This is a genomic window from Pseudomonas sp. TMB3-21, from assembly GCF_054898145.1.
This window is the reverse complement of record NZ_CM142718.1, coordinates 2,109,895-2,167,565: the sequence shown is the minus strand read 5'-3', so window position 1 is coordinate 2,167,565 and position 57,671 is coordinate 2,109,895. Positions and strand designations below refer to the sequence as shown.

Sequence of the window (57,671 nt, the reverse complement as noted above, 5' to 3'; positions counted from 1 at the left end):
CAGCTCGGACTCCACCGCTGGCCTGATTCTGGTCGGCCTGCTGGCCTTTATTCTGGTGGTGGTACTCGCGATTGCCACTGTGCTGTTCATGATTCAGCGGCTGCACGATATCGGCTGGTCCGGCTGGCTATGGCTGCTGGTCCTGGTGCCTTTCGTCGGGAGCATTTTCCCGCTTGTGATCATGGTGATGCCCGGGAATGCTACCGCCAACCGCTATGGTCCACCTGCTCCACCCAATACCACTGCGGTGAAAGTGCTGGCCGCGCTGTGGCTGGTGTTTATCGCTCTTGGATTCATTGGCGGACTCGCCGGTGGCCTCACCGCCATTCAGAGCGAGTATGAGAGTGCGGCTCAAACCACCTACGAAAGTGACTCCGCGACCACCGATGGGATCGAAGATCCAACTGCCGTGGAAGTTGAGCCGGTGCCGGATGCCGTCGAGGATTCAGCCGAAGAAGCCGCGCCACCTGTAGACTCTGCGAAAGAATGAACAGCGCTCCCCGCCCGTGACACTGCGTCGCCGGCGCGGAGCTGTTGCGATGGAGAATTGCATGACCCGTTACGCTCTGATCACTGGCGCTTCCAGCGGCATCGGCCTGGCGATGGCCGAAGCCCTGGCCCGCCGTGGGCGCAGCCTGATTCTGGTGGCCCGACAGCGTGATCAGCTGGAAAGCATTGCGATTGAACTGACTCAACGTTTCGGCGTGGAGGTGCTGTTTCGCGCCTGCGATCTCGGTGAGCCGCTGAGGCTTTCCGGATTTTTGCTGGAACTGGAAGAAGGCGACCGGCAGATCGATCTGCTGGTCAACTGCGCCGGCATCGGCACTTGCGGACCTTTCCTGGCGCAGGACTGGATGACTGAGCAGGACCTGATCGAGGTCAACATTCTGGCCCTGACGCGCCTGTGTCACGCCATCGGCAACACAATGGCATTGCAAGGTGGCGGGCAAATATTGAACGTTGCATCGATTGCAGCCTTTCAGCCGGGCCCCTGGATGAGCACCTACTACGCAAGCAAAGCTTACGTGCTGCACTTTTCCGAGGCTTTGCGCGTCGAGCTGAAGAAATGCGCGGTAAAGGTATCGGTGCTGTGCCCCGGCCCGACCCGCACGGCATTCTTCCGCACCGCACAACTGAACACTGACAAGGTCAATGACCATAACCGGCTGATGAGTCCTGAAGAAGTTGCGCTCTACACTGTGCGCGCACTTGAGAAAAATCGCGCAATCATTATTCCCGGGAGGCGTAACCGCTGGATCGCATTCCTGCCACGTTTCGGTTCACGCTGGCTGAACCGCACGATCGCCGGCAGGATCAACAAGGCTTACTGCCCTCGCTGAAGGGTCTGACGCAAAATTCTGGGCTGCTGTATCTTCCCTGAGTACACTCAGGCCAGCCCCTACAATGGAGAAAACCGCTGTGGATACTCTGTTTACCAAGATTATCAACCGGGAGATCCCGGCGAAAATCATCTACGAGGACGACCAGGTTCTGGCCTTCCACGACATTGCCCCCCAGGCACCGGTGCATTTTCTGGTCATTCCGAAGAAGCCCGTGCGCACCCTCAACGATCTCACCGAGGACGACAAGGCATTGGCCGGGCATATTCTGTTCACCGCCCAGCGTCTGGCGCTGGAACTCGGCTGCGAAGAAGGGTTCCGCGTGGTCATGAATTGCAATGAACTCGGCGGGCAAACTGTCTATCACATTCACATGCATGTGCTGGGTCAGCGCCAGATGAACTGGCCGCCGGGTTAATAGAACACGGATGACCCAGCGCAAACCTTCGACGGCCTGTTGAGTTAAACTGGCCGCCGAGATTTTTCCCGGAGGTCAGCATGACTACCCAACGTCACTATTCGCCCATTGACCGTCTCCTGTTGCAAGCTGACGCCGCCATGCGCACCCTGCTGCCTTCCAGTGGCCAGCCGTATCGTCCGTCGCCCGCCATCGTGCAGCCGGACGTGCAACTAAGCGATGAAGACACTCGCCACGTCGCCGGTCTGATGCGCATCAACCATACCGGCGAAGTCTGTGCCCAGGCGCTTTATCAGGGCCAGGCGCTGACAGCCAAACTGCCGCAAGTGCGTGCCGCGATGGAACACGCTGCGGAAGAAGAAATCGACCATCTAGTCTGGTGCGAGCAACGCATCCACCAATTGGGCAGTCATACCAGCATTCTCAATCCGCTGTTCTATGGAATGTCTTTCGGCATTGGCGCAGTTGCAGGGCTGATCAGTGACAAGGTCAGTCTGGGTTTTGTTGCGGCCACCGAACATCAAGTCTGCAAACACCTGAACGAGCACCTCGAACAATTGCCTGCCGAAGACGAAAAGTCCCGGGCGATTCTCCAGCAGATGCGTATTGATGAAGAACATCATGCTGAAAGTGCACTGGAGGCAGGCGGGTTTCGTTTTCCGGCGCCGGTACGGTTTGGGATGAGTCTGTTGGCGAAGGTCATGACCAAGAGTACTTATCGGATCTGACCTGTGTTGTGTATCCCACACATGAAAAAGGCGACTGCCGTGAGGTAGTCGCCTTTTTTGTGCCCGGGAAAACTTAGGTCGGCATGTTGCGCGCGTAGAAGATTTCGAGCATTTCGTGTTTCACACGATCTGTCACTTGCGCACGTTGCTCAGTGGACAGGTTGTTGGTTGCGTCACCGAACAGGTAGTTATCCAGTTCGAAGTTCTTCAACAACATTTTGGTGTGGAACAGGTTCTCCTGGTACACGTTCACGTCGGTCATCTGATACGCGTCGCGGGTGTCTTCGGAAAGGTAGTTCTGGATCGAGTTGATCTCGTGGTCGATGAAGTGCTTCTTGCCTTCGACGTCACGAGTGAAACCGCGCACGCGATAATCCACGGTCACAATGTCCGAATCGAACTGGTGAATCAGGAAGTTGAGCGCTTTAAGCGGTGAAATGACACCACAGGTCGACACGTCAATGTCCACACGGAAAGTTGCAATACCGTCCACCGGATGGATTTCCGGATAGGTATGCACCGTGATATGGCTCTTGTCGAGGTGGGCCAGGATAATTTCGGGCAGCGGGCCCGGCGATTCTTCGATCTGGCTGTCGGTCGGGGTCACCGGCTCTTCAGAGATCAGAATCGTGACGCTGGCGCCCTGCGGATCGTAATCCTGACTGGCGATGTTCAGGATGTTGGCACCAATGATATCGACAACTTCTGTGAGAATCTGCGTCAGGCGTTTCGCGTTGTACTCTTCATTGATGTACTCGACGTAAGCCTGCTGGTCTTGCGGAGTTTCCGCATAGCAGATGTCATAGATGTTGAAGCTCAAGGTCTTTGTCAGGTTATTGAACCCGTGGAGCTTGAGTTTGCTTTTCACCGTTAAAAACTCTCTATGTATTGCGGCCCGGCCGCGTGATCAAGCATGCCCGTCAGATGCGAACGACGCACCTGCGTAGGACGGTTAACACCTCTTCGCGATGGCGATTTTGGTTGTCTGTCCGGGTGCGAGGTCTGTTGGTTGACCGACCACTACCCTGAAAAAAGTGGCGCATTATGCAGACGTCAGCGTGGGATCGCCAGAGTCTGCACTGCTTTTATGATAGTTGAATGTCGATTCAACCGAGTTCGACGATTTCGTAGTCGTGGGTAATCTCGACACCGCCCGCGCCGAGCATGATCGACGCCGAGCAGTACTTCTCGGCGGACAGCTCGATGGCACGCTTGACCTGGGCTTCTTTCAGCCCCCGACCCTTGACCACGAAGTGCATATGAATTTTGGTGAAGACCTTGGGATCTTCAGTCGCGCGCTCGGCTTCCAGGAAGGCTTCGCAGCTCTCGACGGCCTGACGGGACTTTTTGAGGATGCTGACCACGTCGAAATTGCTGCAACCGCCAACGCCCAGCAAGAGCATTTCCATGGGCCGCACACCCAGGTTACGACCGCCGGACTCGGGTGGACCGTCCATGACCACGACATGACCGCTGCCGGATTCACCGAGGAACATGGCTTCGCCAGCCCATTGGATGCGTGCCTTCATCGCCAAGACTCCACTGTATAAAAAAGGGTCGCCAGCTTAGCACAGGGACTTGGGTTGACCGGTCCTAAGACATATCCGTCCGAGCTGTAAGGTAAATGCTCGAATGTTGCGGGACGTGTCTGGTAAGCTGACGCCAATCCGCTGGCGCATAGCCAGCTTCGCGGCGAACCGTCCTCCATCGTTCGCCAACAACTACAAAAAATATCAAATACACCGTGCAGTCTTTTCGGGATACAACCATGGTTGCTATTGCCCCACCACCCAAAATCAAAAATCTCGACAAACTGCTGACGCATTGCCAGCGCCGCCGTTATGCGGCCAAGAGCAACATCATCAGTGAGGGCGACCGCTCGGAAACGCTGTTCTTCATTATCAAGGGTTCCGTCACCATCCTCATCGAAGACGATGACGGTCGTGAAATGGTCATCGCCTACCTGAACTCCGGGGATTTCTTCGGCGAACTGGGCCTGTTTGAGCAGGCAGGTCACGAGCAGCAGCGCAGCGCCGGAGTTCGGGCGAAGATCGAGTCCGAGGTCGCAGAAATCAGCTACGCGAAATTTCGCGAACTGTCCCTGCTAGACCCTGAGATTCTTTACGTACTCAGCGGACAAATCGCACAACGCCTGCGCAACACCACGCGCAAGGTCGGTGACCTGGCATTCTTCGACGTCACTGGACGTGTCGCTCGCTGCCTGCTGGAGTTGTGCAAACAGCCGGACGCCATGACGCACCCCGATGGCATGCAGATCAAGGTGACGCGTCAGGAAATCGGACGGATTGTCGGCTGTTCGCGGGAAATGGTCGGCCGGGTACTCAAGGATCTGGAAGAGCGCAACCTGGTGGACGTTAAAGGCAAGACCATGGTGGTCTTCGGCACGCGTTAAATCTCGAACATCCGCGCCAGCAACTGCCGGTACAACGCATCGAGCCGCTCAAGTGCATCCGGGGCGCTGAATTTTTCATGCAGGGCGATGTGGCTCTCGGCGCGAACCCGCTGCTCAAGACCGCAGGCCTCATTGAAGCGATTGACTGCCGCAACCATCGACTCGCGCTCGTTCTCCAGCAACATGGCACCGTGGACCAATCCCACCGGCCGCGTGCCACCCTTGCTTTGACGCCAGCGCTGAGCGGTGCCGACCATTTTGCGTCCGTCGAGGTTGACGTTGAAACGGCCATCGCAGAATGCGCCATCGATTTCACCCAGCGACGAAACGCCGCCCTGTTCATCGAGCAACTGACAGATCGGATCACAGAGTCGGCGGTAGGCGCTTTCGATGCGGTTCTGATCGCCCTCGCTGTGTAGGGGGGCGTAGACCAGTGCGATGTTAAGGGTTGAGGGGGATTGCGGAACCGGCTCGCCGCCGGTTTCTCGCAGCAGTACCGGCCAACCGGCGGCTGCGGATACCTCGCAAGCGGCTTCGAAACCGGGTAGGCGACTCAGTCGGCGCGGCATGACCAAGGCCCGGTCGCTGGGTTGCCAGAACAAGAGGCTGAACTCTGAGTCGCCCGTGCAGACGTGGGCCAATAAATCCTGTTCGGCCTGCAGGCCGGCTTCGACGCTGAGGTTGGTCGGCTGGGTCATGGACTATTCCGCAAGGTCTGAAATTTTTGGGGAATTCAAAGGCCTCTTCGCGAGCAAGCCCGCTCCCACATTGGTCCGCGTTCACTCAGACAATGCTGATCAACTATGGGAGCGAGCCTGGTCCGGGCGGCGTTCCGACGATGAGGCCGGCCCGGCACATCAACACTCAGTCGAGGGTAGAACCACTCACCACAACACCGCGCTCCGGGAAGAACAGGCGCTGCAACTCGGTGCCTGGGTTTTCAGCGCGCATGAACGCCTCACCCACCAGGAATGCGTACACGTCGCTGATTTCCATCAGCTCAACGTCGGCCCGATTGAGGATGCCACTTTCCGTGATCACCAGACGATCACGCGGAATACGCGGTAACAGGTCCAGCGTGGTTTCCAGATTGACGTCGAAGGTATGCAGGTTGCGGTTGTTAATGCCCACCAGTGGCGTATCGAGGGTTTTCAGTGCACGTTCCAGTTCGTCACCGTCGTGCACTTCCACCAACACGTCGAGGCCGACGCTCTTCGCCACTGCCGCCAGCTCGGCCATTTTCACGTCGTCCAGCGCAGACACGATCAACAGCACGCAGTCCGCACCCAACGCGCGGGCTTCGATGATCTGGTATGGATCGATCATGAAATCCTTGCGGATCACTGGCAGGTTGCAGGCAGCCCGCGCCTGCTGCAGGTATGCATCGGCACCCTGGAAGTAATCGATATCGGTCAGCACCGACAGGCACGTTGCGCCGCCCTTCTCGTAGCTTTTGGCGATGTCGGCAGGCACGAAATCTTCGCGGATCACACCTTTGCTCGGCGATGCTTTTTTGATTTCAGCAATCACCGCGGGCTCTTTCAGCTTGGCCTGAGCGATCAGTGCCTTGGCGAAACCACGGGGTGCATCGGCCGCCTTGGCCAGACTTTCCAGCTCGGCGAGACTCACACGAGCGCTGCGCTCGGCGACTTCTTCGACTTTACGCGCCAGAATGTTTTCCAGAACCGTCGGTACACTCATCCCTCATTCTCCACTCTGAATACCGCGGTAAATGCACCCAGCTCCTCAAGCTTTTCCCGAGCGAGGCCGGTGTGCAGCGCGTCGTGCGCCAGGGCAACGCCCTCTTTCAAACTGGTCGCCAGGTCGGCGGCGTACAACGCCGCACCGGCATTGAGCACGATCATTTCGGCGGCTTTCTGACCGTTCTCGGTCTTGCGCTTGCCGAGGGCATCGCGAATCAGCTCAAGCGAAGCCGCCGGGCTTTCTACCGCCAGACCGTGCAGGCTCTGGCTCTTCATGCCCAGGTCTTCAGGCTCGACCCAGTACTCGGTGACCTGATCATTCTTCAATTCCGCGACAAAGGTCGGCGCGGCCAGACTGAATTCGTCGAGGCCGTCCTTGGAATGCACCACCAACACATGCTTGCTGCCCATGCGCTGCAAGACTTCGGCCAACGGCCGGCACAACGCCTGGCTGAACACGCCGACAACTTGATGCTTCACGCCGGCCGGATTCGTAAGCGGGCCAAGCATGTTGAACAAGGTGCGCAGACCTAGCTCGCGGCGTGGGCCGGCGGCGTGTTTCATCGCGCTGTGGTGCGTCTGGGCAAACATGAAACCGATGCCGACGTTGTCGATGCAGCGCGCGACCTGGACTGGCGTCAGGTTCAGATAGATGCCGGCCGCTTCGAGCAGATCGGCGCTGCCGCTCTTGCCCGATACCGCGCGGTTACCATGCTTGGCGACCGTGCAACCGGCAGCGGCCACCACAAACGAGGACGCAGTAGAAACGTTGAAGATGTTCGCGCCGTCGCCGCCGGTACCGACCACGTCCACCACGCCATCAAGCGTTTTCAATTCGACCTTGTCTGCCAGCTCGCGCATGACCGACACCGCGCCGACTATCTCGTCGATGCTTTCGCTCTTCATGCGCATGGCCATCATGAACGCGCCGATCTGCGCGTCGGTGCATTGCCCGGTCATGATCTCGCGCATTACATCGCGCATTTCTTCGGTGCTTAGGTCGAGCTGATCGACGATACGGCTCAGGGCTGTCTTGATATTCATGGAAAGTCCTTAGCGCGTGCCGCCGGTTTGTTTGAGGAAGTTGGCGAACAGCTCGTGGCCCTGCTCGGTGAGGATGGACTCGGGATGAAATTGCACGCCTTCGATGTTCAGCGTCTTGTGGCGCAGGCCCATGATTTCGTCGACGGTGCCGTCTTCGTGCTGAGTCCAGGCAGTCAGCTCCAGACAGTCCGGCAGAGTTTCGCGTTTTACGACCAACGAGTGATAGCGCGTAACCGTCAGCGGATGATTCAGACCTTCGAACACGCCTTTGTCTTCGTGGAAAACCGGGCTGGTCTTGCCGTGCATGACCTGGCGTGCGCGGACCACATCGCCGCCAAAGGCCTGGCCAATCGATTGATGGCCAAGGCAGACGCCGAGAATCGGCAGCTTGCCGCCGAAGTGTTTGATCACGTCGATCGAGACGCCAGCTTCGTTCGGCGTGCACGGGCCGGGGGAAACGACAATCCGCTCGGGGTTGAGCGCTTCGATTTCGGCGAGGGTAAGTTCATCGTTGCGCACGACTTTGACCTGGGAGCCAAGCTCACCGAGGTATTGCACAACGTTGTAAGTAAAAGAGTCGTAGTTATCGATCATCAGCAACATGGCGTTAAGAACCTCTTGAATTCACTGACTTCAGTTCAGCCTTCGGATGCGTTGCCCGCAGCGTCCTGCACTTTGTCGGTCGCTGGAATCGCGCCTCAAAGCGGTTTGTCGTGCGGGTAAAGAAGGCAAAGCGATGAAAATCCGGCCGGGCCGGCAGAAGGATTCAGGCGCGCCAACGCCAACGGGCGTGTGCCTTGATGACTTGATCCAGAAGTTTGCTGACGATCAACACGGGGAAGGTCTCATTTATGCGTCCGGGCACAGTAACTTAGCTGGGCAGAGCGTGCAATATGGGCGATTGAAGCGCGTCGGACATTCCAACGGGTTCGCGCCAAACGGCAACACGCTCTATAGTTTTTGGCACTGTCGTTTCACTCACCAGAACAATAACAAAACGGATTTGCCCATGCTCAGACAGAAACTGGCTGTACCGCTCGCCGGCTGCTTGCTCGCCATAGCCTGCACCGAGGCGATCGCGGCGCCCAACCCCTACTCGAACTTCATCGTATTTGGCGACAGCCTGAACGATGCCGGGCAGTTCACGGACATCGGCGGACCGTCGGGCTCGACCCTGCGGTTCACCAACCGCACCGGACCACTTTATCGGGATGGCAGTGGTGAGGTGTTTTCCGCCAACTCGACGCAGTTGCTGGGTGGCCAGCTCGGGTTTTCGGCGGATCAGACCGCCGCATCAACGTCGGCCGCGCGTGCGCGCCTGGGTTTGCCGGACGGCAATAACTGGGCAGTCGGCGGTTACCGCACCGATCAGATCCTGACGTCGATCACCATCGCCTCCGCCACCGGTGAACGTGCGCGTCAGGGTTATCTGCCGAGCAATGGTTTTCGCGCCGATCCGAATGCTCTTTATTACTTGTCCGGGGGCGGCAACGATTTTCTTCAGGGGCGCGTGCAAAGCGCCGTACAGGCCAACGCTGCGGCAGACCGACTGGCCAACAGCGTGCAAGTCCTGCAAACCGCCGGCGCCCGCTATGTGATGGTCTGGCTGTTACCGGATCTGGGCCTGACCCCGGCCATCAATGGCACGCCCCTGCAAGCCGGCACCTCACAGCTGAGTGCCGCCTTCAACCGGCAATTGGTCACTCGACTGGCAGGGATCGACGCCGAAATCATCCCACTCAACGTGCCGCTTCTGTTGCAGGAAACTTTTGCTGACCCGGCGCGATTTGGCCTGGCTACCGGCCAGAACCTGATTGGCACCTGCTTCAGCGGCAACGGCTGCGTGGAAAATCCGCTGTATGGCATCAACAGCGCCACGCCGGATCCGAGCAAGCTGGTCTACAACGATGCCGTGCATGCGACCGAATCCGGGCAGCGGCTGATTGCCGATTACGCCTATTCCTTACTGGCAGCGCCGTGGGAACTGACGCTCTTGCCGGAAATGGCCCACGCCACATTACGTGCGCATCAGGATGAATTGCGCAGCCAGTGGCAATCGGACTGGGAAGACTGGCAGGCCATCGGTCAGTGGCGGGCGATCGTTGCCGGTGGCGGCCAGCACCTGGATGTGGACAGCCAAACCAGCGGCGCCAGCGCCGATGGCAGTGGTGCCAACGTGAACATCGGTGGCAGCTACCGTCTCAATGAGGCCTGGCGTGTGGGTGTTGCGGCGGGTTTCTATCGGCAGAATCTGGAAGCCGGCAGTAACGATTCGGACTACAAACTGAACAGCTATCTAGCCACCGCGTTTGCCCAGTTTCAACACAATCGCTGGTGGGCCGATGCCGCTTTGACCGGCGGGAAACTGGACTACGACAATCTCAAGCGCAAGTTTGACCTCGGCCCCGGTGAGGGTGCGGAAAAGGGTGACACCGACGGTCATCTCTGGGCGTTCAGCACGCGTCTGGGTTATGACATTGCACAGCCAGGCAGCGATTGGCATTTGTCGCCATTCATCAGCGCCGACTACGCCAAGGTGGAAGTTGACGGTTACTCGGAGAACAGTAACCACTCCACAGCGTTGAGCTTCGATGATCAAAAGCGCGATTCAAAACGCTTGGGCGCGGGACTGCAGGGCAAGTACCAGATCACCCCGCAGACGCAGGTGTTCGGCGAATACGCCCACGAGCGTGAATATGAGGATGACACGCAGAAAGTGAACATCGCCCTCAATAGCCTGCCCTCGCTCGACTTCAGACTGGACGGCTATGCGCCGCAGAGTCATCTGAATCGGGTGAGCCTGGGGATCAGCCACAAATTGACGGCCGATCTGGCGTTGCGCGGTGGTTATACGCTGCGCAAAGATGATGATTTCACCCAGCAGGGCATCAATGTCGGGGTTGCGCTGGACTTCTGAATCGCGGGCAATAAAAAACGCGGCGCCCTCACAGGCGCCGCGTTTTTTTGTGCTGATGAAGTCACTGTGGGAGCGAGCTTGCTCGCGATGGGAGCATCACGGTCAACATTGATGTTGCCTGACTCACGGGGGCAAGCCCCCTCGCCACAGAGTGTCGCTGCGAGTTCAAGCGTCCGGGGTTTGCTCGGCCAGTGCCACCGCACGGAACATCGCGCGGCGTTTGTTCAGGGTTTCTTCCCATTCCAGCGCCGGCACCGAGTCGGCGACGATGCCGCCACCGGCTTGTACGTGCAGTTCGCCGTTCTTGATCACCGCCGTGCGGATCGCAATCGCGGTGTCCATGTTGCCGTTCCAGGCGAAGTAACCGACAGCACCGCCATAGACGCCACGCTTGACCGGTTCCAGCTCGTCGATGATTTCCATCGCGCGGATTTTCGGTGCGCCGGACAACGTCCCCGCCGGCAGAATCGCCCGCAGGGCGTCCATCGCGGTCAGACCGGCTTTCAGTTGCCCAGTGACGTTGGAAACGATGTGCATCACGTTGGAATAACGTTCGATGACCATTTTCTCGGTGAGCTTCACCGAACCGATTTCCGAAACGCGACCGGTGTCATTGCGCCCAAGGTCGATGAGCATCAAGTGCTCGGCGATTTCCTTGTCGTCGGACAGCAGGTCTTTTTCCAGCGCCACGTCAGCTTCTTCGGTGGCCCCACGCGGACGGGTACCGGCAATCGGGCGCACGGTGATCAGGTTGTCCTCTACCCGCACCAGCACTTCCGGCGAACTGCCGACCACGTGGAAGTCGCCGAAGTTGAAGAAGTACATGTAAGGCGTCGGATTGAAGCAACGTAGCGCCCGGTACAGATCGATCGGGGCAGCTTTGAAATCAATCGACATACGCTGCGACGGCACGACTTGCATGCAGTCGCCAGCGAGGATGTATTCCTTGATGGTGTCGACGGCTTTTTCGTAATCGCTTTGCGTGAAGCTCGAACGGAACACCGGGTCAGCCGCTTGCTGCTTGCTGAAATCCAGGCCACGACGCGGGGTGATCGGCTGGCGCAGTTGCTCCAGCAGTTCTTCGAGGCGCGCCTGACCTTGCTCGAACGCATCGTCCTGCGACGGATCGGCGAGGACAATCGCGTGCATCTTGCCGGCGAGGTTGTCGAACACCACCACTGCGTCGGAGACCATCAGCAGAATGTCCGGCACGCCCAGCGGATCCGGGTTCGGGCATTTTCCCAGACGCTTTTCCACATAGCGCACGCAGTCATAACCGAAATAACCCACCAGACCGCCATTGAAGCGCGGCAGACCGGGGATGGTCGGCACGTTGTAACGGGCCTTGAACGCTTCGACAAACGCCAGCGGATCTTCGACGTCGTGGCTTTCGATCTCGACGCCGTCATGGGTCACGCTGACGTGATGGTCATGCACGCGCAGCACAGTGCGGCATGGCAGCCCGATGATCGAGTAACGGCCCCACTTCTCCCCGCCCTGTACCGATTCGAGCAGGTAGGAATTGGGCTTGTCAGCCAGTTTCAGGTAGATCGACAGCGGCGTGTCGAAGTCGGCCAGGGTTTCACAGGCAAGCGGGACGCGGTTGTAGCCGGCAGCGGCCAAACGCAGGAATTCTTCGCGGATCATGGGGTAGCCTCGTGGCTTGAGGTTGTAACAGTCAGGTATGCAAACGCGCCGGGATGCCGGCCAGGATCAAGTCAGGCGCGCCAACGCCAGCGGGCCAGGGCCTTGATGACTTTCATCCAGAGTTTGCGAGTGACCACCACGATGGCGTTTCCAGAATAGGGTTGAGCAGCGTCGGGCAACGTTATCCCAGAGGCCAGATCCAGGCAACCGGGAATTAATTTGCGCAAATCGTCGATCACCAGCGCCGGCGATTCTTCGGCGATCGGCCGGCCATGGTTGTAGCCATAACTGAGGGCCACGCATTTGACCCCCGCCGCTTTCGCCGCCAGCACATCGCTGCGCGAGTCGCCGACGAACAAGGATTGCGAGGCGGGAATATTGGCCATTTTCATCACGAAGAACAGCGCCGCCGGGTCAGGTTTTTTCTGTGGCAGGGTGTCGCCGCCGATGATCCACTTGAAGTAACGGCCGATCTTCATCTGATCCAGCAACGGCGCGACGAAGCGTTCCGGCTTGTTGGTGATCAGCGCCATCGCCACGCCCTGCTTGCTCAGCCACTTCAGGGTGTCGCGCACGCCGGGGTAGACGACAGTCAGGTTGTGATTTTCGCTGTAAGCCTCCATGAAGATGTCCAGTGCGGCTTCAGCTTCAACGTCGTCGACCGTGGAATGCTCGATTCCACCTGCCAATGCCCGACGAACCAGGACCGGTGCGCCGTTGCCGACCCACTCACGTACTGAATCGAGACCGGCGGGCGCACGGCCGAGTTTGAGCAGCATGTTATCCACAGCCGCCGCGAGGTCCGGGACCGAATCGATCAGTGTGCCATCCAGATCGAACATCACCAGCCGCGGCAAACGCCCAGGGAAGAGCTGCTCAAAGCCGCTCATGGGCGGGTCAGCGCCAGTTCGGAACGCATCTTTTCGATCACTTCCTGGTAGTTCGGCGCATTGAAAATCGCCGAGCCGGCGACAAAGGTGTCGGCGCCAGCAGCGGCGATTTCACGAATGTTGTTCACGTTCACGCCGCCGTCGATTTCCAGCCGAATGTCACGCCCGGAGGCATCGATCAAGGCCCGCGCTTCGCGCAGTTTATCGAGGGTGCCGGGGATGAACTTCTGCCCGCCGAAGCCAGGGTTGACGCTCATCAGCAGGATCATGTCGACCTTGTCCATCACGTACTTGAGCACGTCCAGCGGGGTCGCCGGGTTAAACACCAGGCCGGATTTGCAGCCGCCTTCGCGAATCAGTTGCAGGGAACGGTCGACGTGCTGCGTGGCTTCCGGGTGGAAGGTGATGTAGGTCGCGCCGGCTTCGATGAAGTCGCCGACTATACGGTCCACCGGGCTGACCATCAGATGGGCGTCGATGGGCGCGGTGACGCCATATTTGCGCAGCGCCGCGCAAACCATCGGGCCGATGGTCAGGTTCGGTACGTAATGGTTGTCCATGACATCGAAGTGCACGAAGTCGGCGCCGGCGGCCAGGACGTTGTCCACTTCCTCACCCAGGCGGGCGAAGTCGGCGGAGAGAATCGACGGAGCAATGACGAAGGGCTGCATGACGCACCTTTTTTGAACAGAATCACGATGGCGCGCATTGTATACCTCATGCTTTGGCGCGCGCACCGTGGCTAAGATGATTGGGCTGTTCTAGTACGCAGCCCGGTAGATCTTCTCGATATCCGCGGCGCTCAATTTGCGTGGATTGTTGCGCATCAGGCGCTCGATTCCCGCCGCCTCTGCTGCCATGGCCGGGATCGCTTCTTCGGGCACGTTGAAACTGCGCAGGCCGCGCGGGATTTCCACGGCGGCGCAGAGTGCGGTCATCGCTTCGACGGCTTTGTCGGCCGCTTCGTTGGCGCTCAGATGCGCGGTCTTCACGCCCATCGCTTCGGCAATGTCCTGCATGCGTTCGACGCAGGCCATTTTGTTCCAGGTCATCACGTAGGGCAGCAACAGCGCGTTGCTGACGCCGTGGGCAATGTTGAAGCGCCCGCCCAATGGGTACGCCAATGCATGCACCGCGCCGACCCCGGCATTGCCGAACGCCATGCCGGCCATCAGGCTCGCGGTGGCCATGTCTTCGCGCGCTTGCAGGTGGGAAGGATTGGCATAGGCCTTGGGCAGCGCATTGGCGATCAGTTTGATGGCGCCGATGGCCAGCGCGTCAGTGATCGGCGAGGCGTTGACCGACAGATACGATTCGATGGCGTGCACCAACGCGTCGACGCCACTCGCCGCCGTGACACTGCGCGGACAAGTCAGGGTCATTTGCGGGCTGACCAGTGCAACGTCCGGCAGCAGGTAGTCGCTGACGATGCCTTTCTTCAACTGCGCGACCTTGTCGGAGAGGATCGCCACGTTGGTGACTTCCGAACCGGTGCCGGCGGTGGTCGGGATGGCGATCAGCGGCGGGCCTTTGCGCGGCACCTGGTCGACGCCGAACAAGTCCTCCAGCGCGCCGTGGTAACCGGCGTACGCCGCGACACTTTTTGCGATGTCGATCGCACTGCCGCCGCCCAGCCCGATCAAACCGTCATGCCCGCCGTCGCGGTAAGCGCGCATGCAATCTTCGACAATGGCGATTTCCGGGTCAGGCAGGACGCGGTCGAAGATTTCGTAGCTGCGTCCACCCAACTGCGCCAGCGCCAGCTCGACCGTGCCGGATTTCACCAGTGCGGCATCGGTGACGATCAGCGGATTGTCGACGTCGAGGCGAGTGAGTTCAGCAGCGAGTTGCTCGATGGCAGCGGCGCCGGTGATCAGTTTGTGAGCGATTTTGAAAGAGGAAAGACTCATGGTGCGCAGCCTCTTATAGATAGGGGAGCTGGGCACAATAGTAGCTGGGGATTTCGGGTTGTCTTGTATTCAGGGGGTGAATGACTGTTGGCAGCCAACACCCGCTCCCACAATGGATCGAGTAATAGCTTCAGACCTGGGCGGTGCGCAGTTTTTCGCTGCGGCCGCGCAACCATTCCAGGGTCAGCAGCAGGACCACCGAAAAAGCGATCAGCAGCGTCGCAGCCGCGGCAATGGTCGGGCTGAGGTTTTCGCGGATACCGCTGAACATCTGCCGCGGCAACGTCGCTTGCTCGGGACCTGCGAGGAACAGCGTCACCACCACTTCATCGAACGACGTCGCAAAGGCGAACAGCGCCCCCGAGATGACACCCGGCGCGATCAGCGGCAAGGTCACGCGGCGGAACGCGGTCAACGGCGAAGCACCGAGACTGGCTGCCGCCCGCACCAGGTTATGGTTGAACCCCTGCAACGTCGCCGACACCGTGATAATCACGAACGGCACACCCAACACCGCATGCACCACGATCAGCGAGAAGAAACTGTTGCCCAGACCCAGCGGTGCAAAAAACAGATAACTCGCCACCCCGATGATCACCACCGGCACCACCATCGGCGAAATCACCAGCGCCATGACCAAGGCCTTGCCCGGGAAATCGCCACGGGTCAGGCCGATGGCCGCCAGCGTGCCGAAGATCATCGCCAGCACCGTCGCCGCCGGGGCGACAATGACGCTGTTCCTCAGCGCGCGCATCCATTCCGCCGAGGCGAAGAAATCCTGGTACCACTGCAGCGAAAAACCTTGCAGCGGGTACACCAGGAAACTGCCGGAGTTGAACGACAGCGGGATGATCACCAGCACCGGCAGAATCAGGAACAGCAGAATCAAGCCGCAGAGAATCCGCAAGCTGTAGAACCACACCCGTTCGATGGGCGACATATAAGGATTCAGCATTTCGATTCTCCCTTAGCTCAGGCGCAGACGACTGGCGCCCACCAGCCAGCTGTAGATCAAATAAAGCACCACGGTCGCCAACAGCAACAACCCACCGAGCGCGGTCGCCATACCCCAGTTGATGCTGGTGTTGGTGTAGAAGGCGACGAAGTAGCTGACCATTTGATCGTTCGGGCTACCCAGCAATGCCGGGGTGATGTAGTAGCCGATGGCGAGGATGAAGACCAACAGGCAACCGGCGCCAACACCGGCGTAGGTCTGCGGGAAGTACACCCGCCAGAAACTGGCGAACGGGTGGCAGCCGAGGGAGATCGCCGCGCGCATGTAAGTCGGCGAGATGCCTTTCATCACGCTGTAGATGGGTAGAATCATGAACGGCAGCAGGATATGCACCATCGAGATGTAAACCCCGGTGCGGTTGAACACCAGCTCCAGCGGCTTATCGATGATGCCCAATGCCATCAGGCCACTGTTGATCAGGCCACCCGATTGCAGCAACACGATCCACGCGGCGACGCGCACCAGAATCGAGGTCCAGAATGGCAGCAGGACCAGAATCATCAGCAGGTTGCTTTGCCGCGACGGCAGGTTGGCCAGCAGGTACGCCAACGGATATGCCAGCACCAGGCAGATCGCGGTAATGACGAAACCCATCCAGAACGTGCGGGCGAAGATATCCAAGTAAATCGCCTGATCCGGCGTGGCCGGGGCGACTTCGCCGAGGTCGTCGATACGGTGATCAACCGACGCCAGCAAGTAATAAGGGGTGATGCTGCTGGTGTTGCGACGCACCGCTTGCCAATAGGCCGGGTCGCCCCAACGCTCGTCGAGACTTTCCAGTGCTTCTTTATAGGAGGACGGCTCGGTGGCGAACGGCAAGGCACGGGCGGTTTTGGTCAGCAGGCTGCGATAGCCGGCCAGTTCCATGTTCAAGCGCTTGGACAGATCGCCCAGGGTTTGATTTTTTCGCGCTTCGGCGAGGTCTTCGCTGGCCGCTTTGTAAACCGGCTCTGCGGGCAGGCCACGGCCGTCCCAACTGGCGATGGCCGCCACGGTGCGCGGCATGCCGCCGACCACTTCCGGGTTACCAACGCTTTTGTAGAGCAGCGCCACGATCGGCACCAGGAACACCAGCAGCAGGAAAATCACCAGTGGCGCAATCAAGGCTTGAGCCTTCCAGCGATTGATCCGCTCGGCATGCTTGAGCCGCTGCTTCAAGGTGGGATCAGTGCCCGCGTTCACGGGAATGGCGGTGGCCATGGCGTACTCCGGAAATCTTTGATCGTTACAGAGGCGGCGTACCGCCTCTGTTGTGTTGAAACACCACAACCTGTGGGAGCGAGCCTGCTCGCGAAAGCGGTGGATCAATCAACATAAATGTTGAATGTGATGCCCTCTTCGCGAGCAGGCTCGCTCCCACAGTGGGTTGTGGTTACTTCGCAGCCCAGGAATTGAAGCGCTGCTCCAGTTGCTCGCCGTTGTCAGCCCAGAAGCTGACGTCGATCTGCACCTGATTGGCGATGTTTTCCGGGGTGGTCGGCATGTCTTTCAAGACGTCTTTGTTCAGCAGCGGTACGGCCTGGGTATTGGCCGGACCGTAAGCAATGTTTTCCGAGTAGGTCTTCTGCTGCTGCGGCTGCACCGAGAAGGCGATGAATTTCTTCGCCGCTTCTGCGCGCTTAGGGTCCAGGCCACGAGGGATTGCCCACGCGTCGAAGTCGTAGATTCCGCCGTTCCATACCACTTTCAGGTTGCTTTCTTTCTGCACGGCAGCGATTCGGCCGTTGTAGGCCGAGCTCATGACCACGTCGCCGGAGGCGAGGTACTGCGGCGGTTGCGCGCCGGCTTCCCACCACTGGATGCTCGGCTTGAGTTCATCGAGTTTCTTGAACGCGCGATCCTGACCGTCTTTGCCGGCCAGCACTTTGTAGACGTCTTTGGGCGCGACGCCGTCGGCCATCAAGGCGAATTCCAGGGTGTACTTGGCGCCTTTACGCAGGCCGCGCTTGCCCGGGAATTGCTTGGTGTCCCAGAAATCGGCCCAACTGGTCGGTGCGGTTTTCAGCTTGTCGGCGTTATAGGCCAGCACGGTCGACCAGACGAAGAAACCCACGCCGCACGGCTGAATGGCGCCTTTGACGTAATCTTCAGTCTTGCCGAACAGTGCCGGGTCGAGTTGCTCGAACATGTCTTCGTCGCAACCACGGGACAGTTCTGGCGATTCAACTTCCACCAGGTCCCAGGAAACACTCTTGGTGTCGACCATGGCTTTGACCTTGGCCATCTCACCGTTGTATTCACCGGCGACGATTTTGCCGTTGCCCGCCGCTTCCCACGGTGCGTAGAAGGCTTTGACCTGCGCTGCCTTGTTCGCCCCACCAAAGGACACCACAGTCAGGTCCGGGCCCGCCGCCATTGCGTGTGCCGCGCCGATCATGCCGACAACCAGGGCGGTGAATTTCAGGGATCTCAACATTTATTGTTCTCTCCACGTGCAGGGTTGGTTGAAGCAGGGGGGCGATTAATTCGCCTCTAAAAGCGGGTCGAGAGCGCGAACGTGTTCGACCTGCCAGCCAAGCGGTACCACGTCGCCGACGGCCAGCCCGGGATCGAGCTCGGCAATCGGCTGTTTCACAAAAAAGTCGGTCTTGCCGCAGACTTCCAGGCGAACCCGGACGTGATCGCCCAGATAGATGAATTCCGCCACCCTCCCTGAGAAGCGGTTGACGCAGGATTCGCTCGAGCCGTTGAGGCTGATGCGTTCCGGGCGAATCGACAGCGTGACGGGCTCGCCGGTCCGGCCGACGTTGACGGCCAGCGCTTCAACCTTTTCACCGCGCGCGAGCTCGACCACGCAACGGTCGCCCGAGTGGCTGTGCAAGCGGCCGTTGAGACGGTTGTTCTCGCCGATGAAGTTGGCAACGAAGGTGTTTTTCGGTTCTTCGTAAAGGCTGCGCGGCGGAGCGATCTGCTGGATTTCACCTTGATGAAATACGGCGACGCGGTCAGACATGGTCAGCGCTTCACCCTGATCGTGGGTCACGTAGACCACGGTCACGCCGAGGCGCTGGTGCAGGTGTTTGATTTCCATCTGCATGTGTTCACGCAGTTGCTTGTCGAGTGCACCGAGCGGTTCGTCCATCAGCACCAGTTGCGGCTCGAACACCAGTGCCCGGGCCAGGGCCACGCGCTGTTGCTGGCCGCCGGACAATTGCGCCGGATAACGCTGGGCGAAGGTGTCTAGCTGAACCATGCTCAGGACTTTTTTCACCTTGTCGCTGACATCGCTTTTGTTCAGACCGCGCACGGTCAGCGGGAAGGCCAGGTTCTCGGCCACCGTCATGTGCGGGAACAACGCGTAGTTCTGGAACACCATGCCGATGTCGCGCTTGTGCGGCGGCACGTTGTTGATGGAACGCCCGGCCAGGAGAATTTCGCCGGCGGTGGGGGTTTCGAAACCGGCGAGCATCATCAGGCTGGTGGTCTTGCCGGAGCCGGACGGCCCGAGCAGCGTCAGAAATTCACCTTTGCGAATATCCAGGTTGAGGTCTTTGACGATCAGGTTCTCGCCGTCGTAGCTCTTCTGCACTCCACGAAAGCTGACCAGAATGTCACTGGCCCCTGCGCTTGAATCGACCTGGCTCATACCCACACCTTTGTTATTGATGACTGCTGTGGATTAAGCCTAGTGGACGCTGGAGAGCACGCAAATCGGGGCGCAGGAGAGAATCGCCTCAGCCGGATGGAAGGTTGGGGGTAGGGATTGCCCTACAGAGATGGCGCGTTTTGGCAAACGCAGCGTCAGGTTTCAAGCCGCAAGCGGCAAGTAGAGGCAAAAGCAGGTTTACGGGGTGTCGCAAATAGATATGCCAACACTGAACCAGTGGGAGTGAGCCTGCTCGCGATGGCATTCAGTCAGTCAGCACTTTAGCGACTGATCCACAGCCATCGCGAGCAGGCTCACTCCTACAGTTTTGATTGCGGCGTCCTTTAAAGCAGTTTGTGCTCCATCGCGTATTTCACCAGCTCGGCCAGCGAGGTGATGTTGAGCTTTTGCATCAGCCGCGCCTTGTGGGTGCTGATGGTTTTGCTGCTCAACGCCAGTTGCTGGGCGATGTCATTGACGTTGGCGCCCTGGGCCAGGCGTTCGAACACCGAGAACTCCCGTTCCGACAGTAACGAATGCAACGGCCGCGAATCGGTCAGACCGACTTCGAAGACCATGCGATCGGCCAGGTCCGGGTCGATGTAGCGCCCACCCGCAGCAACCTTGCGAATCGCCGTCAGCAACAGGGCCGGATCGCTGTCCTTGGTCGCATAACCCGCCGCGCCGACTTTCAACGCCCGGGCGGCCATCTGCGCTTCGTCGTGCATCGACAACACCAGGATCGCCGGCGGATTGTTCAACGCGCGAATGCGCGGGATCGCCTCCAGGCCATTCACGCCCGGCATCGAAATGTCCAGCAACACCACTTCGCAGGGAACATGCCGCAAGGTTTCGAGCAGTTGCTCCCCGTTGCTCGCCTCTCCCACTACCAGCAAATCCTTGGCGAGGCCGATCAATTGCTTGATGCCTTCGCGAACGATGGTGTGATCTTCGGCTACCAGTACACGGATCACGTTCTTCTCCAGATTCAGGATCTATCGCGAGCAGGCTCGCTCCCACAAGTACAGAGCACCTGTGGGAGCGAGCCTGCTCGCGAAAGCGTCAGTAGAAACAACACAAATGCATCAGGCTTCATCCACCGGCACCCGCACGCTCAACGTCGTGCCCTCCCCCGGCTCGCTCTCCAGCACCATCTGCCCGCCCATGATCAGCACCCGCTCACGCATTCCCACCACCCCGAAGGATGTTGGCCTGCCCGCTGCCGGCACAAATCCTACGCCATCATCACTCACCGTCAGGCACAACTCGTCGCCTTCCAGCGTCAACGTCAGTTCGACAGTATGCGCCTGGGCATGTCGCATGACATTGGTGAGCGCTTCCTGAAGGATGCGAAACAGGCCCACAGCCTTGGCATCGCTGAGCACCGGCAAATTCTCCGGCACTTGCACCAGACATGGAATCTGCGTGCGCGCCTCAAAACGACGGGCCTGCCATTCGATGGCCGAGGCGATACCTGCATCGAGGATCGGCGGTCGCAGCGCGGTGGCCACATCGCGTACCAGCTGAAACAACTGAGCGATCAAGCGCTTCATGCTGTTCAAACGTTCGTTCAGTCCGGGGTCAAGTTGTGCGTAAGCCAATTCGCACATGGACGTTTCCAGTTTCAACACCGTCAACATCTGCCCCAATTCGTCATGCACTTCGCGGGCAATGCGCGCCTTTTCCTCTTCGCGCACGCTTTCCAGATGAGCCGACAGCTCGCGCAGTTGCTCGCGGGAGCTGGCCAGTTCCAGTTCAATACGTTTGCTTTCGCTGATGTCCCAGACAATGCCGTCCCAGACATAGGCGCCGTCTTCGAGCCGGCGGGTAATCGCCTTGATCTCGGCCCAGCGTTGTTCGCCCTGACGCGTCACGATCCGACCTTGCCATGACCAGTCACTGTCGGTATCCAGTGCGTGGTCCTGAGTCTGGTGATAACTGGCCTTGTCGTCCGGATGCACCAGGCTGCGCAGGCCTTTGTCGCGATGGGCCAGGGTGGCCGGCGAGTAACCCACGAGGCTCTCGCTGCCCTCACTGATGTAGGCAAAGTCGATCTGTCCTGTCACCGGCGCGCGCTCCAGGCGAAAGACCAGTCCCGGAACATTGGCGGCGATACCCTGCAGCCGCGCCTCGCTTTCCTGCAAGGCCGCCAGTGCGCGGCGGCGCTCGGTGACGTCGTTAAGGTAAACCACCAGGTATTCGCCGTCGCGGAAGCGCAAAAAGCTCAGTGACACATCGGTTGGCAAAACGCTGCCGTCCGCGCGCAGGCAGTTAGTTTCGAAACTTGGCGGGCCTTCTTCGCTGGCCCGCGCGCGTTTCCACAGGTTGAGCCAGCGGTCCATGTGCAGACCGGGTTCAAAATCGATCAGCGGCCGGTCGATGATGCCGCCGGGCGGATAACCCAGCATCGTTTCGGCGGCGCGATTGGCGTAGCGAACATGGCTGTCCCAGTTGACCCAGAGAATGCCAACCGTGCTTTGATCGATGGAAAACTGGGTGAGCCGCAGTGCTTCTTCGCTGGCAGCGCGTAGGGCAATGTCCGCGCGCGCCGTCAGTAGTCGTTGTTCCAGACTGTGTTGCTGGCGGCGCTGCCAGAACACGATCGCCATGCTGCTCAACATCAAAACCGCTAACAGCAGACACAGGTTTTGCCAGAAACCCGGCGAGTCGGTCAGCCGCGGGTATTTGGGTTTCAGCCATTGATTGTGCAGCTGTTCCAGGTCCTTGGCCGGAACCGCCCGCAGCGCGCTTTCAACGATAGCGGCGAGTTCCGGCCAGTCCCGGCGCGTCGCTACACGCAGCAATTGCGGCAAACCGATGTCACCGACGACCACCAGCCCGGCAAACTCCGGCTCGACCGACAGGCGCCCTAATTGCGCTTCGTCGACCACGGCGTAGCTGGCCTGCTGACTCAGCAACAATTGCAAGGCCTGACGCTCGATCGGCACGCCTTGCAGATTCAGGTGCGGATAATTGCTGCGCAAGTAATCGGCGGTGGCGCTGGGCATGCGCACGGCGACTCGGGTCTGGCTGTCGAGTTTTTCCAGCTCGACCGCGCCGCTGCCTTTTCGATCGCTGACCACCAGTTGCGGCACGCGCATGTACGGGTCGGAGAATTGCCACAGGCGCAGGCCTGCGGGGGTTTGGGTCAAGCCGGGCGCGAGGTCGATCTCGCCATCGCGAGCCGCTGCCTCCAGTTGTGCGAGATCGGGAAAGTTGCGCCAGCTCAACTCGACCTTGAGTGCCTGGGCCAGCCACTTCATCAGTTCGACGTTGACCCCGGACAGTCGCTGCAGGCGACGGTCGTATTGGGCGTAAGGCACTTGCAGGACAACGCCGACGCGCAATTGATCGCGCTGCGTCAGCCACTGTTGCTGGCTCGCCGTCAGTTGCGCGACATGAGTCGGTGGCGCGGACGCCGCCCAGCCCGTCAAGGGAAACAACAAACAGCCGATAACCCACAGGCAGCGAAAACGCATCATCGAAGTCTCATACACTGACAAACACTGATCAACCTATTAGGCTGCCGGAATAACTTCTGGCCTGGAATATCCGATGCCCCCTGTCTACCGCCTGGCACTGCCAGCATTGTGCCTGTCGTTGCTCCTGCCTTGCGCGTTTTCCATCGCCGCCGCTGAAACAGCGCCGGCTGCCGTAGAACAACCTGTCGGCGAAAAACCGCCTGAGCGTCAGCCGTTGCCGGAGCGTAGTCAGGAAGAAGCGGCAGCGCTTGAGCGAAAAATTCCCGCACAGGAACAACAACAGCTGCAGGCCGGCAACGATACTTTTCTGGCCTTGTGGAAACCGGCCAACACTGGCGAACCCAAAGGTGCGGTGATCATTGTCCCGGGCGCTGGCGAAACGGTTGACTGGCCGCAGGTTGTGGGTCCATTGCGGCAGAAGCTGCCGGACGCAAAATGGAGCAGCCTGAGTATCACCCTGCCCGACATGCAAAGCGATGTCATTGCACCGCGAGTGGTCGAGGTGCCGCCAACCATCAAGGCACCCGACGTCGGCAGCAAGGACTCGACGACTGCGGCGCCGATCGAACAGGCAGCCGGGGGCGAGGCGGAAATCGTCGACAAGGCTGTTGCCGAAACCGGTGAGGATCAATCGAAAGCCGATGCCGAGCGAATATTCGCACGCATCGATGCAGCGATTGCCTACGCCGAGCAACAAAGTGTTCGCAGCATTGTGCTGCTGGGCCACGGGACCGGCGCTTACTGGGCGGCGCGTTTCCTGAACGAAAGACAGCCACCGCAGATCGAGAAGTTCACCATGGTCGCCGCGCAGACACCGACAGCGGCGAAACCGCCGCTGGTGGAACTGACGCCGACCCTGAAGCTGCCGACTGTGGATATCTTCTACAAGGACAAACCGCTGGATCGCAGCCTGGCGCTGGAGCGGCTGCAAGCGAGCAAACGCCTGAAGACCGTTGCTTACAGCCAGGTTTCGCTCAAGGCGTTGCCGGGGGATGCAAAGGCTGAGCAGGAGCAACTGGTTCGTCGGGTGCGTGGCTGGTTGAATCCGAAGCCAGCGGCTAATTGATAAGCGAGCCTGCTAGCGCTAACGGAAACACATCAAACATGATGGTTGGCTGAGCCACCGCCATCGCTAGCAGGCTAGCTCCCACAGGGTCGTCAGCGTTCTTCGATGTTGTGTCAAACGCGAATCCATGTGGGAGCTAGCCTGCTAGCGATGGCGGCGTTGGCCACGCCGCATTCCTTGATCTTTAGCGAAAATCCCGCCGCTCCCGAATCAACGTATATGCCGTATGCAACTCGCGCGTCTTGTCCGTCGCCTCACGCACCTGCTTCGCCGTCGCGCCGCTGCCGGCGATCTTGTCCGGATGATGACGACTGAGCAGACGTCGATAAGCGCGCTTGATCTGCGCCGGTTCCGTGGTGGCGGTGACGCCGAGCAAACGCATGGCATCCTGATACGTCACCGCACTGATCACCAGCGGGCGTTTCTGCGGTTCGTAGTCCTCCGCCAGCGCCTGCACCTGCTGCCGGGTCCAGCCCAGCCACTTGCCCCATTGGCGCACCAGTTCAACTTCACCCACACCGGCACGACCGTCGGCCCAGACCATCCGCCAGCAGGCGCGCAACACGCCCTCGGCGGCATGCGGTTGCGTCCTCATGCGACGCAAATACCCGCTCAAGCGATCGTGCCCGGTCTTGCCACGATTAAACGCCGTAATCGCACGGCGTTGCGCCGACTCGGTCATCTCCAGCGAGCGCATCTCCTGACGCGCCTGCTGAATGTGCCCGTCCACTACCCGCCCATCGCACTTGGCGAGTCGTCCCAGCAGCACGAACAGCAGTTCATCGTTGCGCAGCATCGGCCGACCGCCGAGCCTTTCTCGCAAATGCCCCCAACTTTGCAGTTGCAGGCGCCGGTCCAGCGCCTGTCCCAGTAAAGCGCCAAGCATGGCCCCCGGAATACTGGCGATGACATACCCCAGTCCGGCTCCAATCAGAGTCCCTGGCCACAGCATCTCAGCGACTCGCTTCTATCAAGGCTTCAACTTCTGCGAGACGTTCGTGAGTGCCGACATCAACCCAATGCCCGTGAAGCCGCTCACCGGTGACCTGTCCTTCAGCCATGGCGGTGCGCAGCAGTGGCGCCAGCTTGAATGCACCGGCGGAACAACCGTCAAACAACTGCGGGTGCAATATGGCGATGCCGCTGTACGTGAGGGTGGGTGCTGACGGCTGAGCGTCGCGCACCTGCCCATCGACCAGGGTGAAATCGCCCGCCGGGTGATGCGCCGGGTTAGCGGCCAGCACCAGATGGGCCAGCCCGGCGATTGGCTGATGCAGCCCGCTGAAGTCGTAATCGGTCCATATATCACCGTTGACTACCAGGAACGCGTCATCGCCCAGCAAAGGCAGGGCGCGAAAAATACCGCCGCCGGTTTCCAACGGCTCCCCTTCAGGCGAGTACTGGATTCGCACGCCGTACTGTGAACCGTCACCCAGGTAGTTTTCGATCTGCTGACCGAGCCATGCGTGGTTGATCACGATCTCGTTAAAGCCGGCCGCAGCGAGGGCTTTCAGGTGGTACTCGATCAACGGTACCCCGCCCGCGCGAACCAGCGGCTTTGGCGTGGTCAGCGTCAGCGGGCGCATGCGCTCGCCTTTGCCTGCGGCCAGAATCATCGCCTTCATGCTTGAGCTCCGGCGCGCAGGCTATCAAGCAACTCAGCCAATTCCGCCAGTTCAGGACGACGGGCCACCACCGCTTCTATATAAGCAAAGAACCGCGGCACGTCGGCCAGATAACGTGGCTTGCCGTCGCGGTGACAGATACGCGCGAAAATGCCGATGACTTTCAGGTGGCGCTGCACCCCCATCAGATCGCTCGCACGGAGGAAATCCTGTAGGTCCGGCTGAACCGGGATGCCGAGTGCCCCGGCTTGCTGCCAGTAATTTTCCAGCCAACCAAGCACACGCTCCTCCGGCCAGCTGAGAAACGCGTCCTTGAACAGACACGTCACGTCGTAGGTCACCGGACCGTAAACGGCGTCCTGGAAATCCAGCACACCCGGGTTCGGCTCGCTGAGCATCAGGTTGCGTGGCATATAGTCGCGATGGACCAGCACCTTCGGCTGAGCCAGGGCACTGTCGATCAACAGGTCGCTGGCCCGTTGCCAGAGGGATTGCTGCGCTGCGTCAAATTCAACGCCCAGCTCGCGCTTCACGTACCACTCGGGAAACAATTCCAGCTCGCGGCGCAGCAAAGCAACGTCGTAGCTTGGCAATGGCGCAACCATCGGTAGTTGTTGAAAAGCCAACAGCGCCTGCAAGGCATCCTGGAACAAATGGTCGGCATTTTCGCTGTCGATCACGTCCAGATAGGTTTTGTTGCCCAGGTCATTGAGCAAAAGAAATCCTCGTTCGAGGTCCTCGGCGTAAATTTTCGGCACATTTATTCCGGATTTCGCCAGCAAAAAAGCGATATCCACGAACGGTTTGCAGTTTTCCTGCGGTGGCGGAGCATCCATCACGACGAAACTACGGCCCTCGCCCTCCCAGCGAAAATAGCGCCGGAAGCTCGCGTCACTGCTGGCCGCAGTCAACGTGGCTGGGGGGACGGGGCCCCAATCCTGATCTGTAAAGAGGATTGCCAACTGCTCATCGAGCCAAACTTTCAGGTGTTGCAAACGTACATCTTGGTCAGGCATTGCAAGGGTCTCCGACGGCGCTAGCCGTCAAGCGGGTCATGCTTTATTATCCAGCATCTTTTTCAGACCATCGAGAGGCGTGCGGCCCACACCGCGGGCAGATGGCACGCAGGAAGCCCGGACTAATAAGATGGCATTGAAATCCCCCGCGTTTCGTAAAAAATTTCCGTTGTTGGTTACCGGCAGTCTGCTGGCCCTGCAACCTCTAGCCACTTCGTTCGTGGTCGCCGCGGAACAGTATGACTGCTCAGTCTCTGCTTCGGGTGCCTGGGACTGTGCGCCGAAATCTCCAGCCGCTGCGCTGCCACCGCGTCCCGTCCATGACGGCAGCGCGGTGAGCACGAGCGGCGAGACTCCGGCCGACGGCAGTTCCAGTCAAGACTCCGGCGACAAACCTGTGCTGGTCACCGAGGCAAACGGCCGCGGCCTGAAGTCCCGTAGCGCAGACTACAGTCACCTCGACTGGGTTCCCCGCGAAAAGCTCACTGCAGCGCAATTGGCCGAAACCGGTCCTTACTGCTCTGGTTCCTATATCGAACCAACTCGTCCTGGCATGAGTGACAAGACGGATAAAAGTGATGCGCCTACCTTTGTCGGTGCCAAAGCGTCCCGCTACAAGCAGGATGAGCAGGTCGCCACACTGGCCGGTGACGTCGTTTTGCGTCAGGGCAGCATGCAGGCCGAAGCCGACGAAGCGAACCTCTACCAGGCCGAAAGCCGTGGCGAACTGAGCGGCAACGTACGCATTCGCGACAACGGTGCTCTGATCGTCGGCGACCATGCCGACGTGCAGCTCGACACCGGTGAAGCCAAGATCGACAACGCCGAATACGTGATGCACAAATCGCGTATTCGCGGCAGTGCGCTGTACGCCAAACGGGCCGAGAACGCGATCATCCGCCTCAAGGATGGTACGTACACCACGTGCGAACCGGACAGCAATGCCTGGCAGCTCAAGGGCAACAACATCACCTTGAACCCGGCCACCGGTTTCGGTACCGCGACCAACGTGACGCTGCGGGTCAAGGACATTCCGGTTCTGTACACGCCGTACATCTACTTCCCGATCGACGACCGTCGTCAGTCCGGTTTCCTGCCGCCGACCATCGGCACAGGCACCGACACCGGCTTCCTGCTCGTGACGCCTTACTACTTCAACCTAGCGCCGAACTACGACGCCACGTTGTACCCGCGTTATATGAGCAAGCGCGGCATGTTGCTGGAAGGCGAGTTCCGTTATCTGACCAAGTCCAGCGAAGGGCAATTCGGTGCGGCGTACCTCAACGACGACAACACCGATCGTAGCGACCAGACCGATTACGAAAAAACCCGCTACATGTACAACTGGCAGCACAAGGGCGGTCTCGACTCCCGAGTGTTCACCCAGGTTGACTACACCAAGATCAGCGATCCGTATTACTTCCAGGATCTGCAGACCGATCAGATTGGCATCAAAAGCGACGACTACGTCAACCAGCAGGGTTCTGTGAGCTACCGTGGCGACAGCTACACCGCTCGCATCAATGCTCAGGCTTACCAGCTGGCGACTGTTTCGAACATTACGCCGTATGACCGCTTGCCGCAGATCACCTTCAATGGTCAGCTGCCAGTGCATCCGAGCGGCCTGGACTTCGATTACGAAACAGAAATCGTGCGGTTTGATCGCGACCTTAAAGATGGCGACTTCTTCAATGAAGACGGCATCAATACCGGCCCGAGACTCGACCAGAACGTGTTCGGTCTGGCTCGCGCCAACGGTACTCGCCTCAATCTCAAACCAGGCATGAGCCTGCCAATGAGTGCGAGCTATGGGTACGTGACCCCATCGCTGAAGTATCAATACACTCAGTACGACCTGGATCTCGATGGCAAGGGCAAGTCTGACATCGCCGCTCAGGGCCCTGAAGGTGATCGACTCAACGGCACCTTCAGCAGCAATCAGAGCCGCGGCGTACCGATCGCCAGCATCGACAGCGGCCTTTACTTCGACCGTAAAACGTCGTGGTTTGGCAAGAACTACAACCAGACCCTCGAACCGCGGTTGTTCTACCTCTACGTCCCGGAGACCGATCAGGAAGATATTCCTGTGTTCGACACCAGTGAAGCCACTTTCAACTACAGCTCACTGTTCCGCGACAATCGCTTCTCCGGCGCTGACCGCGTGGGCGACGAGAACAAGCTGTCCCTGGGCGTAACCAGTCGCTGGATCGAAGACAACGGTTTCGAACGTCAGCGCATCGCCGTCGGTCAGGCCTTCTACTTCAAGGATCGCAAGGTTCAGCTGCCAGGTATCGACGCGAAAACCCGCGAAGATGCGCAGTCCAGCGTGTCGCCGTACGCACTCGAGTACGAATACCGCTGGAACCGCGATTGGCGCACCACGGCCGATTACAACTGGGATCCGGACAGCCGCAGCCCTCGCTCGGGTAGCGCGATGTTCCACTACCAGCCTGAAGACAACCCGAACAAGGTCATCAACGCCGGCTATCGCTATCGCAATGACCAGGTCCGTTATGACCAGAACACCGGTCGTTGGTCGGTGGGTGGTGGTGATTACGGCACGCCGGGCACTCCGGGTTACGTGAAGGACTACTACAAGATCCAGCAGCACGACTTCTCGGTCATCTGGCCGGTTGTGCCGCAATGGAACGTCATCAGCCGCTGGCAGTACGACTACAACCGCAACCGTACGCTGGAAGCCTTCGGCGGTTTCGAGTACGACAACTGCTGCTGGAAGTTGCGCGTGATCAACCGTTACTGGGTCGACTATGACGAAACCAGTCAAGACGCTCCGGAAAATGAGAAAGGCGACCATGGCGTCTTCCTTCAAATCGTCCTGAAAGGTCTCGGCGGCCTCACCGGCTCCAAGGTAGAGAGCTTCCTCGACAAAGGCATCCAAGGTTATCGTGAACGTGAAGACCAAGCTTTCTGATTGTCTGCGCCCGCTGATGCTGGGCGCGCTGTTCCTGGGTACTGCGGCAAATGCCGCGGTACAGTCCATCGATAAAGTGGTGGCCATTGTCGATAACGACGTGGTCATGCAGAGCCAACTGGACCAGCGTGTTCATGAAGTTCAGCAAACCATCGCCAAGCGTGGCGCTGCGGCGCCGCCTCCGGGCGTGCTGGATCAGCAGGTGCTGGAGCGCCTGATTGTTGAAAACCTGCAACTGCAGATCGGCGAACGCTCCGGTATCCGCATCACCGATGAAGAACTGAACCAGGCCGTCGGCACCATTGCCCAGCGCAATAATATGTCGATTGAACAATTCCGCTCTGCTCTGGCTCGCGATGGTCTGTCTTACGACGACGCTCGTGATCAGATCCGTCGCGAAATGATCATCAGCCGTGTGCGCCAGCGCCGTGTGGCAGAACGTATCCAGGTGTCCGAGCAGGAAGTGAAGAATTTCCTGGCTTCCGACTTGGGCAAAATGCAGCTGTCGGAAGAATTCCGTCTGGCCAACATCCTGATTCCTACGCCGGAAAGCGCCAACTCCGAAGCGATTCAGAATGCTGCGAAACAGGCTGACGCGGTGTACCAGCAGCTCAAGCAAGGCGCTGACTTCGGTCAACTGGCCATTGCCAAATCTGCCAGCGAAACTGCACTGGAAGGCGGCGACATGGGCTGGCGTAAAGCCGGTCAATTGCCACCGCCCTTTGATCGCCTGCTCGGCACCATGGCCGTTGGCGACGTGACCCAGCCAACCCGCACGCCGGGGGGCTTCATTATTCTGAAGATCCTCGACAAGCGTGGCGGCGAAACCCAGGTGCGCGATGAAGTGCACGTGCGTCACATCCTGATCAAGCCAAGCGAGATCCGCAGCGAAGCCGAAACCAAGCGTTTGGCCGAAAAACTCTATGACCGCATCGAGTCGGGCGAAGACTTCGGCGAACTGGCGAAAAACTTCTCGGAAGATCCGGGTTCTGCACTCAACGGCGGCGACCTCAACTGGATCGACCCGAATGCGCTGGTGCCGGAATTCCGCGAAGTGATGGCCAATACCCCGCAGGGTCAGTTGTCCAAGCCATTCCAGACCCAATATGGCTGGCACGTCCTGGAAGTCCTCGGCCGTCGCGCCACCGACAGCACCAGCCAGGCACGCGAGCAGCAAGCAATGACCGTACTGCGTAACCGCAAGTACGACGAAGAGTTGCAGAGCTGGCTGCGTCAGATCCGGGACGAAGCGTACGTAGAGATCAAACTCCCTGGTGCAGACCAGGCAGCGCAGTGAAACCGAAACGTTTCGCGCTGACACCCGGTGAACCGGCCGGCATAGGTCCAGACCTGTGCCTGCTGCTCGCCTCGCATACCCAGCCCCACCCCCTGATTGCCATTACCAGCCGCGACCTGCTCCTCGAGCGGGCCGCGCAGCTGGGTGTGGCGGTCGATTTGTTGCCGGTCACGCCGGATGCCTGGCCGGATACTCCCGCGCCAGCCAACAGCCTGTACGTCTGGGATACGCCGCTGAGTGCTCCGGTTCATGCCGGTCAACTTGATAAAGCCAATGCCGCTTTCGTTCTGGAAACTCTGACCCGAGCGGGCCAGGGCTGCCTGGACGGAGATTTTGCCGGCATGATCACCGCCCCGGTGCACAAGGGCGTGATCAACGAATCGGGTATCGCGTTTTCCGGGCACACGGAATTTCTCGCCGACCTGACCCACACCGCGCAAGTGGTGATGATGCTCGCGACGCGCGGTTTGCGTGTTGCGCTGGTCACCACCCACCTGCCCTTGCGCGAGATTGCCGATGCGATCACGCCCGAGCGGCTGGAGCGGGTCACGCGCATCCTGCACAGCGAACTGCAAGAAAAATTCGGCATCGCCCAACCGCGCATTCTGGTCTGCGGGCTCAACCCGCACGCCGGTGAAGGCGGTCACCTGGGCCATGAAGAAATCGACATCATCGAACCTACCTTAGAGCGCCTGCGCGGCGAAGGCATGGACCTTCGCGGTCCCCTGCCCGCCGACACTCTGTTTACCCCCAAATATCTGGAGCACTGCGACGCGGTGCTGGCGATGTACCACGACCAGGGCTTGCCCGTGCTGAAGTACAAAGGCTTCGGCGCGGCGGTCAACGTGACCCTCGGCTTGCCGATCATCCGCACCTCGGTCGACCACGGCACCGCCCTGGACCTGGCCGGCAGCGGCAGGATCGACACCGGCAGCCTGCAAGTCGCCCTGGAAACCGCCTACCAGATGGCCGAGACCCGTTTATGACCGAGCATTACCAACACAAGGCGCGCAAGCGTTTTGGCCAGAACTTCCTCCACGATGCCGGCGTTATCGACCGCATCCTGCGCGCCATCCGCGCCAAACCCGAAGACCGCCTGCTGGAAATCGGTCCGGGCCAGGGTGCACTGACCCAGGGCCTGCTCAACAGTGGCGGGCAGCTGGATGTCGTCGAGCTGGACAAGGACCTGATTCCGATCCTCAACCAGCAGTTTGCCGACAAGAGCAATTTCAACCTGCATCAGGGCGATGCGTTGAAGTTCGACTTCAATAGCCTCAATGCGGCACCGAACAGTCTGCGTGTGGTTGGTAACCTGCCGTATAACATTTCCACGCCGCTGATTTTTCACCTCTTGAACAACGCAGCGATCATTCGCGACATGCACTTCATGTTGCAGAAGGAAGTGGTCGAGCGTCTGGCGGCAGGTCCTGGTGGCGGTGATTGGGGCCGTCTGTCGATCATGGTTCAGTACCATTGCCGGGTCGAGCATCTGTTTAACGTCGGTCCGGGCGCTTTCAATCCGCCGCCGAAGGTCGATTCGGCCATCGTGCGCCTGGTTCCACACGACGTCTTGCCGCACCCGGCCAAGGATCACAAACTGCTGGAGCGGGTAGTCCGCGAAGCCTTCAACCAGCGCCGCAAGACCTTGCGCAACACCCTTAAATTGCTGCTGAGCAATGATGAGATCGAAGCCGCCGGTGTCGACGGCAGCCTGCGCCCCGAGCAACTTGATCTGGCCGCATTCGTGCGCCTGGCCGACAAGCTCAGCGAACAGGTCAAACCTGTCGGCGATTGACCGTCGATGAACGCTATCGGGTAGGACGTCAGTCTGGTTTACTACCCGATACTTGGCCTAGACTGAACCCATCAGCTACGCCCGCGTTCCGCTTCGTTTTTAAGGCCTTTTGCATGTCCGATTCTCGTTACCAGGTCGACGTCACCGTCGTCACCCGCTATCTGGCAGAACAATCGCAACCCGAACAAGAGCGCTTTGCGTTCGCCTACACCATCACAGTGGTCAACAACGGCCTCGTGCCCGCCAAGCTGCTGACACGGCACTGGGTGATCACCGACGGTGACGGACATGTCGAGGAGGTTCGCGGTGCGGGTGTGGTCGGTCAGCAACCGTTGATCGACCCGGGCAAAAGCCACACCTACAGCAGCGGCACGGTCATGACCTCCAAAGTCGGCACCATGCAGGGCACCTACGAGATGCTCGCCGATGATGGCGAACGTTTCGATGCCATCATTGCTCCTTTCCGACTGGCGGTGCCCGGAGCCCTGCACTGATGGCAACGTATGCCGTCGGCGACCTTCAGGGCTGTCTTGAACCCTTGAAGTGTCTGCTCAAGCAAGTTGCCTTCGACCCTGCCCGGGACAAACTGTGGCTGGTCGGCGATTTGGTTAACCGCGGTCCGCAGTCGCTGGAAACCCTGCGTTTCCTCTATAGCATTCGCGAATCGCTGGTGTGCGTGCTCGGCAATCATGACCTGCACTTGCTGGCCGCCGGCCACAACATCGAACGCCTGAAAAAAGCCGACACCCTTCGGGAAATTCTCGCAGCACCTGATCGCGCGGAACTGCTGGAGTGGGTCCGCCAGCAAAAGCTTGTGCATTACGACGAGGTGCGCAATATCGCCCTGGTGCATGCCGGCATCCCGCCGCAATGGTCCCTGCGCAAAGCCTTGAAATGCGCCGCCGAAGTAGAAGAAGCCTTGCGCGACGACAACCGTTTCGCACCCTATCTGGATGGCATGTACGGCAACGAGCCGTTGAAATGGGACAGTGACCTCAAAGGCGTGACACGTCTGCGGGTAATCACCAACTATTTCACCCGCATGCGTTTCTGCACCGCCGAGGGCAAGCTGGACCTCAAGAGCAAGGAAGGCCTCGACTCTGCTCCGCACGGTTACAAGCCATGGTTCCAACACAAGGAACGCAAGACCAGGGATACGAAGATCATCTTCGGTCACTGGGCTGCGCTGGAAGGCCAGTGCAATGAACCCGGCGTGTTTGCTCTCGACACCGGGTGCGTCTGGGGCGGTTCGTTGACCCTGATGAATGTTGACACCGGCGAACGCCTGCCTTGCAAATGCGACGAGCACGGTAACGCCCTGCCCCCAGACACCACCGCCCTATCCGAACAAACGCCAGCCAGCGCCCGGCGCTAGGCTGCGCTATCAGCCGTGCCACAGGAGCCCGCCATGAACGAATTCAAACGTATCCCCCCAGAGCAGGCGCAAGCCCTGCGTGAGCAAGGTGCCGTGGTCGTCGATGTCCGCGATCCAGCAACGTTCGCCGCGCTGCACATCAGCGGTTCGAAGCACCTGGACAACCATTCCCTGCACGCTTTCATTCAGGCTGCCGACCTCGACGCGCCGACTGTAGTGGTCTGCTATCACGGCAATTCCAGCCAGGGTGCTGCGGCTTACCTGACCAGCCAGGGCTTCTCCGACGTTTACAGCATGGACGGTGGATTTGAGCTGTGGCGCACGACTTATCCCGCAGAAACAGCCCAAGGCACCGCCGAATAATTTTTTTACAGCGCTCAAGCCCCGGCCCCCGCGGGCTAGGGCGGTGGCAGACGAACGGTCTGCCACAACTAATTACGTATCTCGCCTTTACCTCCTGAATTCCCAACTATCCTTAAGCGCAGGCCATCCAAAACAGGGGAGAGCCGGTACACCGGCGCGCGGGTCATCGGGAGTAGCTTTCGGCGTTGCGCTGAAAGAGTTCTGGGGGGTAAACAGCGACCGCCTGTTCGGTTGCTGCCAGCATCGACTGAGTGATCCGGCGTCGGCTCCACGTATCGAGCGAGGTGACGTCATGAGTATCTTTAGCCACTTCCAACAACGCTTCGAGTCCACACGCCAGGAAGAACTCTCGCTGCAAGAGTATCTTGAGCTGTGCAAACAGGACCGCAGCGCCTACGTTTCCGCCGCCGAGCGTCTGCTGCTGGCCATCGGGGAACCGGAGCTGCTCGACACCTCGACCAACTCGAGGCTGTCGCGAATCTTCTCCAACAAGGTGATCCGTCGCTATCCGGCCTTTGAAGACTTCCATGGGATGGAAGAATGCATAGACCAGATCGTGTCGTATTTCCGCCACGCCGCGCAGGGCCTGGAGGAAAAGAAACAAATTCTCTACCTGCTGGGTCCCGTCGGTGGTGGTAAATCGTCGCTGGCCGAAAAGCTCAAACAACTGATCGAAAAAGTGCCCTTTTACGCGATAAAAGGCTCGCCGGTATTCGAATCGCCTCTGGGTCTGTTCAACGCCACTGAAGATGGCGCGATCCTTGAGGAAGACTTCGGCATTCCTCGGCGCTACCTCAATACCATCATGTCGCCATGGGCCACCAAACGCCTCGCCGAATTCGGCGGCGACATCAGCCAGTTCCGCGTAGTGAAGCTGTATCCGTCGATCCTCAACCAGATCGCCGTCGCCAAAACCGAACCCGGCGACGAAAACAACCAGGACATCTCGGCGCTGGTCGGCAAAGTCGACATCCGCAAACTTGAGGAATATCCGCAAAACGACGCCGACGCCTACAGCTACTCGGGCGCATTGTGCCGGGCCAACCAGGGTCTGATGGAATTCGTCGAAATGTTCAAGGCACCGATCAAGGTGCTGCACCCATTGCTGACCGCCACGCAGGAAGGCAACTACAATAGTACCGAAGGGCTGGGCGCCATTCCGTTTACAGGAATCCTGCTCGCTCACTCCAACGAATCGGAATGGCACACTTTCCGTAACAACAAGAACAACGAAGCGTTCATCGACCGTATCTACATCGTCAAGGTCCCTTATTGCCTAAGGGTCAGCGACGAGGTGAAGATCTACGACAAATTGTTGTTCAACAGCTCGCTGGCCAAGGCTCATTGCGCACCAGACACCTTGAAAATGCTCGCCCAGTTCACTGTGTTGTCTCGCCTCAAGGAGCCGGAGAATTCGAACATCTATTCCAAGATGCGCGTGTATGACGGCGAAAACCTAAAGGACACCGATCCGAAGGCCAAGTCGATACAGGAATACCGCGATAACGCCGGTGTCGACGAAGGCATGAACGGTCTCTCGACCCGGTTTGCGTTCAAGATCCTGTCGAAGGTCTTCAACTTCGATCCGCACGAAATCGCCGCCAACCCGGTGCACCTGCTTTATGTACTGGAACAGCAAATCGAGCAGGAACAGTTCCAGGCCGAAACCCGCGAACGGTATCTGCGCTTCCTCAAGGAATACCTGGCGCCGCGTTACATCGAGTTCATTGGCAAGGAAATTCAGACCGCCTACCTCGAGTCTTACAGCGAATACGGTCAGAACATCTTCGATCGCTACGTGCTGTATGCCGACTTCTGGATTCAGGACCAGGAATACCGCGACCCGGAAACAGGCGAAATCCTCAACCGCGTCGCGTTAAACGAAGAACTGGAAAAAATCGAGAAACCGGCCGGCATCAGCAATCCGAAGGATTTCCGCAACGAGATCGTCAACTTCGTCCTGCGCGCCCGGGCCAACAACAACGGCAAGAACCCAACCTGGCTCAGCTACGAAAAACTGCGGGTGGTCATCGAGAAGAAAATGTTCTCCAACACCGAAGACCTCCTGCCCGTCATCAGCTTCAACGCCAAAGCCAGCAAGGAGGATCAGCAGAAGCACAACGACTTCGTCACACGGATGGTGGAGCGCGGTTATACCGACAAACAGGTTCGGCTACTTTCCGAATGGTACCTACGGGTCCGTAAGTCGCAGTGAGGCAGCTGCAAGCCCCAAGCCACAAGCTGCAAGGAAAAAGCGCGTAAGCCCAAGATCCGGGTGATTGCTTTCACTTGCAGCTTGCAGCTCACAACTTGAAGCTGCCCGGAGGGCCCCCTATGAGCTATGTGATCGACCGACGTCTGAACGGCAAGAACAAGAGCACGGTGAACCGTCAGCGGTTTTTGCGGCGCTACCGTGATCACATCAAGAAGGCTGTCGAAGAGGCGGTCAGCCGGCGCTCCATTACCGACATGGAGCACGGCGAACAGATCAGCATTCCTGGCCGTGACATAGACGAGCCGGTGCTTCATCACGGTCGCGGCGGCAAGCAGACCGTCGTACACCCCGGCAATAAAGAGTTCACCAGCGGCGAGCACATCGCCCGTCCGCAGGGCGGTGCCGGCGGCAGAGGCCCAGGCAAGGCCGGCAATTCGGGTGAAGGGATGGACGAGTTCGTCTTCCAGATCACTCAGGAAGAATTTCTCGAATTCATGTTCGAGGACCTGGAATTGCCCAATCTGGTCAAGCGCAACCTGACCGGTACCGATACCTTCAAGACCGTGCGCGCAGGCATCAGCAATGAAGGCAACCCGTCGCGGATCAACATCATCCGCACCTTGCGCTCGGCCCATGCGCGGCGAATCGCCCTGTCCGGCAGCAGTCGCGCGAAACTGCGCGAAGCCAAGGAAGAATTGCTGCGACTCAAGCGGGATGAGCCGGATAACTTCGGTGACATCCAGGACATCGAGGCCGAGATCGAAAAACTCAGTGCGCGAATCCACCGCGTGCCATTTCTCGACACCTTCGATCTCAAGTACAACCTGCTGATCAAACAGCCCAATCCAAGCTCGAAAGCGGTGATGTTCTGCCTGATGGACGTTTCCGGCTCCATGACGCAGGCGACCAAAGATATCGCCAAACGCTTCTTTATCCTGTTGTATCTGTTCCTCAAGCGTAACTACGACAAAATCGATGTCGTCTTCATCCGCCATCACACCAGTGCCCGCGAAGTCGATGAAGAGGAGTTTTTCTATTCCCGTGAAACCGGCGGGACCATCGTTTCCAGCGCACTGAAACTGATGCAGGAGATCATGGCCGAGCGATACCCAAGCAACGAGTGGAACATCTACGCCGCGCAGGCCTCGGACGGCGACAACTGGAACGATGATTCACCTATTTGCCGCGACATCCTGATCAACCAGATCATGCCGTTTGTGCAGTACTACACTTACGTCGAGATCACTCCGCGCGAACATCAGGCGCTTTGGTTCGAATACGAACGCATCGCTGACGCTTTTTCTGACACTTTTGCCCAGCAACAACTGGTCTCGGCCGGGGATATCTATCCGGTCTTCCGTGAACTCTTCCAGCGCAGGTTAGTGACATGACCGCCAAAGAGCAGAAGCGCCAACCCATTTCCACCGGCTCCGAGTGGACGTTCGAGCTGATTCAGGCCTACGACCGCGAAATCAGTCGTATTGCCGCTCGCTACGCGCTCGATACCTATCCGAACCAGATCGAAGTGATCACTGCCGAGCAAATGATGGATGCTTACGCCTCTGTCGGCATGCCGCTGGGCTATCACCATTGGTCCTACGGCAAACACTTCCTCAGTACCGAGAAATCCTACAGTCGGGGTCAGATGGGCCTGGCGTACGAGATCGTGATCAACTCGGACCCGTGCATCGCTTATCTGATGGAAGAAAACACCATCTGCATGCAGGCGCTGGTGGTGGCTCACGCCTGCTACGGCCATAACAGCTTCTTCAAGGGCAACTACCTGTTCCGCACCTGGACCGATGCCAGTTCGATCATCGATTACCTGGTGTTCGCCAAGCAGTACATCATGCAGTGCGAAGAGCGCCACGGCATCGACGCGGTCGAGGATCTGCTCGACTCGTGCCACGCGCTGATGAACTACGGCGTCGACCGCTATAAACGTCCTTATCCGATTTCGGCGGAAGAAGAGCGTCGCCGACAGAAGGATCGGGAAGAACACCTGCAAAAACAGATCAACGACCTGTGGCGCACGATTCCAAAGGGCGCCGACAAGTACAGCGACAAGGACAACGCGCGTTTCCCTGCCGAGCCGCAGGAAAACATCCTGTATTTCATCGAAAAGCATGCTCCATTGCTGGAGCCGTGGCAGCGGGAAATCGTACGGATCGTGCGCAAGATCGCGCAGTATTTCTACCCTCAGCGCCAGACCCAGGTGATGAATGAAGGCTGGGCGACGTTCTGGCATTACACGCTCATGAATGACCTGTATGACGAAGGGCTGGTCACGGACGGCTTCATGATGGAGTTTCTGACCTCCCACACCAGTGTTGTATACCAACCGGGTTTCGACAGCCCTTATTACAGTGGCATCAACCCATATACCTTGGGTTTCGCCATGTACCGCGATATTCGGCGCATGTGTGAAAACCCGACTGAGGAAGACCGCCGATGGTTCCCGGAACTGGCCGGCAGTGACTGGCTATCAAGCATCAAGTTCGCGATGAGCAGCTTCAAGGACGAGAGCTTTATCCTGCAATACCTGTCACCGCAGGTGATTCGCGACCTGAAACTGTTCAGCATTCTCGATGATGATCAGAAAGATGATCTGCTGGTCCCGGCCATCCATGACGAAGAGGGATACCGCACCATTCGCGAAACCCTCGCTGCTCAGTACAACCTGGGTAACCGCGAACCCAATGTGCAGATCTATAGCATCGACCGACGCGGCGACCGCTCGTTGACCCTGCGTCACCAGCAACATGACCGCAAGCCGCTGGGCGACTCCACCGATGAGGTGCTGAAACACCTTCATCGCCTGTGGGGCTTCGATATTCATCTGGAAACCTTGCAAGGCGATCAGGTCATGAAAACCCTGCATGTCCCTCCGCGAAGCGAACATGAAGGTGATTATGGCCGGCTGGATCTGGCCGTCATCCATCTTTGATCCTGTTTCGGCCTCCGGAAGTTCGACGCAACGGTTATTCTGTCGAGCTAACGGAGGTTTTTTATGCAGATTTATAAAGTCGGTGGAGCGGTTCGTGATCGCCTGCTGGGCAAACCCGTCACCGATATTGACTGGGTCGTGGTGGGCGCAACTGCCGAAGAAATGCTCGCAAAGGGTTTTCGTCCGGTGGGCGCCGACTTCCCCGTGTTCCTGCACCCTAAAAGCGGTGAGGAATACGCCCTCGCCCGCACTGAACGTAAAAGCGGTCGCGGTTACGGAGGCTTTACTTTCCACGCCAGCCCTGAAGTCACGCTCGAAGAAGACCTGATCCGCCGCGACCTGACGATCAATGCAATGGCTGAAGACGATCAGCAAAATATAACCGATCCCTACCATGGCCAACGAGATCTGGAAGCGCGCCTGCTGCGTCACGTATCGTCCGCGTTCGCCGAAGATCCCCTCCGGGTACTGCGCGTTGCCCGCTTTGCTGCGCGTTACGCAGCGCTCGGTTTTACTGTCGCACCCGAAACCATTGAGTTGATGCGCCAGCTCAGCGAATCGGGCGAACTGCAAGCGCTGACCGCAGAACGCAGCTGGAAGGAAATTTCCCGCGCGCTGCTGGAAGACCAGCCACAGGTTTTTATCGAGGTGTTGCGCGAATGCGGCGCGCTGGGAATATTGATGCCTGAAGTCGAGGCGTTATTCGGTGTCCCGCAGCCTGAAGCTCATCACCCGGAAATCGATACCGGCTTGCACACCCTGAGCGTGCTGGAGCAATCGGCGCTGCACAAACAGCCACTGACCGTGCGCTGGGCGTGCCTGCTGCATGATTTGGGGAAAGGTCTAACACCGGAAGAGGAATGGCCGCGGCATATCGCCCATGAGCACAAAGGCTTGAAGTTGATCAAAGCGGTCAACGAACGCTTCAAGGCGCCCAAGGATTGCCAGGAGTTGGCACTGTTGGTCGGCCAATATCACACGCACGGTCATCGTGCGCTGGAGCTCAAACCTTCTACCTTGCTGGAGTTGCTGCAGAGCTTTGATGTGTACCGCCGACCGCAGCGGTTCGAGGAGTTTATTGCTGCTTGCGAGATGGACGCGCGCGGACGCAAAGGCTTGGAACAGCGCAGTTATCCACAGGCGGATTATCTACGCGGTGCGGCGACTGCGGCGCGCAGCGTTGCCGTGCAACCGTTGCTGGAGAAGGGATTCAAAGGGCCGGAGCTGGGTGAAGCGATCAAGCGCGAGCGACTCAAGGCGTTGAAGGTTTACAAAGAGGCGGCGTCTGCCTGAAGAGTTTCGCAGACAAGTCGGACCGCTCGCTCCTACTCTGGGAGGCGATCCGACGCAGGTGGCTTGCGCCTCACAACAAATTCGACGGTGTCAGTTGCTCACCACGCCATGAGAACGCAACCGGCGCCAGCACCTGATCAATCTGCGCCTCGCGCCACAATTGCCCGAAGCTTTTGCCCACCCCCGGATGCAGCCGATCCGGCGCGATAAGCGACAACGGCCACAGCACGAAAGCATTTTTCAGAATCTCGGCCCGCGGGAGCACCAAGCCGTCAAAATTGCCGACCAGGTCACCAAACAGCAACACATCGATATCGAGTGGCAAACCCTTGCGGTCGGGCGCATAACGACCGTTATCCGCCTCGATAAACTTCAACCGGCGATCCAGCTCCACCAACGGCAGATCGGTGTAAGCCGACACCACAAAATTGAAGAAAGGACCGCTTTTGATGCCCACGGGCTGGCTCTCGAACACCGCTGAGCAGCGGATATCCACCAGGAAACCTGCCAGCGCCTCAAGGCCTGCCTGCAAATGGGTTTCGCGCTCGATATTGCTACCGAGCCCGAGGTAGACCTGGGTCAGCGACATCCGCGCTCGATCTCCACGCCGACTCCACCGATGGCTGCCGGCACAGCGCCTGGCTTGGTCAGTTTCAAACGCATCCAGGTGATGTGGAATTCGCTCATCAGCACTTCAACCAAACGCTCGGCAAATGTCTCCACCAGCTGAAATTGCGCCTGTTCGGCAAACGCCTGGATGCGAGAGGAAACGCTCGCGTAATCGAGCGCCAAAGTCAGGTCATCTCCGGCAGCCGCCGGGCGGTTATCCCAGGCGAAACTCAGATCAAGACGCAAGCACTGTCGGATGCCTCGCTCCCAGTCGTAGGCACCGATTACAGTGTCGACTTCCAGGCCCTCGATAAACACTCTGTCCAAGCACTTTTCTCCGCTGCACGACAAGGGCGCAATGCGCCGTTAGAATCAGGGCGTCCTTGCCCGGAATAGTTAGCATGTTTTGGTTACTGGCGACTCTCGCCTACCTGCTCGGCTCGCTGTCCTTCGCCATTTTGCTCAGTCGCCTGACCGGTAATCCCGATCCGCGAATGGGTGGGTCGGGCAATGCCGGTGCCACCAACATGTTGCGTCTGGCCGGCAGAAAACTCGCCGTCCTGACCCTGCTTGGCGACATCTGCAAAGGCCTGCTGCCGGTATTGATCGCAGGATTTGCAGGACTTTCGCTGCAAGAACAGGCCTGGATCGGCGTTTTCGCCGTCATCGGCCACCTGTTCCCGTTGTACTTTCGCTTCCGCGGCGGCAAAGGTGTCGCCACTGCTGCCGGCATGTTGCTGGGCCTGTATCCGCCCGCTGCACTGTTGGCCGTCTGCGCCTGGTTACTGACGTTCTGGCTGACACGCACCAGCTCGCTCGCCGCCCTGATCGCCACACCGCTGACCCTGCCGTTGCTGGCCTGGCAGGAACCTGCGGCACTGCTGCCAATGAGCGCCCTCACCGGGCTGATCGTCTGGCGTCATCGCGGCAATCTACGCGACCTGTTTGCCGGGCGCGAACGGCATTTTTAATACCGCACGTGAGTGCCACTCATCTACAGCGCCGACAGTTGTTCCATGGGCCAGCGGGCCTGCACGCTGATCGCCAGACTTTCATGCTGCCCGGCCTGTAAACGCTGACAACCGGCAAAAGCGATCATCGCGCCGTTATCGGTGCAGAACTCCGGACGCGCATAAAAAACATCGCCGCGCAGGTCACCGAGCATTTTCTCCAGCGAAGTGCGCAGTGCCTTATTGGCGCTGACGCCCCCAGCGATCACCAGACGCTTCATGCCAGCCTGTTTCAGGGCTCGCTTGCACTTGATGGTCAAAGTCTCCACCACGGCCTGCTGGAACGCCAGCGAGATGTCGCAACGGGCTTGCTCACTGTCGTCCCCGGCGCTCACGCATTGTTGCCAGGTGTTCAAAGCAAAGGTTTTCAAGCCGCTGAAGCTGAAAGCCAAGCCAGGGCGATCGCACATCGGACGCGGAAAGACGAAACGTCCTTCAACGCCCTGCGCCGCCAGACGGGCAATTTCCGGCCCGCCGGGATAATTGAGCCCCATCATCTTCGCCGTCTTGTCGAATGCTTCACCGGCCGCGTCATCCAGGGTCTCCCCCAAAAGCGTGTATTGGCCAATCCCGTCGACTTGAACCAGCTGCGTATGACCACCCGAAACCAACAAAGCGACGAACGGGAATTCAGGCGGCTGCGACTCCAGCATCGGGGCCAGCAAATGCCCTTCCATATGATGCACGCCGAGCGCCGGAATGCCCCAGGCGAAGGCCAGCGCCTGCGCGCAGGAGGCCCCGACAAGCAGCGCACCTACAAGTCCCGGACCCGCCGTGTAGGCAATGGCGTCAATTTCGGTAGGGACGCAGCCAGCTTCGGCGAGCACCTGACGAATCAGGGGCAGCATGCGTTTGACGTGATCGCGCGAAGCCAGCTCCGGCACTACCCCGCCATAGGCGCGATGCAGGTCGATCTGGCTGAACAGCGCGTCGGCCAACAAGCCGCGTTCACTGTCGTACAATGCGACACCGGTTTCGTCGCAGGAAGTTTCTAAGCCCAGTACTAGCATGGGTTTGCGCCCTGTTTAGGCTGAATTCGAAGGCGCGCATAATAGTCGCCACAGGATGCGCCGACTAGCGGTTTTCGATCAGAGGCTTTGCATTCCGGTCAATGAGCGGTTAACATCCGCAACCCTTAAAAACCGACGTCTTCAAGTGCTCTTTTGCCGCGAGGATGTTGACCCCGGTAATGAATGAAGGTAGCTCTGGATGCCAGCCGTCAAAGTAAAAGAGAACGAACCCTTCGACGTAGCTCTGCGTCGTTTCAAGCGCTCCTGCGAAAAAGCCGGTGTACTGGCTGAAGTTCGTAGCCGCGAATTTTATGAGAAGCCAACTTCTGAGCGTAAGCGCAAAGCAGCAGCCGCTGTTAAGCGTCACGCCAAGAAAGTTCAGCGCGAACAGCGCCGCGCCGTTCGTCTGTACTAATACACAGCCGATCGTAGCAAGCTTCTGCCAAGCCCGGCCCTCAGCCGGGCTAATGGCATTTGCGGACAACGCTTGATGCTTCACCGTCAAAGCCGCACACGCGACCGAGACATACTGTTTTACAGCGTCAGACCTGGCTCTTTTGCCAGCGGTGCACGTCTTTTCTGACGAGCCTTCCAAGGCTACTGACGAGCACACCCACTGATTCCTCTTTACGACGATCAGCCCAAGGCACCTGCTTGCGTGCCCGCTTATGAGCTATCCGAGGCCAGCGACTGGCCGCAGCGGATTCGGCGACACACTTTCAAATAGTCGAGTACTGATTGGTATTAACGTCAGTGGATTTTCGGCAGATACACTTCCCGACAGCGATAACGCAGACGACACTGGTCGAGCCGCATTTTTTGCGCGCCTATAAAACCGACCCGCGTTCGGCCGCCGTTCGTTACGGGTCCTGACAGCGCAGATGACGAGAACGCCATGGCCGGGCTAATTCCCCAGAGCTTCATTGACGACCTTCTGAACCGCACCGACATCGTCGATGTGGTCAGCTCGCGCCTGCAAATGAAAAAAGCCGGCAAGAATTACACTGCCTGCTGCCCGTTCCACAAAGAGAAAACCCCCTCCTTCAGCGTCAGCCCGGACAAGCAGTTCTATTATTGCTTTGGCTGCGGCGCTGGTGGTAACGCCCTCGGCTTCATGATGGACCACGACAATCTGGACTTCATCCAGGCTGTCGAAGAACTGGCCAAAGCCGCCGGCATGGAAATCCCCCGCGAAGAAAGCGGCCGCCCGCATAAACCGCGGCAGCCCACCGATTCGCCGCTGTACCCTTTGCTCACTGCCGCGGCCGAATTTTACCGGCAAGCGCTGAAATCCCATCCGTCACGCAAAGCTGCCGTGGATTACCTGAAGGGCCGCGGCTTGACCGGCGAGATCGCCCGCGACTTCGGCCTCGGCTTCGCCCCGCCCGGCTGGGACAACCTGTTCAAGCATCTGAGCACCGACACCCTGCAGCAGAAAGCCATGGTCGATGCTGGCCTGTTGATCGAGAATGCCGAGACCGGCAAACGCTATGACCGCTTTCGCGATCGCGTGATGTTCCCGATCCGCGACAGCCGCGGGCGCATCATCGCGTTTGGCGGACGGGTACTGGGCGACGACAAACCGAAATACCTGAACTCACCGGAAACCCCGGTATTTCATAAAGGCCAGGAACTCTATGGCCTTTATGAGGCACGCAAGAACAATCGCAACCTCGACGAAATCATCGTCGTCGAAGGCTACATGGACGTAATCGCCCTGGCACAGCAGGGCCTGCGCAACGCCGTCGCGACATTGGGCACCGCCACCAGCGAAGAGCATTTGAAGCGACTGTTTCGCGTCGTGCCCAACGTGCTGTTTTGCTTTGATGGCGATCAGGCCGGCCGGAACGCTGCGTGGCGCGCGCTGGAAGCGACATTGCCCTGCCTGCAAGACGGGCGGCGGGCGCGGTTTCTGTTTCTACCCGAAGGCGAAGACCCGGATACCTTGGTCCGCTCCGAAGGCACCGACGCCTTCCGCGCCCGAATCAACCAGCACGCGCAGCCACTGGCCGACTATTTCTTCCAGCAGCTGACCGAAGAATCGGACCCGCGCTCGCTCGAGGGCAAGGCCCACATGGCCACCCTTGCAGCGCCGTTGATCGATAAGGTTCCGGGTGCGAACCTGCGGATTCTGATGCGCCAGCGCCTGACGGAGATCACCGGCCTGAGTGGCGATGCCGTCAGCCAGCTGGTGCAAAGCGCGCCCCAGGACGCACCGCCCGCCTACGATCCGGGCATCGATTACGACGCCATGCCGGACTACAGCGACTACCATCAGCCGCAGGCGCAGGACATGTACGCGCCGCAGCAGGAGTGGACGCCGAAGAAACCCGGTGCCGGCGGCAAGAAATGGGACAAGAAACCCTGGGACAAGAACGCCAAGCGCGGCGATCGCGACCAGCCCCGCGCACCTCGTACGCCGATAGCCGTGGAAGCCCCGACGCTGATCGCGTTGCGCACACTGATTCATCATCCCGACCTGGCTGGCAGAGTAGAAACCGCCAACCATTTCGCCAATGAAAGCAACACTTACGCTCAGTTACTGGTCGCCCTGATCGAGGCCGTGCAAAAAAATCCTAAGCTAAACTCAATTCAGCTGATGGCCCGGTGGCACGGGACCGAACAGGGACGTTTGCTCCGAGCTTTGGCGGAAAAGGAATGGCTGATTGATGGCGACAACCTTGAACAACAGTTTTTAGACACCATTACTAGGTTATCCGCGGCTCAAAACACAAACAGCCTGGAAGCATTAATCAGAAAAGCCAGGCAGCCTGGATTGACTGCAGAGGAAGCAAATCAGATCGCAAATCAGATGCGCGACCTATTAAAACGCAATATGGCTGTATCAAACCCGACCTCAACTGGCGCGTGAGGTCATAGCTCAGGTATAATCCTCGGCTTGTTTTTTGCCCGCCAAGACCTTCAGTGGATAGGGTGTTATGTCCGGAAAAGCGCAACAGCAGTCTCGTATCAAAGAGTTGATCACACTTGGTCGTGAGCAGGGTTACCTGACTTACGCGGAGGTCAACGACCACCTGCCGGAGGATATTTCAGATCCGGAACAGGTGGAAGACATCATCCGCATGATCAACGACATGGGGATCAACGTATTCGAGGTTGCGCCAGATAAGGATTCCCTTATGCTGGCCGACGCCGATACCGACGAAGCCGCGGCCGAAGAGGCAGCAGCAGCGTTGGCAGCGGTCGAAACCGACATTGGTCGCACTACCGACCCGGTGCGCATGTATATGCGCGAAATGGGTACGGTAGAGCTCCTCACACGTGAAGGCGAAATTGAAATCGCCAAGCGTATTGAAGAGGGCATCCGTGAAGTGATGGGCGCAATCGCGCACTTCCCTGGCACGGTTGACCATATTCTCTCCGAATACACTCGCGTCACCACCGAAGGTGGCCGCCTGTCCGACGTCCTGAGCGGTTATATCGACCCGGACGATGGCATCGCGCCGCCTGCTGCAGAAGTGCCGCCGCCAGTCGATCCGAAAGCCGTGAAAGCGGACGATGACACCGACGACGACGAAACTGCTACCGATGACGAAGAAGAAGTCGAAAGCGGACCCGATCCGGTCATCGCAGCACAGCGTTTTGGCGCTGTCTCCGACCAGATGGAAATCACCCGCAAGGCGCTGAAAAAGCATGGTCGTGGCAACAAGCTGGCAATCGCCGAGCTGTTGGCCCTGGCTGAGCTGTTCATGCCGATCAAGCTGGTGCCGAAGCAATTCGAAGGCCTGGTCGAGCGTGTCCGCAGTGCCCTGGATCGTCTGCGTCAGCAAGAGCGCGCGATCATGCAACTTTGCGTTCGTGATGCCCGCATGCCGCGTGCCGACTTCCTGCGCCAGTTCCCGGGCAACGAAGTAGACGTTACGTGGACTGATGCGCTGGCCAAAGGCAAAAGCAAATACGCTGAAGCCATTGGTCGCCTGCAGCCGGACATCATTCGTTGCCAGCAGAAGCTGACTGCGCTTGAAACCGAAACCGGTTTGACGATTGCAGAGATCAAGGACATCAACCGTCGCATGTCGATCGGCGAGGCCAAGGCCCGCCGCGCGAAGAAAGAGATGGTTGAAGCCAACTTGCGTCTGGTGATCTCGATCGCCAAGAAGTACACCAACCGTGGTTTGCAATTCCTCGATCTGATTCAGGAAGGCAACATCGGTTTGATGAAAGCGGTAGACAAGTTTGAATACCGCCGCGGCTACAAATTCTCGACTTATGCCACCTGGTGGATCCGTCAGGCGATCACTCGCTCGATCGCCGACCAGGCCCGCACCATCCGTATTCCGGTGCACATGATCGAGACGATCAACAAGCTCAACCGTATTTCCCGGCAGATGTTGCAGGAGATGGGTCGCGAACCGACCCCGGAAGAGCTGGGCGAACGCATGGAAATGCCTGAGGACAAAATCCGCAAGGTGTTGAAGATCGCTAAAGAGCCGATCTCCATGGAAACCCCGATCGGTGATGACGAAGACTCCCATCTGGGTGACTTCATCGAAGACTCGACCATGCAGTCGCCAATCGATGTCGCCACTGTTGAGAGCCTTAAAGAAGCGACTCGCGAAGTGCTGTCCGGCCTCACTGCCCGTGAAGCCAAGGTACTGCGCATGCGTTTCGGTATCGACATGAATACCGACCACACCCTTGAGGAGGTTGGTAAGCAGTTCGACGTTACCCGTGAGCGGATTCGTCAGATCGAAGCCAAGGCGCTGCGCAAGCTGCGCCACCCGACGAGAAGCGAGCATCTGCGCTCCTTCCTCGACGAGTGATCAAAAAACCCCCGGCCCAAACCGGGGGTTTTGCTTTTCAAAGATTAAATGCCCCCTCGCTCCACCCCCTCCTGATTGCCCGTCTACACTCGAAGCATTCCCCCGCGCCGTAACGAGACCGTTATGCCCAGAGTGCCGACCGTGCTTGTTTTGCTGTCGATGATGACCTGGACCGCAACGGCTGACGCACTGACCCTGACGGACGAAGAACGTCGCTGGCTGGCAGCTCACCCGGATTTGCGACTGGGTGTTGACGCATCCTGGCCACCTTTCGAATTTCGCGATGAACAGGGTCTTTACCAAGGCCTCGCGGCGGATTACATCAACCAGATTCGTCAGCGCTTGGCCGTCAAGCTCACACCTATCGAGCCGGTTAGCTGGACTGTCGTGTTGCAACAAGCCAAAGAGGGCAAAATCGACCTGTTGCCCGGCGTCATGTCGACGCCCGAACGCCAGAATTTCTTGTCGTTTACACGGCCTTATCTGGATTTTCCGATCGTCATTCTTGCCCACGTTGGCGGTCCGCAGCCGCGCAAACTGGAGGATCTGTACGGTCTGAAAATTGCCGTTGTTAACAATTACGCGCCCCACGAACTGCTACGAACGCATCACCCCGACCTGAATCTGGTAGCCATGCCCAACGTCAGCTCGGCTTTGCAGGCGTTGGCCACCGACGAAGTGGACGCAGTGGTCGGCGATCTCGCCTCCAGCGTCTGGAGTCTGCGCCAGCTAAAGCTCGACGGGTTGTACGTCAGCGGCGAAACACCGTATCGCTATCAACTGGCAATGGGTGTCCCTCGGAAGAACAAGATACTGGTCGGCATTCTGGACAAAGTGCTGGCAGACATGACACCCGCTGAAATCAGCGCCATTCAGGAACACTGGGTTGGTAACGTACTTGATCATCGGAGGTTCTGGTCGGACTTGCTTGTCTACGGAGTACCGGGGCTGCTCATACTGATCACGATGCTGGCAGTAGTTATTCGTATCAACCGCCGGTTGTCCTCGGAAATCGCTCGGCGCGTGGATCTGGAGCAAGAACTTCGCAGCAGCGAATATCACTATCGCGGATTGGTGGAGAGTCTTTCCGCGATTGCCTGGGAAGCGCGAATCACCGACTTCACCTACAGCTATGTGTCGCCGCACGCAGAACAACTGCTGGGCTACCCGCTGTCTCACTGGCTGATTCCCGGCTTCTGGCGCAACATCATTCACCCTGCTGACCTCACCCGCGCGCAGAGTTTCTGTGATCGCGAGGTATTGGCCGGTCGCGACCATTCGCTCGATTACCGGGTGATCACTGCGGATGGCCGTTGCCTGTGGGTGCGTGACATCGTCAGCCTGATCGAGCATGGGCATGAACCGGTGATGCGCGGGCTGATGATCGACATCAGCGAAGCCAAACGCACGGAAGAGGCATTGCGGCTATCCGAGCAGAAATTTGCCTCGGTCTTCCAGCAGTGCCCGGACATCCTGGTGATTGCGCGGCTCTGCGACGGTTGCCTGATGGAGGTCAACGAAGCGTTCGAAGAGCAGATCGGCCTCAGTGCCGGGGTAGTCGTCGGCCACACCGCCACCGATCTCAATATCTGGGGCGTACCCGGCGTCGGGCCGGGCCTGCTTCAACGCTTGCAGGCCGGCAGTATTCGCAATCTGGAGATGCCCTTTCGCCGCAACAACGGCCAGTTGTTCACCGGCCTGATCTCCGCCGAACCGTTCGACCTCGACACGACACCAGCGCTGGTCGTGGTGGTGCGAGACATCAGCCAGCTCAAGGAAACCCAGCAGCAACTGCAAACCTCCGAGGAAAAATTCGCCAAGGCTTTCCACGCCTCGCCCGACGGTTTGCTGCTGTCACGGCAGAGCGACGGTTTACTGCTGGAAGTGAATGAAGGGTTCAGCCGCCTCACCGGCTTCAACAGCGCCATGTCGGTGGATCGCTCGGCGCTGGAATTGGGGATCTGGGTCAACCTCAACGAACGCAAGCAGATGCTCGACCTGCTGCATCGGGACGGCTTCGTTCGCGACTTCACCTGCCACATTCGCCGCAGCGACGGGCAGATTCGTCTCTGCGAGGTATCCAGTCGTCCGCTGCCGATTGGCGACGACGACTGCATGCTGACCATCGCACGGGACATCACCGAACGACACTTGATGCAGGAAAAACTGCAACAAGCCGCGACCGTATTCGAGAGCACTGCCGAGGGCGTCCTCATCACCGATACTCAGCAGCACATCAGCGCGGTCAACCGTGCCTTCACGGAGATCACTGGCTACAGCGAATGCGAGGCGCTTGGGCACACGCCCCGCCTGCTCGCTTCAGGTTTGCATGACAGTGCTTTCTACGCAGCCATGTGGCATCAGCTGACGGCCGAAGGTCACTGGCAGGGTGAAATTTCCAACCGGCGCAAGAACGGCGAACTCTATCCGAGCTGGCTGACCATCAGCGCGGTGCGCAATCGAGACAAATTCATTACCCATTTTGTCGCGGTGTTTGCAGACATTTCCAGCCTCAAGCACGCGCAGGCCAAACTCGATTACCAGGCGCATCACGACCCGCTGACGGGGCTGCCAAACCGCACCCTGTTCGAGAGCCGACTGCAGACCGCTCTGACCCATCAGCAGGAAAACGGTGGCCAAGGCGCGGTGCTGTTCCTCGACCTGGATCGCTTCAAACACATCAACGATAGCCTCGGCCATCCGGTCGGCGATCTGCTGCTCAAAGGCATCGCGGTGCGCCTGAAGGACCAGTTGCGCGATATCGATACAGTCGCGCGATTGGGCGGCGATGAGTTCATCATTCTGCTGCCCGGCTTGCAGCAACCCAGCGATGCTGACCACATCGCGACCAAATTGCTCAACTGCTTCTGCGCGCCCTTCCAGGCCGGCGAGCATGAGTTTTTCATCAGCGCCAGCATCGGCACCAGTCTGTATCCCAAGGACGGCTGTGATGTCGCCACGCTGGTCAAGAACGCCGACGCGGCGATGTATCGCTCCAAAGCCAAAGGTCGCAACCGTGTCGAGAGCTACACGCGCGATCTCACGGCCCAGGCCAGCGAACGCGTGGCGCTGGAACATGAACTGCGACGGGCCATCGAGCGCAATGAATTGCTGTTGCACTATCAGCCAAAAATAAGCCTGGCCGACCACCGTCTGGTGGGTGCAGAGGCCTTGGTCCGCTGGCGGCATCCGACCCTCGGTGATGTACCGCCCGAGCACTTCATCCACCTGGCCGAAGAAAACGGCATGATTCTGCAGATCGGCGACTGGGTTCTCGAGACCGCTTGCCGGCAAATGTTCGAATGGAATTTACGCTACGAAAGCCTTGGGCCGCTGTCGGTCAACCTCGCTGGCGCGCAGTTACGTCAGCCAAACCTGCTGGGGCGAATCGAACAACTGCTCAAGGACAACGGCCTTCAACCTGATTTGTTGCAACTGGAAATTACTGAAAATTTCATCATGAGCCAGGCCGAGGAAGCGCTGACGGTGCTGCATCAGCTCAAACACCTGGGCGTGCAATTGGCAATCGACGACTTCGGCACAGGGTATTCGTCCCTGAGTTATCTCAAACGCCTGCCGCTGGACATCCTCAAGATAGATCAGTCTTTCGTCCGCGGGTTGCCGGACGATCCCCACGATGCGGCGATCGTTCGCGCGATTATTGCGCTGGGCCGAAGCATGCAATTCACGGTGATCGCCGAGGGCGTCGAGACCCAGGCGCAGCAACAATTCCTCGCGGCACAGGGCTGTGAACAGATTCAGGGCTACATCGTCAGCGTGCCCTTGCCCGCCGAAGAATTCGCTGCGACGTTTCTTCGTACAAAGGTAATGGATTTTTCGGATAGCACAGCCGAGAAACCGTCGCTATAATCCGCGGCCTACTGAGGGCCTATAGCTCAGTTGGTTAGAGCAGAGGACTCATAATCCTTTGGTCCACGGTTCGAGTCCGTGTGGGCCCACCAAACAAGAAAGCCGCGCTAGATGCGCGGCTTTTTCGTGTCTGAAGAATGCTTCAGCCAAGCGCTCAGTTCGCGAAATTCTCGATCCTGACCTGCCCTTCGGGAAAGGTGGCAATGATCTCCAGTTCACCGCCCATAGCGCGGATGTAGTTTCGCAACGTGCTGATATACATGTCCGTGCGCCGCTCCATTCTGGAGATGGCTGCCTGGTTGACGTGCAACGTCTTCGCCAGCGTTTCCTGGCTCAACTCCTGCGCCTTACGCAGCTCATGCAGAGGCATTTCCGTCAAATGCTGCTGCAGTAACTGCCCTGCCTCGGCGCGAGACTCTGGAGTCATACGAGATTGAAGCTCTGCAAATTTTTTAGCCATCATTACGGCCCTCTTTAAGCAATAAAGCTAAATGCTCGTCATACAATTCTTCCGCAATCGGGACCTGTATCGCTGCTATGCGGATATCCCAGTCCCGGTCCGAACATTCCCAGCAAATCGACGCTGGCCGATACGGAGGCCTGCTCCTTCGCACTCAATTTCGTCCACCAATGACCAAATTCATCCGTGTATTCGATCTCCCAGCCCATGCAATATGTCACCCAAGGAATATGATCTCAAGGGAATACTCTAGGTCAGCAGAACTGTGCGCACACGTTGATCCTTCGATGAAAATGTTAGCGTCAATTTCTGATTGGGCATTTGACCCATCTAACAACGAAGCCGGGTAGCATTCATTGGAGCCAAGACATAATGGGTACAACGATGAGGCGGAGCAACGACGCCTAACCACAAAATTCAGGTGTCATCGTTTTGAAATGACATGATGCCAATTTGATGCCACCCTGAAAAATTAGAAGCCGCGTGATCCGTCGATCGTTCTCCTCACTAAGCTTCTTGCAATCACTGCTCATGACTCTGTGCGCGGCGACACTGATATTTCTCTGGACGTTGTACTTCCAGCAGAAAGCCGCCTCCGCCAACGAAGCCCTCTCCGCAAAATCCGCAGAACATCTCAACCTGGCCACCATTGCGGCGGAAAATCTTCGTCAACTAGTCGACCGCGCCCAAGCGATCGGCAGAGTGACACGCACCGACATTGAAGATCTGGGTCAACGTCGCGACGGGTTGGTAAGAATGCTTGCTGAAGACCCTGTGCTCAAACGCATGAGCATCTACGACAGCGAGGGGATGTTGATTTCGGCGAGCCATTCAGATGAATCCCGGCAGTTGCCGGCAGGCTGGCTAACCCAACTGAAACGGCATGCCGAGTCCTACGGTTTCAAAGCTGTGCTCCCGGTATCCCCACAGCCGCGCAATAAAACCCTGGTGCCAAACTGGCGCATTCCATTCCTGCTTCCACTTATCGACTCATCCACAGGGAAGATGAACAGCATTCTTGTCGTGCAGCTGGACGTGGGATATCTCGCAGCACTTTTTGAACATATCGATCTGGGACAAAGCGGCATCCTGCGCTTGCTCGACAGCGAAGGTCAGGAACGCCTACGCATTAACAGCAGTGGCGTTGTTGCTTCTGAACTTCAGATGAGACCTGCTCTGCCGCTTAGTGGAGATGTTACTGGCAAGCTCACACAATTTGCGGGCGATACCACGCACCAAAGCATGTATCGGCGGGTTCCTCAGAGAGGTTTTAGCGTGGTGGTCAGCCAAGCGGAAGAGGAAATTCTTGCGGCCTCCAAGCTCACCTATCGGCGACAGCTGTGGCTGAACCTGTGCATGACACTTCTGCTTTTGGGCAGCTTGTTTTGGACGCTGCGGGTGCTGGGAAAACGCCAGGAAGCGTTTAATGCATTAGAGGAGGCTCAGCGATTTAATCAGCAGCTAATCGAAAAACTGGAGGAAGAACATCGGCGAAGTAGTCACGCTGCCGCTACGGACCATTTGAGTGGGCTTCACAATCGCCGGCAATTTCTAGAGGTCGCGAATAGCACTCTCACCCGCCAGCGCGCCAATCGCCGGCTTGCTGCCATTCTATTCATCGACATGGATCGTTTTAAATCGATCAATGACTCCTTGGGCCACAAAGTTGGTGACTTGCTTTTGCAGGCTGTTGCCGGTCGCATAAGTCGGATGCTGGAGCCCGATGATGAAGCAGCCCGGTTTGGCGGCGACGAATTTGTCGTCCTGCTTGCAGGAGAACGCAGTGAAGAACAGATCGATATCTGGACCAAGGGTCTGGTGGCGAAGTTGTCAGCGATCTATTCACTTAACGAACATGAGTTGACCACTAGCCCTAGCGTCGGCGTCAGCATTTGTCCTCGTGATGGGCAGGAGATCGATGGTTTGATTCGCAGTGCTGATGCGGCGATGTACTCCGCCAAACGCGCCGGCCGTGGGCAGTACCGCTTTTTCGACCCGTCACTCAATGTAGCGGACGTAGAAGAATTCAGTTTGGAGCAGGCGTTCAGCGCGGCACTGAATGAGCGACAGTTTATCCTTCACTATCAGCCAAAAATTCGTTTGGACTCATTGCTCGTTGTTGGGTACGAAGCGCTAGTCAGGTGGGAACATCCTGAGTTCGGACTGCTCTTTCCAGACCGCTTCATTTCGTTGGCAGAGCGCAGCGGATTTATTGTCGAGCTCGGCTGGGAAGTGTTGCGCCTGGCATGCGAAAACCTGGCGCTTTGGCAGTCGCAAGGACGACAGGTTCGAATAGCCATCAATGTGTCTGCCATACAACTGCGGCAGTCAGATTTCAGTACTCGGGTGCTCGACGAGTTGTCGCGCTTCGACATTGAGCCGGGCTGTCTGGAACTGGAAATCACAGAGACCACGCTATTGGATGTCGAAGGCCAGGCCATCGAACACCTTCATCGCCTGCGCCGAGCAGGCATGAACGTGAGTCTTGATGACTTTGGAAAGGGTTACGCAGGCTTTGCCCACCTGCAATCGCTACCCCTCACCACATTAAAGATCGATCGTTCGCTGATTGCCCCACTGTCCAACAGCCCCGATGACAGTCCTATCGTGACCTCGACCATCATCCTGGCCAAACGCTTGGGTCTTGAGGTTGTGGCCGAAGGTGTGGAGACCCGGCAGCAAGTCGTATGCCTAAAGCTCGCGGGCTGTGATATCGCCCAGGGTTATCACTTCAGCCGTCCCCTTTCCGTGCAACAACTCAACGAATACGCCCCCTTTATGAATTTGGTGGAAAACACATGCGTGTAAGGAAGTTGTTGGCCGTTGCTCTGGCGGTGTTGTTTCTCAGCACCACAGCGCATGCCCAGTGCACTCAACAAAGCTTGCGCCTGGCAGTCATTCCGAAGAAAAGTATGGACGAGCTACTGCGTGAACATCAGCCACTGATCGAGTTACTCAGTACAGCGTTAAGAATGCCGGTGGAAATCGTCCCCTCCTCCTCTTACGAAAGCGTTGTCGATGCCATCGTTTCCGGAGGCGTAGATATTGCCTGGCTGGGACCTGCTTCCTACGTCTTGGCGTACCAACGTGATCCGCGTATCGAGCCGTTCGCGAGCCTTACAATCAGCCACGGATACTTCACCTCAGCAGGCCATCATTACCAGGCGCTGCTGCTAGCGCGAAGCGATGGCGCCGTTGATATCGAAACCCTTCGTCAGAAGCGCGTCGCGCTGAGCGATCCAGCCAGCACATCCGGTGGTGTTGTACCCATGGCTGAGTTCTCGGAAAAGATTAATCAGCCGCTTACGGAATTCTTTAGCTCGGTTGTTTATTCCGGATCCCATGACAAATCATTGGACGCGTTGTTGGATCGTAAGGTGGACGCCGCCTTTGTTTCAAGTGTGCAAGCGGACGCCTATCTGAACAACGGGCGCATCCAGCAAGGCACCTTGCAAGTGCTCTGGCGTTCACAGCCAATCTATTATGATCCCTTCGTATTCAGTGGCACGGTGTGCTCCGGGCTGAAGCAGCAAATCCGAAATGCCATGTTGAACAACCCAGAGAAATTAGCCTCCTTCTTCGACTCGCAACATGCGTCCGGTATCGTGCCGGTCGGCTACGCGGAGTATTCCTCACTGGTGCGGATGATGCAGTCAGCGAGTGGGTCATTGTGACGTTGGGGATGCCATGCGCACTTTGGACACGGATTACCTCACCGAAGATTGATGCCTATACGGTCTGTTTGCGCCTTACGTTTAGTTTCGTTTACTTAAGGTGCCGAAATATCGGATGACGCCTGCGGACCTTGTAGGCAAACTCCGAATCTCGTGGCTGGGCACTTTGCCGCCTTGTGGCGCTTTTCTTTGACGGGATACTCTCCAGAGATCGCTGACGATTCAGCGATTGGGCTTGGAAACCCGTCGAAATTAGCTGCACCAGCACCCTCCGTGATTTGAGCGATATTCGTTTGCTCATAAGTTATGGCGGCTGTGCGCGGGACGTCCTCGGGCGTGCCGGTTTCCTAATTTTCCGGTTTTCCAACCCGTGCACAGCTGTCACCCATTCGCTTGGAAACGAATCTGACAGCACTCTTCAAATTAGGAGCTAGACGATGACCACCACAAATCCGCCCGAATCGTTAAAAACCATCGGCCTCACCCCTTTCCTGTACTGCTCGGACCAGCCGCTTTTTCGCGTCAACCGCGGCGTGCCCCTCGCTGAAGCATTGGCTCAGGCATCTAACTTCCTGTTTCTCGCCAAGGCATTTGCTGTAGACGCGGCTTACGCTACAGACACGGATCGCCACGCCTTGGCCTCACACTATCTAATGTCGATGAGTAAAGCCGTCATCGACGATGTCGCGAAAGTGCTCGACCGCAGACCGGATCAACCAAGCTAAACGCTTATAAATCGCTGAGCCCACCTTGGCGTTGATCGCCAAGTGTGGCTCAGTCGCGCAAAGCAAAGCCAGGTCGCCAGCGACTACGCATCGTGCGAACCCGCCAGCAACGGAATCGCCCGCACCAGCCCCAGGCCCTCAAGTGCTTCCCGCGTCATCACAACTTCGTACGTATCCGCCGCCCTGCCCCATTGCTCCACCAGCGTCATGCCCTCTACCAGCCTGCTTGCCAACTCGAGGATCGTCTCAGCCAGTCTGTCGACGATATTCTGCGCACGCAGCCAGAGGGAATCATTGATCGCCTTGAGCTCCGCCGTCAGCAGCCGGGACGATGCAGGATCCGTGTCGGGATGTTCGATATTGCGCAGCAGATGCAGGAGCTCTCTGATTTTTGCGTAGTCCTTTTCCGCGCCAAATTCTCCTCGCAGGAAGGCGAGCGCTTGCGCCTTGTCGACGCGTTTGCCCGTCGCGCTTCTGGCGGAAAGCGTTTGTCCCATTACACCGGCGAACAG

Annotated in this window: 50 protein-coding genes and 1 tRNA gene (2 of these 51 only partly in view); 27 read left to right on the top strand and 24 right to left on the bottom strand. The window is 58.5% G+C overall.

Annotated elements, in window-relative coordinates; all coding sequences use genetic code 11:
* The 4 genes from ACYZTS_RS09965 to coq7 all read left to right on the top strand — a co-directional run.
* A protein-coding gene (locus ACYZTS_RS09965) for a DUF805 domain-containing protein (RefSeq protein WP_461995645.1) crosses the window boundary here: on the top strand, positions 1-490 show its 3' portion. It extends 485 nt beyond the left edge of the window; 490 of the gene's 975 nt are visible here — the last part of the coding sequence; its start codon lies beyond the left edge, outside the window; the stop codon is at positions 488-490.
* A gap of 61 nt (positions 491-551) precedes the next feature.
* Positions 552-1,340: an SDR family NAD(P)-dependent oxidoreductase gene (locus ACYZTS_RS09960; RefSeq protein WP_461995643.1), complete on the top strand. Its 789-nt coding sequence runs from the start codon at positions 552-554 to the stop codon at positions 1,338-1,340.
* Between the two features lie 79 nt (positions 1,341-1,419).
* A complete protein-coding gene (locus ACYZTS_RS09955; RefSeq protein WP_017128660.1) occupies positions 1,420-1,758 on the top strand; it encodes a histidine triad nucleotide-binding protein in 339 nt (112 codons plus the stop codon).
* Between the two features lie 80 nt (positions 1,759-1,838).
* Complete coding sequence (gene coq7 / locus ACYZTS_RS09950; protein WP_461995641.1) at positions 1,839-2,486, top strand: 2-polyprenyl-3-methyl-6-methoxy-1,4-benzoquinone monooxygenase; 648 nt, start codon at positions 1,839-1,841, stop codon at positions 2,484-2,486.
* 73 nt (positions 2,487-2,559) lie between these two features.
* Here coq7 and speD read toward each other — a convergent pair whose 3' ends face one another.
* A complete protein-coding gene (gene speD / locus ACYZTS_RS09945; protein ID WP_150579369.1) occupies positions 2,560-3,354 on the bottom strand; it encodes an adenosylmethionine decarboxylase in 795 nt (264 codons plus the stop codon).
* Positions 3,355-3,592: 238 nt separating this feature from the next.
* On the bottom strand, positions 3,593-4,015 hold the full coding sequence (locus tag ACYZTS_RS09940; RefSeq protein ID WP_028621483.1) for an OsmC family protein: 423 nt from the start codon (positions 4,013-4,015) through the stop codon (positions 3,593-3,595).
* A gap of 239 nt (positions 4,016-4,254) precedes the next feature.
* Here ACYZTS_RS09940 and crp point away from each other — a divergent pair, with 239 nt between their 5' ends.
* On the top strand, positions 4,255-4,899 hold the full coding sequence (gene crp, locus ACYZTS_RS09935) for a cAMP-activated global transcriptional regulator CRP (protein ID WP_461995638.1): 645 nt from the start codon (positions 4,255-4,257) through the stop codon (positions 4,897-4,899).
* Here crp and ACYZTS_RS09930 read toward each other — a convergent pair.
* From ACYZTS_RS09930 to ACYZTS_RS09915, 4 genes are all read right to left on the bottom strand, one after another.
* Entirely contained in the window at positions 4,896-5,597 is a 702-nt protein-coding gene (locus tag ACYZTS_RS09930) for a lipoate--protein ligase family protein (protein ID WP_461995636.1), read from the bottom strand. The genes crp and ACYZTS_RS09930 overlap by 4 nt on opposite strands.
* A 166-nt stretch (positions 5,598-5,763) precedes the next feature.
* Entirely contained in the window at positions 5,764-6,600 is an 837-nt protein-coding gene (gene trpC, locus ACYZTS_RS09925; protein WP_028621486.1) for an indole-3-glycerol phosphate synthase TrpC, read from the bottom strand.
* A complete protein-coding gene (gene trpD / locus ACYZTS_RS09920) occupies positions 6,597-7,646 on the bottom strand; it encodes an anthranilate phosphoribosyltransferase (protein ID WP_028621487.1) in 1,050 nt (349 codons plus the stop codon). Before trpD ends, trpC begins: the two co-directional genes overlap by 4 nt.
* A 9-nt stretch (positions 7,647-7,655) precedes the next feature.
* Positions 7,656-8,249: an aminodeoxychorismate/anthranilate synthase component II gene (locus ACYZTS_RS09915; RefSeq protein ID WP_461995633.1), complete on the bottom strand. Its 594-nt coding sequence runs from the start codon at positions 8,247-8,249 to the stop codon at positions 7,656-7,658.
* 406 nt (positions 8,250-8,655) lie between these two features.
* On the opposite strand from ACYZTS_RS09915, the gene estP reads away from it, so the two are divergent.
* On the top strand, positions 8,656-10,563 hold the full coding sequence (estP, locus tag ACYZTS_RS09910; RefSeq protein ID WP_461995631.1) for an esterase EstP: 1,908 nt from the start codon (positions 8,656-8,658) through the stop codon (positions 10,561-10,563).
* Positions 10,564-10,728: 165 nt separating this feature from the next.
* On the opposite strand, the gene trpE is transcribed toward estP, so the two are convergent.
* The 10 genes from trpE to ACYZTS_RS09860 all read right to left on the bottom strand — a co-directional run bounded on the left by trpE (position 10,729) and on the right by ACYZTS_RS09860 (position 23,093).
* A complete protein-coding gene (gene trpE, locus ACYZTS_RS09905; protein WP_150579361.1) occupies positions 10,729-12,210 on the bottom strand; it encodes an anthranilate synthase component I in 1,482 nt (493 codons plus the stop codon).
* A 71-nt stretch (positions 12,211-12,281) separates the two neighbouring features.
* Positions 12,282-13,100: a phosphoglycolate phosphatase gene (locus ACYZTS_RS09900; protein WP_028621491.1), complete on the bottom strand. Its 819-nt coding sequence runs from the start codon at positions 13,098-13,100 to the stop codon at positions 12,282-12,284.
* Positions 13,097-13,771 (bottom strand): ribulose-phosphate 3-epimerase, encoded by a 675-nt coding sequence (gene rpe / locus ACYZTS_RS09895; protein ID WP_028621492.1) that lies wholly within the window; start codon positions 13,769-13,771, stop codon positions 13,097-13,099. Before rpe ends, ACYZTS_RS09900 begins: the two co-directional genes overlap by 4 nt.
* A gap of 90 nt (positions 13,772-13,861) precedes the next feature.
* A complete protein-coding gene (locus tag ACYZTS_RS09890) occupies positions 13,862-15,010 on the bottom strand; it encodes an iron-containing alcohol dehydrogenase (RefSeq protein ID WP_028621493.1) in 1,149 nt (382 codons plus the stop codon).
* Positions 15,011-15,140: 130 nt separating this feature from the next.
* Positions 15,141-15,965: an ABC transporter permease gene (locus ACYZTS_RS09885; RefSeq protein ID WP_028621494.1), complete on the bottom strand. Its 825-nt coding sequence runs from the start codon at positions 15,963-15,965 to the stop codon at positions 15,141-15,143.
* Between the two features lie 12 nt (positions 15,966-15,977).
* Positions 15,978-17,225 carry an ABC transporter permease gene (locus ACYZTS_RS09880; RefSeq protein ID WP_028621495.1) on the bottom strand — a complete coding sequence of 416 codons (1,248 nt, stop codon included), beginning with the start codon at positions 17,223-17,225 and terminating at the stop codon, positions 15,978-15,980.
* Between the two features lie 172 nt (positions 17,226-17,397).
* Positions 17,398-18,441: an ABC transporter substrate-binding protein gene (locus ACYZTS_RS09875; RefSeq protein ID WP_028621496.1), complete on the bottom strand. Its 1,044-nt coding sequence runs from the start codon at positions 18,439-18,441 to the stop codon at positions 17,398-17,400.
* 45 nt (positions 18,442-18,486) lie between these two features.
* The gene (locus ACYZTS_RS09870; protein WP_461995627.1) at positions 18,487-19,611 is read right to left on the bottom strand and encodes an ABC transporter ATP-binding protein; all 1,125 of its coding nucleotides are present in this window, start codon (positions 19,609-19,611) and stop codon (positions 18,487-18,489) included.
* Positions 19,612-19,955: 344 nt separating this feature from the next.
* Positions 19,956-20,585, bottom strand: coding sequence for a response regulator (locus tag ACYZTS_RS09865; RefSeq protein ID WP_003210977.1), 630 nt, complete (start codon positions 20,583-20,585; stop codon positions 19,956-19,958).
* A gap of 111 nt (positions 20,586-20,696) precedes the next feature.
* Complete coding sequence (locus tag ACYZTS_RS09860; RefSeq protein ID WP_461995625.1) at positions 20,697-23,093, bottom strand: PAS domain-containing sensor histidine kinase; 2,397 nt, start codon at positions 23,091-23,093, stop codon at positions 20,697-20,699.
* 73 nt (positions 23,094-23,166) lie between these two features.
* On the opposite strand from ACYZTS_RS09860, the gene ACYZTS_RS09855 reads away from it, so the two are divergent.
* The gene (locus tag ACYZTS_RS09855; RefSeq protein ID WP_461995624.1) at positions 23,167-24,159 is read left to right on the top strand and encodes an alpha/beta hydrolase family protein; all 993 of its coding nucleotides are present in this window, start codon (positions 23,167-23,169) and stop codon (positions 24,157-24,159) included.
* A gap of 184 nt (positions 24,160-24,343) precedes the next feature.
* Here the strand turns inward: ACYZTS_RS09855 and ACYZTS_RS09850 are convergent, their stop codons facing one another.
* The 3 genes from ACYZTS_RS09850 to ACYZTS_RS09840 are packed head-to-tail and all read right to left on the bottom strand — an operon-like array spanning position 24,344 to position 26,800.
* On the bottom strand, positions 24,344-25,111 hold the full coding sequence (locus ACYZTS_RS09850) for a TerB family tellurite resistance protein (protein WP_461995623.1): 768 nt from the start codon (positions 25,109-25,111) through the stop codon (positions 24,344-24,346).
* A 1-nt stretch (position 25,112) separates the two neighbouring features.
* Entirely contained in the window at positions 25,113-25,784 is a 672-nt protein-coding gene (murU, locus tag ACYZTS_RS09845) for an N-acetylmuramate alpha-1-phosphate uridylyltransferase MurU (RefSeq protein ID WP_461995621.1), read from the bottom strand.
* A complete protein-coding gene (locus tag ACYZTS_RS09840) occupies positions 25,781-26,800 on the bottom strand; it encodes an aminoglycoside phosphotransferase family protein (RefSeq protein ID WP_028621501.1) in 1,020 nt (339 codons plus the stop codon). The genes murU and ACYZTS_RS09840 overlap by 4 nt, the downstream gene beginning before the upstream one ends.
* 130 nt (positions 26,801-26,930) lie before the next feature.
* Here ACYZTS_RS09840 and ACYZTS_RS09835 point away from each other — a divergent pair, with 130 nt between their 5' ends.
* The 11 genes from ACYZTS_RS09835 to ACYZTS_RS09785 all read left to right on the top strand — a co-directional run bounded on the left by ACYZTS_RS09835 (position 26,931) and on the right by ACYZTS_RS09785 (position 41,017).
* Positions 26,931-29,732, top strand: a complete 2,802-nt coding sequence (locus ACYZTS_RS09835) for an LPS-assembly protein LptD (protein ID WP_028621502.1) — start codon at positions 26,931-26,933, stop codon at positions 29,730-29,732.
* On the top strand, positions 29,713-31,029 hold the full coding sequence (surA, locus tag ACYZTS_RS09830; protein WP_461995619.1) for a peptidylprolyl isomerase SurA: 1,317 nt from the start codon (positions 29,713-29,715) through the stop codon (positions 31,027-31,029). The genes ACYZTS_RS09835 and surA overlap by 20 nt, the downstream gene beginning before the upstream one ends.
* Positions 31,026-32,015 carry a 4-hydroxythreonine-4-phosphate dehydrogenase PdxA gene (pdxA, locus tag ACYZTS_RS09825; protein WP_461995617.1) on the top strand — a complete coding sequence of 330 codons (990 nt, stop codon included), beginning with the start codon at positions 31,026-31,028 and terminating at the stop codon, positions 32,013-32,015. The genes surA and pdxA overlap by 4 nt, the downstream gene beginning before the upstream one ends.
* Positions 32,012-32,824 (top strand): 16S rRNA (adenine(1518)-N(6)/adenine(1519)-N(6))-dimethyltransferase RsmA, encoded by an 813-nt coding sequence (gene rsmA, locus ACYZTS_RS09820; protein WP_028621505.1) that lies wholly within the window; start codon positions 32,012-32,014, stop codon positions 32,822-32,824. The genes pdxA and rsmA overlap by 4 nt, the downstream gene beginning before the upstream one ends.
* Before the next feature lie 113 nt (positions 32,825-32,937).
* Positions 32,938-33,318 carry a Co2+/Mg2+ efflux protein ApaG gene (gene apaG, locus ACYZTS_RS09815; protein WP_028621506.1) on the top strand — a complete coding sequence of 127 codons (381 nt, stop codon included), beginning with the start codon at positions 32,938-32,940 and terminating at the stop codon, positions 33,316-33,318.
* Positions 33,318-34,199, top strand: a complete 882-nt coding sequence (locus tag ACYZTS_RS09810) for a symmetrical bis(5'-nucleosyl)-tetraphosphatase (protein WP_028621507.1) — start codon at positions 33,318-33,320, stop codon at positions 34,197-34,199. Before apaG ends, ACYZTS_RS09810 begins: the two co-directional genes overlap by 1 nt.
* 33 nt (positions 34,200-34,232) lie before the next feature.
* Positions 34,233-34,562, top strand: a complete 330-nt coding sequence (gene glpE / locus ACYZTS_RS09805) for a thiosulfate sulfurtransferase GlpE (RefSeq protein WP_461995614.1) — start codon at positions 34,233-34,235, stop codon at positions 34,560-34,562.
* 292 nt (positions 34,563-34,854) lie between these two features.
* Entirely contained in the window at positions 34,855-36,777 is a 1,923-nt protein-coding gene (locus ACYZTS_RS09800; RefSeq protein ID WP_028621509.1) for a PrkA family serine protein kinase, read from the top strand.
* A gap of 119 nt (positions 36,778-36,896) precedes the next feature.
* Entirely contained in the window at positions 36,897-38,168 is a 1,272-nt protein-coding gene (locus ACYZTS_RS09795) for a YeaH/YhbH family protein (protein ID WP_461995612.1), read from the top strand.
* A complete protein-coding gene (locus tag ACYZTS_RS09790) occupies positions 38,165-39,724 on the top strand; it encodes a SpoVR family protein (RefSeq protein WP_028621511.1) in 1,560 nt (519 codons plus the stop codon). Before ACYZTS_RS09795 ends, ACYZTS_RS09790 begins: the two co-directional genes overlap by 4 nt.
* 63 nt (positions 39,725-39,787) lie before the next feature.
* On the top strand, positions 39,788-41,017 hold the full coding sequence (locus ACYZTS_RS09785; RefSeq protein ID WP_461995610.1) for a multifunctional CCA addition/repair protein: 1,230 nt from the start codon (positions 39,788-39,790) through the stop codon (positions 41,015-41,017).
* A 70-nt stretch (positions 41,018-41,087) separates the two neighbouring features.
* On the opposite strand, the gene folK is transcribed toward ACYZTS_RS09785, so the two are convergent.
* Together folK and folB are read right to left on the bottom strand one after the other, a co-directional pair.
* A complete protein-coding gene (folK, locus tag ACYZTS_RS09780; protein WP_461995608.1) occupies positions 41,088-41,606 on the bottom strand; it encodes a 2-amino-4-hydroxy-6-hydroxymethyldihydropteridine diphosphokinase in 519 nt (172 codons plus the stop codon).
* Complete coding sequence (gene folB, locus ACYZTS_RS09775; protein WP_461995606.1) at positions 41,597-41,953, bottom strand: dihydroneopterin aldolase; 357 nt, start codon at positions 41,951-41,953, stop codon at positions 41,597-41,599. The genes folK and folB overlap by 10 nt, the downstream gene beginning before the upstream one ends.
* A gap of 74 nt (positions 41,954-42,027) precedes the next feature.
* Between folB and plsY the strand changes: the two genes are divergently transcribed.
* A complete protein-coding gene (gene plsY / locus ACYZTS_RS09770; protein WP_461995604.1) occupies positions 42,028-42,597 on the top strand; it encodes a glycerol-3-phosphate 1-O-acyltransferase PlsY in 570 nt (189 codons plus the stop codon).
* 23 nt (positions 42,598-42,620) lie between these two features.
* Here the strand turns inward: plsY and tsaD are convergent, their stop codons facing one another.
* A complete protein-coding gene (tsaD, locus tag ACYZTS_RS09765; protein WP_028621516.1) occupies positions 42,621-43,646 on the bottom strand; it encodes a tRNA (adenosine(37)-N6)-threonylcarbamoyltransferase complex transferase subunit TsaD in 1,026 nt (341 codons plus the stop codon).
* 199 nt (positions 43,647-43,845) lie between these two features.
* On the opposite strand from tsaD, the gene rpsU reads away from it, so the two are divergent.
* The 5 genes from rpsU (at position 43,846) to ACYZTS_RS09740 (ending at position 52,392) form a co-directional block, all read left to right on the top strand.
* Positions 43,846-44,061 (top strand): 30S ribosomal protein S21, encoded by a 216-nt coding sequence (rpsU, locus tag ACYZTS_RS09760; protein ID WP_002551877.1) that lies wholly within the window; start codon positions 43,846-43,848, stop codon positions 44,059-44,061.
* Between the two features lie 480 nt (positions 44,062-44,541).
* Positions 44,542-46,518 (top strand): DNA primase, encoded by a 1,977-nt coding sequence (dnaG, locus tag ACYZTS_RS09755; protein WP_461995602.1) that lies wholly within the window; start codon positions 44,542-44,544, stop codon positions 46,516-46,518.
* 67 nt (positions 46,519-46,585) lie between these two features.
* The gene (gene rpoD / locus ACYZTS_RS09750) at positions 46,586-48,430 is read left to right on the top strand and encodes an RNA polymerase sigma factor RpoD (RefSeq protein WP_028621518.1); all 1,845 of its coding nucleotides are present in this window, start codon (positions 46,586-46,588) and stop codon (positions 48,428-48,430) included.
* 123 nt (positions 48,431-48,553) lie between these two features.
* Complete coding sequence (locus tag ACYZTS_RS09745) at positions 48,554-52,300, top strand: bifunctional diguanylate cyclase/phosphodiesterase (RefSeq protein ID WP_461995600.1); 3,747 nt, start codon at positions 48,554-48,556, stop codon at positions 52,298-52,300.
* A 15-nt stretch (positions 52,301-52,315) separates the two neighbouring features.
* Positions 52,316-52,392, top strand: a tRNA-Ile gene (locus ACYZTS_RS09740).
* 62 nt (positions 52,393-52,454) lie between these two features.
* Here the strand turns inward: ACYZTS_RS09740 and ACYZTS_RS09735 are convergent.
* The gene (locus ACYZTS_RS09735) at positions 52,455-52,760 is read right to left on the bottom strand and encodes a helix-turn-helix domain-containing protein (RefSeq protein ID WP_028621520.1); all 306 of its coding nucleotides are present in this window, start codon (positions 52,758-52,760) and stop codon (positions 52,455-52,457) included.
* 483 nt (positions 52,761-53,243) lie between these two features.
* Between ACYZTS_RS09735 and ACYZTS_RS09730 the strand changes: the two genes are divergently transcribed.
* From ACYZTS_RS09730 to ACYZTS_RS09720, 3 genes are all read left to right on the top strand, one after another.
* Complete coding sequence (locus ACYZTS_RS09730; RefSeq protein WP_461995598.1) at positions 53,244-55,568, top strand: bifunctional diguanylate cyclase/phosphodiesterase; 2,325 nt, start codon at positions 53,244-53,246, stop codon at positions 55,566-55,568.
* Positions 55,569-55,576: 8 nt separating this feature from the next.
* Complete coding sequence (locus ACYZTS_RS09725) at positions 55,577-56,434, top strand: phosphate/phosphite/phosphonate ABC transporter substrate-binding protein (protein WP_461995596.1); 858 nt, start codon at positions 55,577-55,579, stop codon at positions 56,432-56,434.
* A gap of 437 nt (positions 56,435-56,871) precedes the next feature.
* Positions 56,872-57,159, top strand: coding sequence for a DUF3077 domain-containing protein (locus ACYZTS_RS09720; protein WP_461995594.1), 288 nt, complete (start codon positions 56,872-56,874; stop codon positions 57,157-57,159).
* An 83-nt stretch (positions 57,160-57,242) separates the two neighbouring features.
* On the opposite strand, the gene ACYZTS_RS09715 is transcribed toward ACYZTS_RS09720, so the two are convergent.
* On the bottom strand, positions 57,243-57,671 hold the 3' portion of the coding sequence (locus tag ACYZTS_RS09715; protein WP_461995593.1) for a peptidase M41. Its footprint extends 225 nt past the window's final position; only the last 429 of its 654 coding nucleotides appear in the window; the start codon falls outside the window, past its right edge — the gene reads right to left on this strand; it ends in the stop codon at positions 57,243-57,245.

What these genes read in the sequence shown, in the direction of transcription:
- ACYZTS_RS09960 (WP_461995643.1), top strand. Translation starts at nt 552, where the DNA reads ATGACCCGTTACGCTCTGATCACTGGCGCTTCCAGCGGCATCGGCCTG.
- coq7 (WP_461995641.1), top strand. Translation starts at nt 1,839, where the DNA reads ATGACTACCCAACGTCACTATTCGCCCATTGACCGTCTCCTGTTGCAA.
- ACYZTS_RS09940 (WP_028621483.1), bottom strand. Translation starts at nt 4,015, where the DNA reads ATGAAGGCACGCATCCAATGGGCTGGCGAAGCCATGTTCCTCGGTGAA.
- crp (WP_461995638.1), top strand. Translation starts at nt 4,255, where the DNA reads ATGGTTGCTATTGCCCCACCACCCAAAATCAAAAATCTCGACAAACTG.
- ACYZTS_RS09930 (WP_461995636.1), bottom strand. Translation starts at nt 5,597, where the DNA reads ATGACCCAGCCGACCAACCTCAGCGTCGAAGCCGGCCTGCAGGCCGAA.
- trpC (WP_028621486.1), bottom strand. Translation starts at nt 6,600, where the DNA reads ATGAGTGTACCGACGGTTCTGGAAAACATTCTGGCGCGTAAAGTCGAA.
- trpD (WP_028621487.1), bottom strand. Translation starts at nt 7,646, where the DNA reads ATGAATATCAAGACAGCCCTGAGCCGTATCGTCGATCAGCTCGACCTA.
- ACYZTS_RS09915 (WP_461995633.1), bottom strand. Translation starts at nt 8,249, where the DNA reads ATGTTGCTGATGATCGATAACTACGACTCTTTTACTTACAACGTTGTG.
- estP (WP_461995631.1), top strand. Translation starts at nt 8,656, where the DNA reads ATGCTCAGACAGAAACTGGCTGTACCGCTCGCCGGCTGCTTGCTCGCC.
- trpE (WP_150579361.1), bottom strand. Translation starts at nt 12,210, where the DNA reads ATGATCCGCGAAGAATTCCTGCGTTTGGCCGCTGCCGGCTACAACCGC.
- ACYZTS_RS09900 (WP_028621491.1), bottom strand. Translation starts at nt 13,100, where the DNA reads ATGAGCGGCTTTGAGCAGCTCTTCCCTGGGCGTTTGCCGCGGCTGGTG.
- rpe (WP_028621492.1), bottom strand. Translation starts at nt 13,771, where the DNA reads ATGCAGCCCTTCGTCATTGCTCCGTCGATTCTCTCCGCCGACTTCGCC.
- ACYZTS_RS09890 (WP_028621493.1), bottom strand. Translation starts at nt 15,010, where the DNA reads ATGAGTCTTTCCTCTTTCAAAATCGCTCACAAACTGATCACCGGCGCC.
- ACYZTS_RS09885 (WP_028621494.1), bottom strand. Translation starts at nt 15,965, where the DNA reads ATGCTGAATCCTTATATGTCGCCCATCGAACGGGTGTGGTTCTACAGC.
- ACYZTS_RS09880 (WP_028621495.1), bottom strand. Translation starts at nt 17,225, where the DNA reads ATGGCCACCGCCATTCCCGTGAACGCGGGCACTGATCCCACCTTGAAG.
- ACYZTS_RS09875 (WP_028621496.1), bottom strand. Translation starts at nt 18,441, where the DNA reads ATGTTGAGATCCCTGAAATTCACCGCCCTGGTTGTCGGCATGATCGGC.
- ACYZTS_RS09870 (WP_461995627.1), bottom strand. Translation starts at nt 19,611, where the DNA reads ATGAGCCAGGTCGATTCAAGCGCAGGGGCCAGTGACATTCTGGTCAGC.
- ACYZTS_RS09860 (WP_461995625.1), bottom strand. Translation starts at nt 23,093, where the DNA reads ATGATGCGTTTTCGCTGCCTGTGGGTTATCGGCTGTTTGTTGTTTCCC.
- ACYZTS_RS09855 (WP_461995624.1), top strand. Translation starts at nt 23,167, where the DNA reads ATGCCCCCTGTCTACCGCCTGGCACTGCCAGCATTGTGCCTGTCGTTG.
- ACYZTS_RS09850 (WP_461995623.1), bottom strand. Translation starts at nt 25,111, where the DNA reads ATGCTGTGGCCAGGGACTCTGATTGGAGCCGGACTGGGGTATGTCATC.
- murU (WP_461995621.1), bottom strand. Translation starts at nt 25,784, where the DNA reads ATGAAGGCGATGATTCTGGCCGCAGGCAAAGGCGAGCGCATGCGCCCG.
- ACYZTS_RS09840 (WP_028621501.1), bottom strand. Translation starts at nt 26,800, where the DNA reads ATGCCTGACCAAGATGTACGTTTGCAACACCTGAAAGTTTGGCTCGAT.
- ACYZTS_RS09835 (WP_028621502.1), top strand. Translation starts at nt 26,931, where the DNA reads ATGGCATTGAAATCCCCCGCGTTTCGTAAAAAATTTCCGTTGTTGGTT.
- rsmA (WP_028621505.1), top strand. Translation starts at nt 32,012, where the DNA reads ATGACCGAGCATTACCAACACAAGGCGCGCAAGCGTTTTGGCCAGAAC.
- apaG (WP_028621506.1), top strand. Translation starts at nt 32,938, where the DNA reads ATGTCCGATTCTCGTTACCAGGTCGACGTCACCGTCGTCACCCGCTAT.
- ACYZTS_RS09810 (WP_028621507.1), top strand. Translation starts at nt 33,318, where the DNA reads ATGGCAACGTATGCCGTCGGCGACCTTCAGGGCTGTCTTGAACCCTTG.
- glpE (WP_461995614.1), top strand. Translation starts at nt 34,233, where the DNA reads ATGAACGAATTCAAACGTATCCCCCCAGAGCAGGCGCAAGCCCTGCGT.
- ACYZTS_RS09800 (WP_028621509.1), top strand. Translation starts at nt 34,855, where the DNA reads ATGAGTATCTTTAGCCACTTCCAACAACGCTTCGAGTCCACACGCCAG.
- ACYZTS_RS09795 (WP_461995612.1), top strand. Translation starts at nt 36,897, where the DNA reads ATGAGCTATGTGATCGACCGACGTCTGAACGGCAAGAACAAGAGCACG.
- ACYZTS_RS09790 (WP_028621511.1), top strand. Translation starts at nt 38,165, where the DNA reads ATGACCGCCAAAGAGCAGAAGCGCCAACCCATTTCCACCGGCTCCGAG.
- ACYZTS_RS09785 (WP_461995610.1), top strand. Translation starts at nt 39,788, where the DNA reads ATGCAGATTTATAAAGTCGGTGGAGCGGTTCGTGATCGCCTGCTGGGC.
- folK (WP_461995608.1), bottom strand. Translation starts at nt 41,606, where the DNA reads ATGTCGCTGACCCAGGTCTACCTCGGGCTCGGTAGCAATATCGAGCGC.
- plsY (WP_461995604.1), top strand. Translation starts at nt 42,028, where the DNA reads ATGTTTTGGTTACTGGCGACTCTCGCCTACCTGCTCGGCTCGCTGTCC.
- tsaD (WP_028621516.1), bottom strand. Translation starts at nt 43,646, where the DNA reads ATGCTAGTACTGGGCTTAGAAACTTCCTGCGACGAAACCGGTGTCGCA.
- rpsU (WP_002551877.1), top strand. Translation starts at nt 43,846, where the DNA reads ATGCCAGCCGTCAAAGTAAAAGAGAACGAACCCTTCGACGTAGCTCTG.
- dnaG (WP_461995602.1), top strand. Translation starts at nt 44,542, where the DNA reads ATGGCCGGGCTAATTCCCCAGAGCTTCATTGACGACCTTCTGAACCGC.
- rpoD (WP_028621518.1), top strand. Translation starts at nt 46,586, where the DNA reads ATGTCCGGAAAAGCGCAACAGCAGTCTCGTATCAAAGAGTTGATCACA.
- ACYZTS_RS09745 (WP_461995600.1), top strand. Translation starts at nt 48,554, where the DNA reads ATGCCCAGAGTGCCGACCGTGCTTGTTTTGCTGTCGATGATGACCTGG.
- ACYZTS_RS09735 (WP_028621520.1), bottom strand. Translation starts at nt 52,760, where the DNA reads ATGGCTAAAAAATTTGCAGAGCTTCAATCTCGTATGACTCCAGAGTCT.
- ACYZTS_RS09720 (WP_461995594.1), top strand. Translation starts at nt 56,872, where the DNA reads ATGACCACCACAAATCCGCCCGAATCGTTAAAAACCATCGGCCTCACC.